The organism is Ruegeria sp. F12, from assembly GCF_056533885.1.
Genome location: NZ_JBQFOV010000004.1, coordinates 1 through 57,671, shown reverse-complemented (window position 1 = coordinate 57,671; position 57,671 = coordinate 1). Strand labels below are relative to the sequence as shown.

Below are 57,671 nucleotides of genomic sequence, written 5' to 3'. Positions count from 1 at the left end.
AATTCGCCGATGCGCACCCAGGACAGGCCGTTTTCGACCATGCGTGCGGCATCTTCGGCCCATATCACTTCTGGCCAATGTTCAGGATAATAGCAGACGCCAAGTTCCGGTTTCATAGGATAACTCTGTATTCTGGCTGACCTTTTCCCGCGCTGTGTGCCGCAAAGGTCATGCCGTTTGAAGGCTTTTTTGCAAGGATATCCGCATCCAGCCCCTGCCGGGCCGAAGTACAGAACAAGGTTGTCAGATCGGCCCCGCCAAAGCAGGGACATGAGGTATGTGCCGCATCGAATTCCACCGACTGCAGGAACTGACCGTCCGGCGAATAGGCTGCAACACGATTTGCGCCCCATTGGGCAATCCAAATGTTGCCTTGGGCATCCACCACTGCACCATCAGGGTTCAGATCATCTGCGCGCAAATCAAGAAAGACGGTGCTGTCGCCCTCGGGCCAGCCATCCGATGAATTCAAAGTCCAGCGCATCACCTGCTGGGTCGCTGTATCGCTGAAATAGGCGCAGGATCGGTCGGGCGCGAAACAGATCGCGTTCGAGATCGTGACGTCAGGCACCAAACGGCGCAGTTCCCCGCGCCAAAACCGATAAATCGCGCCTGCTCCACGCTCAGCATTTTTCCCCATCGTTCCGATCCAGAACCCGCCCCACGGATCAGCGCGGCCATCATTCGAGCGTGTGACAGAGTTTTCTGCCTCAAGCGCAGTGATCAGCGTCTTTTTGCGGCTTTCAAGATTGAAGTGCCACAACCCGGTTTCGGACGCGATCAGCAGCGTCTCAGTGTCGACCCACCCGGCGGCCGAGACATGTTCGTCGAACTGCCATTCAACGGGCACGCTATCGACCTGCGTCATCAAACGTTTGCCAAGAATGTCGAACCAGAAAAGCTGCTTCCGTTGGGGATGCCACAGCGGCCCCTCGCCCAATGCGCAAGGGCGGTCGTCAAAGACGGTGCTCATCCGGCGGCCTCGTTGTAGGCCGCGACGATTCCGCGTGCACGTTCCGAGATCTCGGCTACTGAAAAGCCGGGCTTGAAAAGGGCCGATCCAATGCCGAAACCGTCCGCCCCCGCATTGATCCACACATCGAAATTATCGGGCCCAGCACCACCAACGGCGTAGACTTTTGCCCCTTCCGGCAATACTGGGCGCATAGCGGCCAATCCAGTCGGTCCCGCCATCACACCGGGAAACAACTTGAGCCCTGTTGCGCCTGCCTTGAGGGCGGCAAACGCCTCGGTTGGGGTGTAGACGCCGGGCCAGCTTTGCATGTTCAGCGCGACCGTGCGCTGGATGACATCCGTGTCGCAATTGGGCGAAACGATCAGCTTGCCGCCAACCTTGGCCACGGCATCCACTTGTTCCACGGTCAACACCGTGCCCGCACCAATCAACGCCGTGTCACCAAATTTTTCGGCCAGTATGCCGATACTTTTCAGAGGCTCGGGCGAGTTCAGCGGCACTTCGATCTGGTCGATACCGGCATCAATCAGAGCCTGGCCAACATCGGCCGCTTCGGTCGGGTGAAGACCTCTGAGGATTGCAATAATGGGACGGCTCATGCGGTCTGCCTCGTCAGGTTTCGGGCCTGATGCAGACCCGCCAGAGTGGTGTTCGTACTATCGGCGATTTCAAAAAAAGCGCCTTGCTGTTTCAGGGCGTGACCATAGACATCCGACAGCCCCTCAGCCCCGATGATCGCGATCTGCTGACCCAGCCAATAAGGTCGCGTGGCAGCCAGTTCTGCCCCGATTAGAAATCCTGACAGACGGGCGCGGGCAACAGAAGCATCCTGCCCATTCAGCAAATCAGCTGCGCGCAGTCCAAACAGGCGCGCCGCCATCTGTTCAGGTTTGGACAAAGCATCTGCCGCGGCTTCGGCAAAAGCCGCATCGTCCCATCCTTCTCCGACCGAGTGACGCAGCACCGAATGCCCGCTGAGAAGGCTGAACATCTCACCGGTCATGAAGGTGCGAAAGCTGACCACTTCGCCCGCGCTGACTTGCACCCACTTAGTATGGGTCCCCGGCAAGCAGATCACGCCGTCCCAATTCTTGTATCCTGCCAGATAGCCTGCGATCTGAGTTTCCTCACCCCGCATGACGTCTGGCGGGTTGGCCTGTTTCAAACCGGGCACCACAAAAGCGCGGAAGCGCGGGTCCGTGCCCGGCACCCTGATCGGAGCGCGTGGCACTGGCGCTGAAGGCACAGCAGAGTAAGGGGCCTCGACCCAGCCCTGACGCGCGCCTACCATACCACAGGCGATGACATCGACCGGCTCGGCACCAAGCCAATCCTCGATCAATTCCAGCAATGCATCCTGAAACGCGCCCCGGGTCAGACTTCCCATACCCTTATCCGAGTCCGCCTGATCCAGAACATGGCTGCCCTGCATCGCCCAAACTCGTAAATGAGATGTTCCCCAATCTGCTGCGATCCATTCGATACTCATGGTCTCATCCCGTCACCACGACACCGCCATCGACCGCCATGCACTGACCAGTCATTGCTCGGCTGGCCTGCGAGGCCAGAAAAAGCGTAGGCGCAATCATGTCTTCTGGGGTCAGATGTTCCTTCAGGCATTGCCGGTGCAGATGCGAGGCCAGATCTTCGGGCGTGGCCCACATGTCCAGTTGTTTCTGCGTCAGCACCCAGCCGGGGGCCAGCGCGTTGACACGGATATTCCTGGGGCCAAGTTCACGTGCTAATGAGCGGGTCATGCCGGTTATCCCTGCATTCGAAGTGGTGTAGACCGGATAGCCGGCATTGCCCATCATGTAACTGATCGAACTGAAATTGATGATCGCGCCGCCTTCAGTCATCTGACGTGCGGCTTCCTGTGAGGCAAAGAAATACGCCTTGAGGTTCACCTCGATCATCCAATCCCAGAATTCGGGCGTTGTTTCTTCGAGTGAGTGGCGCTTGTCATTGGCTGCGTTGTTGACCAACACGTTGAGCGGTCCGTGCGCCTCGGCCGCTTTGGTCATCGTGGCGCGCAGCAGCTCGGTATCCGTCATATCCCCTTGCAGGAACAGCGGCGCACGACCGTGTTTTTCGCGCATCTCTTCAACAAAAGCACTGGCATCAGACCGGCCGATGAACGCGACATTGCCCCCCTGCGCCATGAACCCGTCGGTCAGCGCAGCGCCAACGCCTGAGCCTCCACCGGTGATATAAACCGAGGCACCGTTTAGGTCGTGGAATGTGGCGGGTTGGCTCATCAGCGGCTCTTTCTGCTTACGGGGCGCGTAGTTTGGCCCGTTTGGAAAATAAATTTGTCGGGCCTCTCACGCGGCCCTGGCAGGCTGACACCAATCGGGCAGCCATTCGGAATGCGCGGTCAGGAGATCGGTGACCAGATTGCGAATTTGCCGCAAGTCCAGTTCCGCAGCTGTATGCGGGTCCATCATCGCGGCGTGATAGATATATTCAGGGTTTTGGTCGACAAGCGCGCGCACGATCAGCTCCTGCACATTGATCTGGCTGCGCATCAGCGCGATCAGTTGGGGCGGGATATCTGTCACGACTGAGGGCTGCACCCCGTTACTATCCACCAGACAGGGCGTTTCAACCGCCGCGCCCAAAGGCAATTGCGGGATTTGGCCGGTGTTGGGCAAGTTGCCATAAGCCACATAAGGCGTGTCGGTTACGATAGCATTCATCAAATCGGCCGCAAATTCGTGGCTGCGCGTCACTGCGATGTCGCGCCCATCCGTCAGGGTCTTTGCCTGTTCTTTCCAACTGACGATTTGTTCCTCGCAGCGGGTGGGATATTCATCCAGCGGAATCGAAAACTGCTCGATCAGGTCCTCACGACCGTCCTTGATGAACCATGGAACATACTCGGCCAGATGCTCGGAACTCTCGGTGCAAAAATAGCCAAGGTGGTCCATCACCTCGTACCGCACTTTGTTGGGACAGCGGGGCATCAACAAAGGCGGCTTCGGGAACCGCCCACCGGCATAGCCCTGACGCAGCGCGGGATAAAGATCGTGTCCTTCATGCTCCAACCGCAGGAAAAAGGCGACGTGGTTTACGCCCGCTACTTTGTAGCGAATATCGCTTTTTGGAAGGTCCAGATCATGGGCCAGTTCTTCGACGGTGTTCTGGACCGAGTGACACAGCCCGACATGTTTGAGCGTCGGGAAACGTTCGGCCAGAGCCCAGGTGTTGATCGCCATGGGGTTGACGTATTGCAACATCGTTGCATTTGGACAAAGCTGCAGCATTTCATGCGCGATATCCCAAAGAACCGGAACCGTGCGCAGGCCCCGCATGATGCCGCCGACGCCCAATGTATCGGCGATGGTCTGGCGCAGCCCGTATTGCTTGGGGATATCGAAATCCGTGACCGTGCAGGGTTTGTAGCCCCCCACCTGAAACGCTGTTACCACGAAATCCGCCCCATCAAGCGCCGTGCGGCGGTCTGTATGGGTCGTGACGGTTGCGCCGGTCCCGACCGAGCGGATCATGGCGCGGGCAACGATTTCACTTTCTGCCAAGCGGTTCGCGTCGATATCCATCAACGCAAAATGGCTGTCTGCAAGCGCAGGGGTCAGCAGGGCATCGCCGACGATATTCTGCATGAAGATCGTGGAGCCCGCTCCGACGAAGGCAATCTTTGTCATTTTGCAAACCTTTGGTTTGACGTTATTTTACGGCACCGAGGGTCAGACCCGCGATGAAGTGTTTCTGCATCAGGAAGAACATCGCCACGGGCGGCAGTGCCGCGACGATGGAACCGGCGCTCATCAGTTGATAAGCGGCGCGGAATTGGGCGTTAAAGCTGGTGATCCCGGCGGTAACAGGCTGGCTTTCAGCCCCTTGGGTCAACACCACCGCCCAGAAATAGTCGTTCCAGATGAAGGTGAAGATCAGCACGCTCAACGCAGCGATGGCCGGCTTCATCAGCGGCAGAACGACGTACCAAAAGATACGCACCTCGCTAATACCTTCTACCCGCGCGGCCTCGATCAGCTCAAACGGAAGCGCCCGGATGAAATTGCGCATGAAGAGGGTGCAGAACCCAGTCTGGAAGGCAATGTGAAATAGCACCAGCCCGGTTTTGGTGTTGTAGAGGCCCAATTCCAGCGTGAGATCGCGCACCGGCACCATCAGGATTTGGAAAGGCACGAAGTTGCCGGCCACGAAGAGGAAGAAAATCCACAGGTTCGACCTGAACTTGTAGATACCCAGGGCAAAACCAGTCATGCAGCTAAGCGCAACAGCACCAATCACAGTAGGAATGGTGATCAGGAACGAGTTCAGCAGATATCGCGGCATGTCCGAGTTGAAGAACACCTGCCCATAGTTGAAGGCTCCTTCAAAACTGGACGGCATACCCCAGTAGTTGGCGTTGGTGAAATCCGCCGCGGGTTTGACCGAGAACAGCGCCACCGCCAGCAATGGTCCCAACCACAGCAGCAGGGCAACGGGTAGCATGGCCTGATAGGTGATCTGCGCCGCGCGGGGCTGTTTTTCGATAGGTTTGGGAAACATCTCAGTGTCCCCTTTCTTCACGGTACATCGACCACAGGAAGTAGGCGATGAAGCACAGCATGATGAGGAACAGGATGACCGCAATGGCGGCACCGTAGCCCATACGGAATCCATATTCGGACAGGGCAACTTCGAACATGTAGTAGGCCAGCACGCGAGACGAACCGAAAGGACCGCCCTGGGTCATGATCGAAATCAAGTCAAAGCTGCGCAAGGCGCCGATGATTGTAACGACGAAAGCAATGAATGTGGCAGGGCGCAGTTGCGGCAGGATGATGTGCCACAGCATCCGCCAACCCTTTGCGCCATCCAAGCGGCCGGCTTCAATCTGTTCCGGGTCCACGGCGTTCAAACCTGTCAGATACAGGATCATACAATAAGCGGTTTGCGGCCAGAGACCGGCAACGATGATGCCATAGGTCACAAAGCGCTCGTCGCCCAGCACGTTGAGCGGGCCAAGACCGAAGAAGGCGAGGAATTCGTTCAGCAATCCAAAGGTCGGGTCGTAAAACCATGTGAAAACAAGGCCCACAACAACCTGTGAGATCACGAACGGAAAGAAAAACAGCGACTTGTAGAGGCGAATACCCCAAACGGTCTGGTTCAGGAACAGCGCAATGAAAAGCCCTGCAGGGATCGCGGCCAGATACAGTATTAGCCAGATCAGGTTATTCTTGAGTGAGATGAAAAAGGCATCCCGGTCGACCCACTCCCAATAGAGGTCCTCATAGTTGCGAAAGCCTACATATTCCGCAGCACCCAGCCCATCCCACTCATAAAGAGAGAGGTTAAAGGACTGAAAAACTGGAATGATGACGTAGACCATGAAGAACAGCAGGCCAGGGGCAAGGAACAGCCACGGGGCGATGCGCTGCTGGTTGCGGTGAAACCAGCTTTCCTGTTCAGGAGCTTCTGCGGCAGTGGTCATGGGGACACTCGGATTGGATCAAAGGAGCAAGGCGGGCTTTACCCGCCTTGCGCAGGTCTTGGTACAAACCGGGCCAGAGGCCCGGTCTGACCGGATCAGTTGTCGTAGATGCGCTGACGCGCGCGTTCCAGCTTGGCCAGGATGCGGTCGGCATTGTCAGGCTTGACCATGAATTCCTGGAAGCCTTCCATCGACACTTTGGCCATTTCTGCCGGTGCGTCGCGGTCCCAGAACTGGGCGACACCGCCGGGGCTGTTGGACGACAGCATCTCGAAGCCCTGGTTCAGGAATTTGTCGTCATCCACGGCCGATTTTGCGTTGACAGGAAGCTGGCCCAGGTTTTTGCCGTTGTTAATTTCGGTCTGTTCGTCAGGCGAGACAACGAAGCGCAGGAATTCACGCGCAGCTTCCTTGTTCGAGGCGTTCGACGGGATGTGGAACGTATCCGTTGGCGCGTCCTCGGCAAGTTCGACATCGGGGTTGATCGACACAAACTGATAGAAATCCAGCTGATCATCGCTCAGACCGGCTTCGCGCAGCGGGGCCACGGCGAAGTTGCCCATCAGATAGGCTGCAGCTTCGCCATTGACCATGAAGGGCAGGGCTTCTTGCCAGCTATAGGTCTGGTGGTTGTCGATGAACGCGCCCATGTCGATCAGCTGTTTCCAATTGGCGAAGGTCTGCTTGACGCGGTCGTCTTCCCAGCTCACTTCGCCATTGGCCAACTGCTGGTGGAAGTCGAAGCCGTTGGTACGCATGTTCAGATAGTCAAACCAGCCGCCTGCGGTCCACAAGAATTTGGTGCCGATCGTATAGCAGGCGCGGCCGGAATCGACGATCTTCTGACAGTTGGCCAGCTCTTCTTCCCATGTGGTCGGCTCGGTCAGACCCAGCTCATCGAAGATGTCTTTGCGATAGTAAACACCCCACTGGTAATAGGTATAGGGCACGCCCCATTGCTTTCCGTCGATGGTCATCGCGCCTTTGGTCGAGGCCAGATTGTCGCCAATCTCGGCTTCGGCCCAAAGGTCCGACACGTCTTCGAACAGACCAGCCTCGACATAGGGCTTCATCCGGTTGGCAGCATACCAGGTGGCAACATCCGGAGTATCAGCAGTCAGAAAGTTGCGTATCTGAGTCTTGTAGGCTTCACGGTCGATCACAGTGGTCTCGATCTCCAGACCAGGGTGTTGCGCCGCAAACCGGTCGATCATCGCTTCCATCGTTGCGCGAGGCGCCGGGTTCGATGTGTCCAGGAAAATGCGCAGCTCGCCGGTCAGTTCAGCTGCTACAGGCGCTGCAAGTGCCACACTCGCCGCCAAAGCTGCTGCAGTGCGCTTGAAGATGGAATTCATGGTGTCCTCCCTTAGATTCCATTTTTTTGGTTATTTTGGTTCCAAATAATGAAACCTTGTTTTACATATTGAAAACTACACATCGAATCGGTTAATCTTGTCAAGACCCTCGTGACGAAGACGGTGGATCAATGGGAGGATGGAAGGCGCTCGTGGCTGGCGACGGTACTATAGGAAAAGCGTGCGACGTATTGGAACAGGTGGCAGCGTTTGCCCGCCCGGTCCGATTCGCGGAACTTTTGGAAAGCAGCGATTTTCCAAAGGCGACCCTGTATCGCTTTCTTCAAAGCCTGACAAACCAGGGCATGCTGTCTTATGACCCGGACCGGCAGACATACGCGCCCGGGCTGCGCCTTGTCCGTTTGGCGCATGCGGCGTGGACCCAAAGTTCGCTTGCCCCGATTGCACGACCTTTTCTGGACGCGCTCAGCCGCGAAACGGGCGAGACTGTACACCTTGCCCAACTGGATTCAGGTCAGGTTCTCTATGTCGACAAGCGCAACGCGACCCAACCTGTAGAAATGTATTCGCAAGCGGGTAAAGTTGGCCCCGCTTATTGCACAGGCGTGGGAAAGGCCATGATGGCGTATCTGGACGCTGACGCGCTGGATAAAGCTCTGTCGCAGCAAAGCTTTCATCGGTTTACCGACAAGACCTTGGCGTCGGAACAACTCTTGCGGGCGGATCTCGATGTCATCCGTGCGCGGGGATACGCCGTGGATGATGAAGAACACGAACCGGGCATTATCTGCGTAGCCTGTCCCGTCCTGACCGAGGGGGGGCGGATTTTGGGTGCGATTTCGATCACCGGATCGACGGAACGAATGAGCTTTGATCAGTTGCAGGCATGGGTGCCTCGTGTACGCCGCGTGGCTGATCAAATTGGAATTGAAGCGCAAGCGTGGCGGTTTCCCGAAAGCCGTCCAAACGGATCTAAGGACAGGATGCAAGCGACATGACAGGCGTCACTCTGAACAGTGCGATCAAGCGATATGGTGAGACGCAGGTTATTCACGGAATCGATTTACAGATCGAGGATGGCGAGTTTTGCGTCTTTGTGGGTCCATCTGGGTGCGGCAAATCCACTTTGCTTCGGATGATCGCGGGGCTTGAGGAAACGACAGAGGGTGAGATCCGGATCGGGTCGCGCGATGTGACCCATTTGGACCCGGCCAAACGGGGGGTTGCAATGGTGTTCCAGACCTACGCGCTCTACCCGCATATGACAGTGGCCGAGAATATGGGTTTTGGTCTTCGTATGAACGGCGTCGCCAAGACCGAAATCGACAAGAAGGTACAAGAAGCGTCGAGCATTCTGAAACTCGATCAGTATCTGAAGCGCAAGCCCAAAGCTCTGTCCGGTGGCCAGCGGCAACGTGTTGCTATCGGTCGAGCCATCGTGCGCGGCCCCGAGGTGTTTCTGTTCGATGAGCCTCTGTCCAACTTGGATGCCGAGTTGCGCGTCGAAATGCGGGTCGAGATCGCGCGCCTGCACAATGAAATTGGCGCGACCATGATCTATGTGACCCATGATCAGGTCGAAGCGATGACCATGGCGGACAAGATCGTGGTTCTGCGCGATGGCCGGATCGAACAAGTGGGCGCGCCGATGGACCTCTATCGCGACCCGGACAACCGGTTCGTCGCGGGCTTCATCGGTTCGCCTGCGATGAACTTTTTGGAGTGCGACGTGACAGATGGCCATGTGACGCATCCCGCGTTCAGCCAGCCAGTGCCGGTGACGTCTTCGGTTCCTGCTAACGCAACGAAAGTGACGCTGGGCGTTCGCCCCGAACACCTTCAGGTGGACCGTTCTGGCGACAGTTGCACCGTGGACCTGACCGAAGCTTTGGGGGGAGTCAGTTACTCGTATCTGCTGACCGCGAATGGCGACAAGCTGATCGTGGAAGAGCGGGACGATGAGCGCAGCAAGCAAGGCGCACGTATTGGCGTCACCTTCTCGCCCGACCGTGCAATGATGTTCGACGCCGAAACGGGTGAACGGTTGCGGTAAACGCAGACCAGTCCATCGCAGAAGGGCGTTGGCCACGAGACACGGCGCCTTTTGAAGCGCAATTTTGTTGTGGATTTTGTATCCAATATCCGATATCGCGGTTGAAACGGCGCATCTCCTGCGCCGCAACCTCAGATTTGTCGAAGGATCGCCGTATGACGACCAATGTTTTCACCGGCACAATGCCAGCGCTCATGACCCCCTGCACAGCGGACCGTCAACCAGATTTCGACGCGTTGGTGCGCAAGGGGCGACAGATGATCGACGCAGGCATGTCTGCGGTTGTCTATTGCGGGTCGATGGGGGATTGGCCTTTGCTGACCGATGCCCAGCGTATGGAAGGGGTTGAACGTCTGGTGGCCGCGGGGCTGCCCGTTGTCGTGGGCACCGGGGCGATCAATACCAAATCCGCTGTGGCCCATGCGGCGCATGCGCAAAAGGTGGGTGCCGTTGGGTTGATGGTGATCCCACGTGTTCTGTCGCGTGGCAGCTCGCCGACCGCGCAGAAGAACCACTTCAAGGCAATCCTGACCGCCGCGCCGGATGTGCCTGCGATCATCTACAACAGCCGCTATTACGGGTTCGCCACGCGCGCTGACCTGTTCTTTGCGCTGCGGGCCGAGCATCCCAATCTGATCGGCTTCAAAGAGTTCGGGGGCAAAGACGACCTGCGCTATGCGGCGGAGAATATCACCAGTCAAGATGATCAGGTCACACTGATGGTTGGCGTCGATACTGAGGTCTATCACGGGTTCGTCAATTGCGGCGCAACCGGCTCGATTACGGGCATCGGCACCGCATTGCCGCGCGAGGCGCTGTTGCTGGCCGAACTGTCCAAGCGGGCGGCCAAAGGTGATGCCGAAGCCCGCCAGCGCGCACAGGAACTGACCGAGGCGATTCACGTTCTGTCCAGCTTTGACGAAGGGCCGGATCTGGTGCTTTACTACAAGCATCTTCTGGTGCTCAACGGGGACGAGGAATACCGGTTGCACTTCAACGAAACGGATGAGTTGACTGACGCGCAGCGCAACTATTGCGAACAGCAATATGCCCTGTTCGGCGCGTGGTTCGCCAATTGGTCGAAACAGGGCGGAGTGATCGCTGAATGCATGTGATCGACAGCCATACCGGAGGCGAGCCCACGCGGGTCATTCTGGATGGAGCACCCGATCTGGGTACCGGGTCGCTGGCCGACCGCGCCCGAAGGCTGGCAACCGATCACGAGGAATTCTACCGCTCGATCATGCTGGAGCCGCGTGGCCAACCCGCCATGGTCGGAGCGTTGCTGGTTGAACCGGTCGATCCAACCTGCGTAACCGGCGTGATCTATTTCGACGTTGACGCAGTGCTGGGTATGTGTGGCCACGGCACCATCGGGCTGGCGGTGACGCTGGCGCATCTGGGACGTATCGGCATCGGAGAACATCGCATCGAAACCCCCGCCGGTGTGGTGACGGTCACTTTGCACGACGCAAACACCGTGACCGTCCAGAATATCGAAAGCCGCCGAGTGCATCGCAACGTGACGCTGGACGTACCGGGTCATGGCCAGGTGACCGGCGATGTTGCTTATGGTGGAAACTGGTTCTTTATCGTCGATCCCAGCCCGATTCCCGTTGAACCCGCCAATATTCGCAAACTCACCGACATGACGGTCGCTATTCGCGAGGCCTCGATTGCGCAGGGGATAGGCGGCGAACAGGGTGAGCCGATAGACCATGTGATCTTTCAGGGCGCGTCGGATGATCCTGCCATTCATGGTCGCAATTTCGTGCTGTGCCCAGACGATAACTATGACCGCTCGCCCTGCGGCACCGGCTGTTCGGCCCGGTTGGCCTGTTTGGCCGTCGATGGCGCGCTGGCCCCCGGCGATGAGATCACGCAGCAGAGCGTTATCGGCAGCACCTATCGCCTGTCTTATCACCCCGGCCTGGATGGCGGCGTGATCCCCTCCATCACCGGGCAGGCCTATGTCATGGCGGAAACCACGCTGATCTTCCCGGAATCTGACCCGTTCAGAACAGGGATACAAGTTTGAGCGAGCAGGTCGTCATCATCGGGGCTGGGGTAATTGGCATCACGACCGCGCTGGAACTGCAGCGCCGAGGGCATTCGGTTCTGGTGCTGGACAGGGACGGGGTCGCCTCTCAAACCTCGGCAGGGAATGCAGGGGCATTTGCTTTCCCCGAGGTCGAGCCGCTGGCTACGCCCGGTATCATGCGCAAAGCGCCAAAATGGCTTCTGGACCCGCTGGGTCCTTTGTCTATCCCGCCCTCATACGCGCCGAAGATCGCACCGTGGATGTACCGCTTTTGGCGGGCAAGTCGGCCTTCGCGCTATGCGGATCTGCTGGACGCGCAGGCCCGACTGATGCAGGTCTCAAGCTCTGCGTTAGAGCGTTTGATACCGGCCGTCGAGGGCGAGACGATGATGCAGCGCGATGGACAGATGCAACTTTACGAATCCGAAGCTGAGTTCCGCATCAGTTTGCCCGCTTGGGACCAGCGGCGCGCGCATGGGATTGAATTCGAACTGCTTGAAACGCGCGAAGCGATAGCCGAGAAACAACCGGGCCTCAGCCCCCGCTTCACCCATGCAGGGTTTACGCCGAACTGGATGAATACAATCGATCCAAAGACGTGGGTCCAACATCTGGCCAAAGCATTCAGCGACCGGCAAGGGCGGATCGAGACGCGCGGCGTCCGGGCCCTGACCCCACTGGAACATGGGACACGCATCACCCTTGAGGATGGAACGTTGGATGCGGCAAAGGTCGTCGTCGCGGCGGGCGCGTGGTCGCACCATCTGGCACAAACGCTGGGCGATCACATCCCCCTTGAGACCGAGCGCGGCTACAATACGACCCTGCCGCCGGGCGCCTTCGATCTGCGGATGCATCTGACGTTTTCCGGCCACGGCTTTGTAGCCAGTCGGATCAACGGCGGCGTGCGCATCGGTGGTGCGGTCGAATTGGGAGGGCTCTCCCTGCCACCCAATTTCAAACGCGCCGAGACTCTGCTGAACAAGGCCGCGCAGTTCATGCCTGGACTGAACACGCAAGGGGGCACACAGTGGATGGGCTTTCGACCATCGCTGCCAGATAGTATCCCGGTCATCGGGCCGTCCCCCAACGCGCCCGATGTGATCTATTCGTTCGGACATGGCCATCTGGGGCTGACGCAATCCGCAGGCACCGCCGAATTGGTTGGTGCGTTGCTGGACGGGACACAGCCGCCCATCTCGATGAACCCCTATTCCGCCACTCGGTTTTAGGGAGGTCAGATGCGCAGCGTGAAAACCATCCACATCATCTCCGCCCACGCAGAAGGCGAGGTGGGCGATGTCATCGTCGGGGGCGTTTTGCCTCCGCCCGGTGAGACCCTCTGGGATCAGCGGTCCTTCATCGCGCGGGACCAGACGCTGCGCAACTTCGTGCTCAATGAGCCGCGCGGCGGCGTGTTTCGGCATGTGAACCTTCTGGTGCCGCCCAAACACCCCGAGGCGGATGCAGCGTTTATCATCATGGAGCCCGAGGATACGCCGCCTATGTCCGGGTCGAATTCCATCTGCGTAGCGACCGTGCTGCTGGATAGCGGGATGATCCCCATGCAGGAACCCGTCACGCATCTGACGCTCGAGGCCCCCGGCGGGCTGGTCCGCGTGCGGGCCGACTGTCGCAATGGCACGGCCGAGCGCATCTATGTGCAGAACCTACACAGCTTCGCCGACCGGATTGCGGCATCGTTGGAGGTTCCGGGGCTCGGGCACCTGACAGTGGACACCGCCTATGGCGGCGATAGTTTCGTCGTGGTCGACGCGACGCAGCTTGGCTTTGACATCGTCGAATCTGAGGCACGTGAACTGGCGCGTGTTGGCGTTGCAATCACCAATGCTGCGAATGAACAACTCGGTTTCCGGCACCCCGAAAACCCAGACTGGACCCATATCTCGTTTTGCGCATTCTGTGGCCCGGTTGAGAAGACAGAAACCGGGCTGCGGGGCAAATCCGCCGTCGCTATTCAACCGGGCAAGATCGACCGCTCGCCCACAGGAACTGCTGTATCGGCGCGCATGGCCTTGATGGCCGCCAAGAGTGAACTGGACGTTGGGCAGACGTTCGAGGCCGTCTCGATCATCGGCTCGCGCTTTACCGGCAAAATTCTGGACACCGCAACAGTCGGGTCACACCCCGCCATCATCCCCGAAATCAGCGGTCGCGGCTGGATCACCGGCACTCATCAACACATGCTGGACCCCAGCGATCCCTGGCCGGGCGGCTACAAGCTGAGCGACACCTGGGGCGTCTGAAAATTGAGCGTGACGGGGTGATTGACGCGATTTTCCGCAAACCGTGTCAAAATGCGCGGTCAGATGTGATTGATCCCAAGCCAAACGTGATTTAAGGGAGGCCCTGTCAAATCAGAGTCACCGTTGGGGCACCAGGATAGCCGTGCCCCGCCTATGCCGCTCGAAAGTGGCCAACTCTTGGAACGCACGCCCCGAAAGGCTTTAAAAAAGGTAAAAGAATATGGCAGATAAATCAGACTTCGACATATTGTATACCATTGTAGACGAAGCGCCCGAGCTGGCCAGCGCCTCGTTCCTGCCCATCATCCGCAAGTTCGCATCCGCCGCAGGCGTAAGCGTTGGGACCAAGGATATTTCGCTGGCCGGACGTATTCTGGCGACCTTCCCCGAGAACCTGACTGACGCGCAGCGCATCACCGATGATCTGGCCGCCCTGGGTGAACTGGTGAAGACACCCGAAGCGAATGTGATCAAGCTGCCCAACATCTCGGCCTCGGTCCCGCAATTGTTGGCCGCAGTCGAAGAGCTGCAATCGCAGGGCTACAACATCCCCAACTATCCCGAAGAACCTTCGACTGACGAAGAAAAAGCCATTCGCGCACGTTATGACGCCATCAAAGGCTCAGCCGTGAACCCTGTTTTGCGTGAGGGCAACAGCGACCGTCGCGCGGCAAAGGCCGTGAAGAACTACGCCCAGAAGAACCCGCATTCGATGGGCGAATGGGTCTCGGACAGCAAAACCAAAGTGTCGTCCATGCCCGGCAACGATTTCTACGCAAATGAGAAATCGGCCACCATCTCCGCAGACCAAGCAGGCGACGCAAGGATTGAATTCGTCGGCAAAGATGGCAGCACCACCGTTTTGAAAGACGGCTGGCCGTTGGCGGAAGGCACCGTGGCCGACGCGACATTCATGTCGGTCAAAGCTCTGTCCGCGTTTCTGGCCGAGGCCATCGAGGACACCAAAGCAGACGGCACGATGTTCTCGCTGCACATGAAAGCCACCATGATGAAGGTCTCGGACCCAATCATTTTTGGCTATGCGGTAAAGACGTGGCTGGCCCCGGTGTTTGACAAATTCGGCGCGGAACTGGATGCGCTGGGTGTGAACCCGAACTCAGGGCTCGGCGACCTGTTGGAGCGCGTTCAGGGTAATGCAGATATCATGGCCGCCATCGACGCGATCAAGGGAGACCGCCCGTCCATGTATATGGTGGACAGCGATAAAGGCATCACCAACCTGCACGTGCCCTCGGACGTGATCATCGACGCTTCGATGCCTGCCGTGATCCGCGCGGGTGGTAAGGGCTGGGACGAGACCGGTGCCAAGGGCGACACCAATTGCGTGATTCCTGACCGTTGCTATGCGTCCGTCTATGACGAAACGATTAACTTCTTCAAAGCCAATGGCGCTCTGAACCCGGCCACAGCCGGCGCGGTAGCCAATGTGGGCCTGATGGCGCAGAAGGCCGAAGAATACGGCAGCCACCCGACGACGTTCCAGGCACCCGCCGACGGCACCATTCGCATCGTTCTGGCCAATGGTGACGTGCTACATTCGCACGACGTCGAAAAGGGTGACATCTGGCGTTCTTGCACCGTAAAGAAAGCCCCAATCGAGAACTGGATTCAGCTGGCCATGGACCGTCAGCGCCTGACCGGGTCCGAGGCGATCTTCTGGCTGGACGCAAACCGCGCACATGACGCTGAGTTGATCAAATACGTCAAACCGGCGCTTGAGGCCGCAGGCGTGGCTGACAAGTTCATGATCCTGGCCCCGCGCGAAGCGACCCGTCAATCGCTGGAGACGATCACGGCCGGCAACGACTCGATTGCGATTACCGGCAACGTGCTGCGCGACTATCTGACCGATCTGTTCCCGATCCTCGAACTGGGCACCTCGGCCAAGATGCTGTCCATCGTCAAGCTGATGAATGGCGGTGGCCTGTTCGAAACCGGCGCGGGTGGTTCCGCCCCGAAGCACGTGCAGCAGCTGGTCGAGGAAAGCCATCTGCGATGGGATTCGATGGGTGAATTCTGCGCGTTGGGCGAGTCGCTGAACTTCCTGGCCGACAGCAAAGGTAATGCCAAGGCGGGCGTTCTGGGCGCGGCAGCCGAGGCCGCGACGCAGGGCATTCTGGACAACAACCGCTCGCCCAGCCGCAAGGTCGGTCAGCCCGATAACCGCGACAGCCACTATTGGTTTGCGCGCTACTGGGCCGAGGCTTTGGCGGCGCAATCGGACGATGCCGACCTGGCCGCCGAGTTCGCGCCTTTGGCCAAAGCGCTGGCCGATAGCGAAGAAGCGATCCTGTCCGAGCTGGCCTCGGCGCAGGGTGGGGCGGCTGATCTGGGCGGCTACTACCACACTGATCCGGCCAAGACCGCCAAGGTTATGCGCCCCAGCGCCACGCTGAATGCGTTGATCGACGCATAAAAAACCGCGTTCGCGCACAGTATCAAAAAAGAGGGCCGACCCCCAAAGTCGGCCCTTTTTTTAGAGTGAGTAGGAAAGAACTGCTCCTTCCCGATCGAGGTTCTTGGTCTGCAACGCCTGCTATGCGGCGGCGTCGCAAAAAAGGGGCCGATCGTGTGACCGGCCCCAGTCTCTTAGTTCGATGCTGCGTTCAGCTTTTCATTCTGCTCGCGCAGCGTGTCCGAAATGATCGCATACCATTCGCCACTTTCGCGCATCTCGTTCAGGCCCTTGTTCATCATGGCGATGTATTCGCGTGCGAACGGGTTGGTGCGGTGCGCCAGGAAACTCATGGACGACAGGGTCGAAACATAGGGGTTTTCCACGATGTCAGCCGACGTAAGGCCCATGTCTTTCTTCGTGGCCGCAAACAATTCAACTTCGAACGCTGCGACATCGGCGGTACCAGTCAGAACCGCATCCAAGCATTCGCGGGCCGAGTTGGGTTGAACCACGGTGGTGTTGCTGCGGTTCAGGCCAACCTCTTCCAGAACGACCATGCTCCAACCGGCCATCCGGCAGATGGTTGCGCCTTCGAAATCCGAGAAGGAGGTTGCGTCGACATATTCGCTCTCGGGTAGGGTGAAAAAGCCGCCTACGACGTCATAGACCGGAACCGAAGCCACAAATTGCGAGCAGCGTGCTTCGGTTTCTTCGGACCATTCATAGGTGCGGTTGGTGCAATCCGGAACTGTCCAGGCGATCGAGATATCGAACGCGCCAAGTGGCAGTAGCGTATCCAGGTGTGATGCCCAATCATCCACAAAGCTGACCGAATATTCACGCTGGTTTCCTGCACGCTGGAGGCTGGTGGTCGCCAGACGGGTCATGATACCGCCGCCGCCCAGACCTTCGCTGGTGAAAGGTTCCCAGCCATTGCCGGCAACCATCTTGATCGGCGGAGCGTAGACATTCGAACGTTTGACACTGGCGGCGCGCTGCTCTTCGGCGGCGATGATGTCCTGCGCGCTCTGGCCGTTCGGCAGGCTGCCATCGTCACAGGGCAGTGCCAGAACCAGACCGGGCTCCAGCGCGTTGGGGTTGGTGATGTCATTGCGGTTCGCGTTGAAGATCGGCTGATAGTTTGAGGTGCCATAGGCCGCGATGGCAATGGTCGCCATCGTGTCGCCATCCTGCACGGTGTAGTTGGTACACGCGTCCTGAGCCGCTGCCGCACCAGCGCTTAGGGCAGTTACAGCCGTGGCCGACAATGCCACCTTCTTCAGATTGAAATTAAACATGTCTCGTCCTCCAGACTTTTGTTGTTTTCAGGCCAGTTGGGGCCTTATCCATTTTCCATTTGATAGCGCAGAGCGGTTGAGACGATGTCCCGCCACTCTCCGGATTGCTGCATGATCGACAGACCCTGGTTGAGCGTCTCAAGGATCGCTTCCCCATCCGGATTATCTTTGTGGGTCATGATGTTAAGCGACTTGATCGCCGCAAGGTTGGGGTTTTCTACAATGCGATGTTCATAGCCAAGGCGCGCAATTGCTTCGACCGCCAGATGCGCTTCGACCGCGACGATATCGGCCGTACCGTCCATCAAGGCGTGGAAGCAGTCGTCAGGCGACACCGGGCGCAGCATCGAAATCGCTGGCTCATACAGACCCACCGCATCCATATGCGACAGTGACCAGCCTTCGGGGCGGCAGATCGTGGTACCCGCGAAATCGGCATAGGTCAGGGTCTGCTCATAGCCCGAGCCTTCACGGGCAAAGAAGGTATCCACAACCTCGTAAAACGGGTTCGAGAAGTTGTAGGTCTCGCACCGGTTCCGGTCAGTTTCAGACAGGGCGGCGGGTTCTTCGCAATTCGGGCGCGACCAAGGGAAGGTTGCGTCAAAGGCCAGCGTCGGCATCAACAGGTCCAGATGCGAGGACCAGTCATTCACGAATTGGATCTTGTACCCTTGCTCGGGCGCGGCGCGCAGCATCGCGGTCTCAACCAGATTGGTGTAAAGGCCACGGTGGGGCAGGGCCTCATCGGTGAAAGGCGCATAATTGCCGCCTGTGATCAACAGCAGCTGACGATCCTGAAACTCGGGACGGCCACTTGTATCGGCGTCGCGGATCAGCGCAGCGGCTTCGGCGCGGGCAGCTTCGATTTCTGTCTTGGCGGCAGCTTTGGCCTCAAGCACCGCGTCCTCGCTGGCCTGTTTGGCCTCGGCCTCAGCGGCGGCCACGCGGGCTTCGGCCTCAGCTATGGCTTTGGCGGCACGTTCCTCAGCGGCTTTGACCAGTTCAGACGCCATCTCGGCGGCCATGGCTTCGGCCTCGGTCGCAGGTGGTTCCGGCGCGCGGCCCACGTCTTCCAGACAGGGCATTGTCAGAACGTCGCCCACGCGAATGATGTTGGGATTGTTCCCGATAACATCGCGGTTGGCGTCAAAGATGATGCTGAAGTCTTCGGTCGAATAGACCTGAATGGCCAGCTCGCGCAGGCTGTCGCCGCGCTTGATTTCGTAGGTCGAGCACGCCTCTTGCGCCGAGGCGGCACCTGTTGCCGCCGCAAGAGCCAGGCTGGAGATGATCAGTTGAGGTCTCATGTGTCCTGTCGCTTTGCCTTCATTCGTTTCTTGTCAATTTCACGACCGCAATGGACGCGTTGTCCTGATCGGGGTCGCCTTTATCCCGAAGCGCCTGCCAAAGCGCGTCGGCTATATCCTGTGCCAAGTCACCCGATTGGGCCTGAACTATGGCCTCGATCTCAGCATCGCTGAGATATTGCAGCCCATCGCTGCCCGCGATCAGAACATCCGACGCAGTCAAAGCGACGGGGTGTTCGGGACAATCCACTTTTGGGATCGCCGCGCCCATGATGACCGAGGTCAGTTGGTTGCGATCCGGGTGCGTATGCGCTTCGTCCTGCGTCAGCTTGCCCTCGGCGCATTGCGCGTCGATGATCGGCGCCATCGAATGATCTTCGTTGATCTGGCGCAGCGCTCCGTCGCGGAACAGGTACAAAGGGCTGTCCCCGATCGATATCCAATAGACGTCCGATCCCATCAGAAGAGTACCCAACAGGGTCGAGCCCATGTTGAAACCATCACCCTGTTCTTCGGAATGCTGCGCGATCAGCGCATTTGCCTGCATTGCCGCCAAGGGCAGGGCGTCGATCAGGGCGGGCTTCGATGGCGCACCCGTTTCCAGTTCAGGGTCCAGCGCACCCCGCCAGGCTTGGATCACAAGCTCGGATGCGATGTCACCTGCCGCATGCCCGCCCATGCCATCAGCAACCACGATATACCCAGCATTCGCCACATCGAACATGCGCGCGGCGACCGCGTCTTCTTGCGTGTCGCGCCGACCCTGATCGAGGATCAGCGCAATGTCATATGCCGGGGTCGCCAGCATCTATCAGGCATCCCGCCAGTCGAAATTGTCACCGCAGAATTCTGCAAACCGGATCGAGGTTTCGCTGATGCGGATCAAATCGCCGCTGGCCAGCGCCACGGTGCTGAGAACGGGTTTACCGTTCAGACGTACCAGATTGGCCTTGCCACCGTGACCCAGATAGCATTTGCGATCTTCAGGGTCATAGGCAATCACAGCGTGGTTGCTGCGCGAAATGCCGGTGTCGCCAAAATCAAGCTGGATCGCCTGATCGTCGTTGCGACCAATCTGCATCAGCCCTTCGGTCAGAGTAATGCACGCGCCGCGACCGGGGCCACCTGTTACAACCAGCCAACCGACCGGAAAGGTCTGCTGTGCAGTCTCGGTTTTGGCGACGGGCTCGGCGGTTTCCATCAGGTCCTGAACATGGGTGTCGGCTCGCTCAAACCCCAGGAAGGTGGTTTTGACACGACCACGACGATCCGACTGGGCCGGTTGCGCGGCGGACGGTGTTTCCGCCATCTGCGCCGCCGGAGCATTGGGCAGTGGTTCAGGTTGCAGGTCCACAGCCTCTACGATCTCGGCCACCGACTCGGGCGCAGGATCTTCCGCGACGACTTCGATCACAGGATCGGCCGGCGTCGTATCAAACAGGTTACTGTTTTCTTCTTCGGCCTCGTCAACCTCTTCGTCCGATGCAACGTGCAACGTCACAATCGGGTCTTCTTCGGCAATCTCTTCCTCGGCGGCGGGCTCTTCGGTCGGCTCAAGGACGTCCACAACATCCGCAAGGATTGCCGCATCATCGGTTTCAGCGCTGTCTTCGGCATCGGCCTCGGAGAAGTCCGGCATCTCGGCTTCGGGGATCAGGTCCTCAGCCTCATCGTAGCTGTCCGACGCTGGCATGTTGTTTCCAGCAAGCGCCACGCGCAGTGCGTTGAAGTCTGCAATCGGCTCGGGCTTGTCTTCGCTGGTTTCAGCGATGTCTTCCGCCTCGGCTTCTTTCGGTTTGCCGGCACCTTCGAGAAGCCGGCTGAGAGGGCTTTTATATTTGAACATGGTGACGACACCTTTGTTTCTTGGCACGGGGCAATGCCCCGCTGGGCTTCTACTCACCCCTTCGCAGATCACGCAGAGGCACTGATGATGGAAAACAAACGTCACTGGTACTTTCCGCGACGGGCCGGTTCCCGTCGGGGTCACTCCACTGTCGTGACCCTCAGCAAACACACACTGGCGGATTACAAACGAACCGGTCTGATTACTCCTGCGTCAACTGCATAGTGGCATCTGCTTCGGTACCGTTCCGTAGAACGTTCAACTGGGCTTCAGCTTGTCCTTCGGACACAAGATCAGCCAGCATGGCATCCAGGCTTTCCGGCCCGTCGATGGCCAGCCCCGTCTGCGCCTCTGAGATCAGGATATCGCCCGCCTGCAGGCTACCAGCAGTTGCAGCGGGAACGCTTTTGACCACGGTTTGCCATCCGGTACCGCCACTGTTGCGAACTGTGAAGCCATAGCCGTTGTCCAGCCCCACCATGCGCATGGTGGGCAGAGCCAACAGGCCGTTCTGCGCGCGGGTCTGACCCAGCGGGCGATAGCGCGCGGTGATGCGGGTATAGCCGTCAGGATCCACGTTGAGATCATTGAGAACCTGAGCCGCAAAGCTGGTGTCGGCCTCGATCGGTTCGCCATTCAGGGTGTAGATCGCGGCCCCACGCTGCACCCAATCTCCGATCACGGACATGTCCAGCGCCGGATCAACACCAGTCACAGCAACGACGCTGCCGGTCGATGCGCGCCGTTTCGAGGTCTGGAACGGAATTTCAACGTCCCAATGGGAAAACGCCACCTGTTGTTCGGCCAAAGTGACCGGAGTCGCAGGCTCAACCGGGTCTTCCGCGACAGTTTCGGTCGCATCTTCAGCGGGAAGGTCGGCTGCCGGGGCTTCTAGCCCTTCTGTGGCAGCCGTTTCGGCCAGGGTCTGCTCGACAGGTTCTGGCACTGCTTCCGCCTGCTTGGGTGACGTCGGTTCGCCAGCGTAAACCTCGGGTGAGGTCAGCTCTGGCGCGATGTCTTGCGGTTCGGTGGCCGCGGTCAACTCAACAGGGGCCGTGTCTTGCAGCACGGCCAGCTCGGGTGGTTCGACCGGTTCAATCTCGGCAGGAGTTTCGTCAAGGGCTTGGGCCTGAGTTGCAGGCGCGTCCTGACCCGACATCACGAAAAGCCCACCTGCGGCTGCGGCCGCGATGACGACTACGGCAGCAGCAATCAGTTTTCCACTACCACCCGAGCCGCTTTTGACCACGGTATCAACGGCGACCGGGGGTTCCTCAGGCGCGGTGAATGTGGCCAGTTCCTCTTCTTTCTTGTCCTCATGACCCAGAACGATATCCGGGTTGCCTGCCAGCAGTGCGGTCACCACTGCCTCGGCGTTTTCGCTTTCTGCTTTGATCCGGGCTTTCTCGGCCTCTTCATCCTTGCGATCCATCCCGACAATGACCGAGATGGGACGGTGAGCGAAGGTATCGAACATTACGCCAGGCCCACGGAACATCCGCAGCCAGTCCAGCGCGCTTTGCAGACGATCGGTTGCGTGCACCTCCATCGCCTTGTCAATCGCCTCAAGGAACCCATCGGGGTATCCATCATACCGACCTGTCAGAGGCTGATAGGGATCATCCTGCCCGTTATTGAAGGCAGTCAGCCGCGTCTGACCATCAATGGGGCGTTCGCCACTGATGGCATGGTAAAGCGTTGCCGCCAGAACATAGAGGTCGCTGCTTGGGCCTTGCTCGGCCCCCCGCACATAGAATTCATGCGGCGAATACCCGTCCTTGATCACACGCAGGGTCAACAGCGCCGCCGATTGATTGGCCGCCTGATCCCGCGCCGCACCGAAGTCAATCAGTTCGGGCTCACCATGTTCGTTGATCAGAATGTTATCGGGCGAGATATCCCGGTGCAGCATCCCGCTTTGATGGATGAAGGACACGGCCGACAGCATCTTTTCGGTGACCTGCACGATGAAATCGGGACCGGCATCATTCTCGGGGTTTTCAACATAATCCAGCAGGTCGCAACCTTTGATGAAATCCATCGCGATATAGGCTGTGTCATTGTCCTCAAACACCTGATGAACGTCGACAATGTTGGGGTGCACCAGCCGCGCATGGTTGCGGGCTTCCAAAATAAACAGGTCAATGATCGAGCGCAGGTCGTCCTTGTAGGAAGGATCGATTGGTTCGACCGTATCGCCGTTGCGATGACACAGGGCGCCGGGGAAGCATTCCTTAATAACCACGTCGCGTTCCAGACTGTCGCGCGCCAAATAGGTGATGCCAAAACCGCCATTGCTGAGAAACCGCAGGATTTCATACTGCCCGCGCAACAACTTTGCACCGGGTGCCAGGCCTTCAATTTTGGGTTCGTCATGCGTCGTATCGACAGCCTGATTGTGGCTCATTTCTTTCCGCCCGTTCTAAACATTTTGCGGTTCGTGTTCGGGTAAACTGCCCGTCAACTCACGACCAAACACAACCGCAGGACACTTAAGAACGTTAGACGTTTCAAATTTGACTTTATTGGGGCCGCCTCATGGCTTCACTGAGAACCAAAACTTCGCGAATCGCATATATTGTTTCCCGAGCGGCTAGCGGCACAATATATAGCCCGACACCCGCAAGAAATTGCGGACTGAACGCAGGATTTAGGATGATTGTTGCGCGATTCCGAAACAATAAGCGCGCGATTCTTGACAACTCGAATCGCGCCCTGCGGCGCGATTCAAATGCGATATGACCTCAGGTTCCGGTTTTTGTGTGAGCGGACTCGGCGCGACTTCCGGCCCAGGCAAGGCAGTCACTCAGCTGTGTGAGGATACTGACGGCATCCCTAAGCGGCCCGGCCCCGGTTTCGAATTGCAGCAACAACAGCAGGTCGGTCGCCTTTTCAAACTCGGCTGGAATCCAATCGGCTGACGGATCAATCTCACCACCCTGTTCCAGACGCTCGGCAAAATCTTCGACAATCTCCTGACAGCTGCTCAGAAAACTGCTGGGCTCCATATCCGAGGATTCACGTAAGTCCTCATAGATGCTGGCGATAGCAGCCAACCAATCTTCGAGGATCGGGTTTTCCAACGGAGGCAACACAGCCTCAAGCGGGGCTTTAACCGAGGGCGACGCGACAGGTGCAGGCTGGTCGAGGGTCAAACTGTCGAGGAAGGGCAGAAACTCGCGTTCCAGCGCATCCCGCGCGGCCTTCAGATCTCCCAGCCGCCGGTCTGAGGCGATTTGCAATACTTGCTCAGCAAGGTTCTGACCACCACAGCTCTGCCACAGGGCAAAATCGGGCTCGGGCTCTTGCGCCATGGCTTTGACGGCAACCGGCGTTCCAATAGGCACGACCGCCCGGAACATATCGCCTTTTTCCTTGTTCAACCGGGCCAGGACCCGATCCAGCGCGTCATGAACCGGCGGAAGGTCCGTATGTGTGATGGCCAGCAGGCTGTTTGCACGCAATTCGGGTGGGACTTTGGACCACAAATGCCGCTCTGACTCGCGCCAGGCGCTGGTGCCATTGGTGCACCAGATGGCGCAATCGACATATTGCAACAAATCCAGCGTAGTTTTCGACGCGTCATCAAGCGACCCCGTACCAGGCAGGTCAAACAGGGAAATTTCCTTCAAAGCGGGGGTATTTAACCCAACCGAGATGAAATCAGGCTTGTCTGCCGCTGCCTTTTCCAAAGCGATGCCAGAATAGACCTTGGGTTCCTTGTCCCACCAGCCCACCGTGGTTTCCGGCTCATCCGCATAGGCCACGATCACCAAGGGCAATTTAAGATGCTGTGGTCCGGTTGGCAGGATATCGGCCCCTGCCAACATATTGGCGAGGCTCGACTTGCCAGCTCCAAACTCCCCAACAAACCCAATGTTGATCGCATTCGACAGCCGCTCGGCATGGCTCAGTGCACGCGCGCGCATGTCATCCACAGAATCGTCGGATGGTAGTTTTTCAGTCGCGGTCAGGAAACGCTCGAGTTGGCGTACTTCCTGTTCGGTCCCTGGAAATTCGATCATTCCGCAGCCTTTGGTATTTCAATTTCTGATTGGCCCGGTCCGTAGACAGCACCCAGTTCATCCGCAATCCGTTGCGCGGTGTTAAAGGCAGTTTGCGCCTCGGTCCGTTCGTTGGTCTCACCACTTCCAGCGCGATGCTCAAGGTGTCCTGCCAGAAGGGCCAGATAGTGGTCGAGCACTGTGTTCAAACGCCCCAGCAGGTTTTCACGGGCCGTATCGACAAGATCGTCGCCAATCATTTCGAATTCCTGAACGATCATGCGTTCCGCCCGATTGACCACGCTTTTGCGCGAAATCAGTCGCGATAACCATGTCACGCGCAGTTCCACGGTGATGCCACGGGTCAAGGCCGTCGTATCAGGGCGGAACCAGCGAACCGCGCTGGTGTTCATCCGGTTGTCCCCGGAATCCTGCCAGCCCGGCAGGGATCGCAATGCCGCATTGCTTTGCATGTCCACCGCGTAAAGCTCGCTCAGCATACGCTGGCGGACAACTTGGGTTGCGCCTTGCACCAGCTCTCGCATCCGATCACGTAAGGGGCCAAAGTTCAGCTCTGTCTCGCCCCCTTTGGCCAACAGCGGAGAATCTCCGTTCGGGCCACGCACCACGTCCGATACGGCCTCGGCCACGGTATCGTCCATGACACCACGCAGGTTGGCCAAAACGTCATCCATATCCTTGACGATCATCTCGGTCTTGTCTTGGACCAGCGCGCGCAGGTCGGCCTGAGTCTTGTCGTTTTCGCTGGGGTCATCCGCCCCGTCCGTGCCCTGATCCTCGATCGCGCGCAGATGCGCCTTGGTGCGGTCAAGCTCACCCTGCGCAAAGCTGTTGAGGTGTTGCCACGCCATTTGCATCTGCTCGTTGCGCGGCCCATCTGCCAGGGCGCGGGTCACATGGCGACGCAAATCCGGCAGTCCCGAGGCGATCATGGCCGCAAAACGCAGAACGCCCTCGCGGCTAATCGGGCCGGGGCCTTGCTTGATCTCTTCGACACCGTCCAGATATTGCTTCATCTGCTCGGGGTGGGCACGTAGCCAGGCCAGAACATCGTCATGGTTTACGCCGGTTTCATCGCCGGTCAATGCGTAGTGCGCCCATTGCGCACTGCCCATGAGAACGTCGATATCCGAATTCCCAAGCGCTTTTTCCAACCCGTCCATTACATCGGCGCGGACTTTGGTCGCGTCATCTGCACCCCCGCCCAATTCATCGACACGGTTGATGAAAACCACAATCTGGCCCAGCTCCAACGCCTGCATCAGACGGAACAGCTTGAGGTCCGCCCGCGACAGCGCCTGATGCGCCGACAGGACAACCACGAAGAAATCGCTTTCCTTGAGATACTGGCGTGAGATTTCCTCGCGGATCAGCAGCGGGTCATTGACGCCCGGCGTGTCCGTCACGGTGATCGGGAACGGGAAATGGCCAATGTCGAAGTAAACCTCGGCCTTGCGGGTGATGTCGCTGTAAAGCCCGCGATCGGAACCGGGATCAAGCGTGCCATCCTCGGACGGCTCATCACCGGCGCAGACATAGCGCGCCAGATCGTCAGATGTCAGATGATCCAGATCGTGATGCTGGCCCAGAAGCTGCGTATAGCTTTCGCCCAACCGCAGCTTGGCGCGGGTTTTCATCGCCTCGACCTGCTGTTCGATCATCTCGCGCTTATAACTGTCCTCGTCGTCGGGGAACATGTTGCGCAGTTCTTCGCCCTCTGCGATCAGGGCTTGCCATTGGCGATTGTCGAAAAAGTGGAACTCGGCGCCCTCTGTCCGACCCGAAGGATGGCCGAAATGCATGTCAGTAATCACGGTCGTCCACGGGTTGACGTCCGAAGGCAAATACTCGGCCTGACCAGTGAAGCCATTGATCAGGCGCGATTTCCCGGCCTTGATCTGACCCACAAAGGCGATCGAGGGCTTGAGGTTCGACAGATCTCCCACGATGCGCGAGATAAACTGACGTGTTTCGTCATTGCTGACCTCGTTCAGGTCTTCGGCGATGCGGATCAACTCGCGGCGATTACTCTCACTCATAACACTTACCCTGGTCACACTTGTTCACTGATGGGATTCTTGGAAAATTTGAATGGTTGGGGCGCGATCATTCGTCCGTCCCCTTTAACGCAGCCCATACTCCCACAACAGCACCCAGCCTGCGCGCCTCGTGGGTCACGACCGAGACCCTTTCACCGTCATGCAGAACGGCCAGCCCGGTGCCTTTGCCGCCTGAGGGACGCATGACGATTAGCTGCGGATAATCCAGATCTGCGTGGGTATCCTTGTCCCAACCCGCCAGATCACGCGCGAAACTCTGCATCAGGTCCTGACTTACATGCACGGAACCGTCGGCAGCACAATCGCCCGCGGTGGACATGAGGGTACCGTCCTTGGCCGAAGCCAAAACGCGACCCAATCCGAACCGGTCAGACCCGTCATAGAACAGATCGGCCAAGCTCTGCGTTTCCTCTGCCTTTGGCGCATCTGGCACCAGCGACACCACTGGTTCAGCAGACAATTCAATCGCTTTGCAGCATTTGGAAATCTCGCTGAACGTGATCCCGACATCATCTGCATCCAGCGTTGTATTAGGCTGTAAGGACACAAGCTCCAGCGGGGCAGGGGCGGTGGCAATGTCACTGACAAGCTGCGCCAGGCGATCAGCCAACTCTTCCCGCGAAGCTGTTTCAAAATCAGGGGCAACCCCGTCGCTCACGCAGAAAACATCTGTGACGCGCGAGCTGTTGACCTCAATCGCGAGGCAGTCACCATTGGCTGCCGTAAACTCCAACCTGCGGGGCAAAACGGTTCCGCGAATAGTGCGCAAAACCTGATCACGCCGTTCCTGAGCCGTTGTTCCTGTCAAGGTTACCGCTGGATTCACCCGCGCGACAACGCTGCGCCCGATATTCTCGAGCATATCGAGTATGTTCGCGTCGATCATGCCGTGACCCCCTCTGGTCCCGCTCATACCGCAGCCGCAACCGGCCCGCGGGTTAGGTGTGATTTCGTTAGCGCAAGGCCCAGATTGGCGCTGCTGCGGCAGATGTAGCAGAGCACATGGTCCGGATAGGCCTTGGTACGCAGGAAGATGTTCAAACGGTCTTTCGAGAACACCGCAATTTCACCAAATCCAGTCGGTTCATTCGCATCCTCGCCGGCCTCGCGCAGCAGTGCTTCGAACCCCTTTACACCACGCCCATGAAACAGGTTGGCAACCGCGATCGCGAGCGTATCCAGAATCTCTGCATCGTTTGGGTCCGGCGTGACCGAGCCCAACAACATCCCCGTCTCCATATCGACATACCCGGCTGCGATGCAGTCGGGTATTGTGCTCATGGCGGCATTCAAAGCGGCTTCGATAGGCATCTGAACGTCTACTTTCTACCTGCCGGTCGGTTACAGAACATGCCACTCGGCCCCGCCGGATTTGTTGCTTTTGGCAAGCGAAGACATGTCCTGCTTAGATTTGCGTGCGCTGTGTTCTGCCGCGATCTGGTCAAACTCGACCAGGAAGGACTGGAACATAGCTTTCAGGCCGTCCGCATCCTGAGGCAGGTCCTCGTCCTCGGTAATGTCGCGCCACATCGCGGCCGCACTCAGCGGTGATCCGGCGGGCACATTCAGCAGATCTTCCAGCTTTTCGGGCTGCGCGTCGCTGTCGGTCCGTTTGGCACCGGTGAGAGGGACAACCTGAATGTCGATCAGGCTGTTGCTTTCGGGCTCAGGCTCGAACTCATCCTCGGCGCTTTCGGGTTGTTCGGCCATCAACGCGGCAATGGACGAAACGGAACCTTCTGCGCTAATTTCCGGAGCCGAAGTATCCTCAACCTCGGGCTGTTCTGGAGTTGAAGCCAGTTTTTCCTCAAGCGCATCGACAAATGTTTCCTCGTCCGAGTCAACTGGAGCATCGAATGCAGCAACTTCCTGTTCGAACGCATCAACCTCGGTGTCGTCGCTCTCTGCTCCAGCGGACATTTCTGTCAACGTCACTTCGGGCTCTTCGGCGTCCCGGAAGAAGGATCGCAGGTCTTCCTCCTGTGCGTCCTCGGGCGAGTTCGTCATCTCCGCACGCATCCGTTCCGCTTCGTCCGCGTCGATCCGAGGCGCGCGATCCGCGTCGTCCTTGCGAAGTTCCACTCGGGCGGGGCGAACCGGGAAGGATGTCACAACATCCTCGGCATCCGAGACATCAACTGGGTCTACCAGCTTCAGTGGTGCGCGCGCACCGTTGGCATCGGGGCGCAAAGCGTTCATGTCAGGCGCGCCGGTCAGGCTGTCATCAATCTGGTATCTGGCCAACTGATGGGCCCGGTTGTCCATGATCTGTTCGGTGATCTCAAGAAAACTGTCCACCATCTTGCCACCGCCACTGCGCGCCCATTGCTCGGCATCGCCGCTTTTGTCACGTGCCATAATCGCATCGCGGGCCGAGAACAGAATGGAACGGTTGAACAGATGCCCAGCCTCACGGTTGACCCGGCGCAAAACTTTCTGGCGGTCCTTTGCGTCCAAAACATCTGCCCGCGTGACCAGCAACAGTGAATTGTGCTGCAACCGCTCTGGCAAAGACACCCATGTCGCGCGTTCAGTCTCGCGCCAGGCTTGCGTTGCATGGGTACACCACAACACGCCATTCGCCTGACCCACAGCACGCCGCCAGACATCGTCCGAGATCTTCGGATCCGAGATACCGGGCGTGTCGATCAGATCGACAGCTTCCAGAATATCCGATTGCAGGAAAATCCGAACGAACTGAGCGTCGTTGACCCCGACCGATTCAAGCTGATCCAATCCGATTGTGTCCCGGGACCCATCCGGTCGTTGGACATAGGCGGACTGCTTACCCCAGCTAAACCACACGGGCGGAAGTTGGGTGGCGGTGACCTGCGTCGGCAAAGCGTCCGAGCGCAGCAGGAAGTTCATCAGCGTCGATTTGCCTGCGCTGAACTCTCCCATTAGCGCGAAAACGGGTTTGCGCCGGGACCAGTTTTCAATGCGCTCCCAAGCCTTGGTTGAAACGAAGCGGGTTTGTGAATCTTTTGCCATGTCGCTACTTATGCTGCCTCGTTGCTTAGATCTTTCAGGATGTCGCCCAGGATATCGTCGCGCGATTTCTGCGGGGCCATGCCCGCCATCAGCGCATTCCGGGATGCGTCGGTCTCGGCGGTGGCCGATATGTTCAGCAATGTCTCTTTCTGCTCGCGCAGGAAGTCAGACAGAACAGCACGCACGTTTTCCAATACCGCCGCGATCTGGTTTTCTTCGATATCCTTCGTGATCGAGCTTGCCTCGGACGCAATCAGGCGGGTGTAGTCTGCGGCGTAAGCCTCGAACCCTTTGCGGCGTTGCCACCAGCGGCGCCACCACGTGCTTTGCAAATCCAGCGCAATCGTGCGCCCGATGCCCAACGGGGGCGGGACACGCGGCACAATTGGTGCTTCGATTGCGAACTCGCCAAGATGATTACCCAGCAGCTTATGATAGAGGGCTTCAACATCCGCCGCAGCAGCACTGTAAAGCGCACCAGCCTCTTTACGCATCGCGCGGGCAAAGCTGAAATAGGCCGCCTTTTGCAAGGTCCGCAGTCCGGCGGGATCGTATTGCCAAGTGCCTTCTTCGCCATTCTCTTCCAGATGCGCAATCAAGGAATCCGTCGCGCGTTTGACAAAGTTCTTTTCGGCCGAGTTCAGACGCTCCAGCACTTTTTCCCGCAGGGATGTGGTCAGCACAGCGGCCTTTTTGTCATATTCCGCAATAACGGTCGCAATGGCCTGCTCAGGAGAGACACCGTCGAGGTCACGCACCACACCATCACCATCTGACAGTTTCTTGGCTACGGCAGTTGCGCGGATTTGGCTGGCAATGTTGCGCGCTTTGTGGCGCACACGGTCCAACAGGCGGGTGCCTGCGCCTTCGGCGATCCGTTCGTTCATCGCCAACAGCAGATCGGGCAGGCCTGAAAGCGCCCAGATCTTGTCCAGCGAGGGGGCCTGATCGCCAAACCCTGCAGCCAAATAGAAGGTGTTCAGTGCCTGCCGCGATTCCTCGTTCATGATGTCAGGATTACCGGTCAGTGCGGCCTCGGCCCAAAGTGCGCTGCCAAACACGACGCTGGTATTGCCATCGATATTGTTCTGTTTCAGCGTGTCCTGAATACGGTCGCGGATTTCGGGCACCTGATTGACCGGATCGGCCAGTTCATCAATTCGGTTCACGAACAGGATGATTTGGCGGTTCTCGAACTGCGCGATGATGCGCATCAGTGCCATATCCATCGTGGTCAGCGCCTGACTTGCCGCCAGTACGACCACGCAAACCTCGGACCCGCGCAGACTGCGCAAGGTGATTTGCTCCCGCACCATGAAGGTATCGTTGACGCCGGGCGTGTCACACAGTCTGAGCGAAATCGGGTATTGCGGGATGTCCATGAACAGTTCCGCAGACTTCGTCACATCGGCAAATCGCCCAGTCTTTGGATTGATATCCGGGTCATCCTCATCCCCGAGGCAAACATAGCGCTGGATCAGTTCTTCGTCGAAATAATCGTATTGGTGGCTCTGGCCCAGGATCAGGTCGAAATGCTTGCCCAGACGATCTTCCGACTTGGCCTTCATCTCGCCGATTTGGCGGCGGATATCGTCCATCTCGTCATCGGCCCCGGCGCGATTAGCCAATTCGCCCAGCCGGCCACCGCCGACCATCAGGTTGTCCCATTCTTCCTGTTCAAAGAAAGTAAACTTGGCCTTTTTGTCACCCTCGGTCCGGGTGTTGATGTTCAGCGTTGTCACCACCGAGGTCCACGGGTTCACATCCGACGGCAACAGGGCAGGGCGCCCGGCCAGGATATTCACGATCGACGATTTCCCTGCCTTGACCTGCCCCACAAGCGTGACACTCGCAGTGAAGTTCTCCATCCGCGTTTTCAGCGTCGCAAGACGCGCCGAGGAGCGCGCATCCGCCACTTCTGTCAGCTGGTCGATCTGCGTGGTCAAAGCCGTCATGGCCGAGGTCATCGGTGTCAGAGCTTCGTTGCCAACGGACAAAAGGTGATCGTTACGCGCCATGGTTAACCTCCGGTTCCTGTAGCGGCGATGGGGTGGTCTATCTGGTCGTGCTGCACGCTGGTCAGCGTGTCGATCCGCGCGATCAGGTTCAGTGCATTGCCCAGAATCGCAGCCTCTGCCGAGGGCGAAATCTTTTCATAAGCCCCTGAATCGGCTAGCACTTCGATCGAGCTGAAACTGTCACTGTTTTCCAGACAGGCCAGACGACGGCCCGTGGGGAAACCTGCGGCTTTGGTTTCGGGCAGCGGCATGCGGGAATTGGCCAACAGATAATGGCCCCCCGAATGTGTGCGCAACGAAATGCCAAAACCCGTATTAGGATGATCCCGGTTCAGGGATTTCAGTTCGCCCAGAAAACTTTCCCGTGCAAGGCCAACGGCGTCTTGCTCGGTCACAGCGGAATTCATCATGTTGGTCACGTTTTCGACCCTTTTTCTGGAGTTGAGCAAAAGCTCTTCAACAACGCCCGGAGGCAAAAAGACTCATCTGGTCCCAGCGCCCATCAACCATCTGCAAGGGGGTCTTAATTTGACGCGAATAAGATTTTTTGGCGTTTGAAATGTGGCGCAAATATGTTTCTTGTTTATATACAATATCTTAGAGATAATTTTTGTGCGACCGCAGGCGACAATAATGCACTCAACCACCAAGCTGTCCACGCGAGCAAGCGGCGAACGCTGCAGGCCCGTGATTACGACGTGATCCGACCAGCCGAATTTATTGACCTGAGTCGAAATTTCCCTCTCGCACTTGGGTTCAAGCTTTGCTATTTGGCCCTCAGTCTGGCACGAGATGCCACGATGCGGGTGTGGCGAAATTGGTAGACGCACCAGATTTAGGTTCTGGCGCCGCAAGGCGTGGGGGTTCAAGTCCCTCCACCCGCACCATTTCTTTCTAAAGTTTTTGTTGGAATGGAACCGGTTTCCGCGCTCCAAAAGATTGGGACGACGGTTCGCTTGATGAGGCTTATGTAAAGCCAAATCGACCGATCAAAGGATTTCGATCCGGCCCTTCATATGAGGATGAAACTCGCAAAAATAGGACTGTTCCATCCCTTCCGTGACTTCAATTTCACCGCTTGCGTCTTTCACAAGCTCAAACGTGTCCCAACTGCGATCAACTGCGGTCGCTGTATGGGGTGCGATATCCAGATTGACCCACTTGATCCTATCCCCCGGACGAACCTGTATTTGATCGGGCTCGAACTTGAAGCGACGGATTTGGATTTCATGCGTCATTGAGGCATTCTCTGCACTTCCCCGCGATACCAAAGCGGCTGCCGAAGCAGCCGCTCCGATCACGACGAATCGACGTGACACAGGTTTGGACATCAGTTCAGAGACTCGACCATCATTTCCGCATGACCTTCATGCGCCTTGAAAATCTCAAGGCCCTGCTCGAACAGCGCCTTAACCTCGGCATTGTCGATATTGGGGATCATGGTGTTCTCAACCAGCTCGTTGACGGCCTGATGATACGCCAGTTCATTGGCCGCATAGGCCTTGTCGAACTCGGCACCACGCAGCTGCGACAGATTGTTGATGATCTCTTCCGCGTTGGAATTCAATGTCTGGCTGAATGCATTGTCCTGCGCCGATGCACCCAACTTGTCCAGCAGTCCCAGCGCCGCTGCGTTAACGGCGGTATGATCCCGGATCATCGTATTGGCAAACTCGTGGATGTCGGGATTTTCCGACAGCGCCAAGGCCAGATGCGCATAGCGAATGTCAATGTTGTCAGCAGTATAGGCGATATGCGCGTATTCCAGGTCGCTCATATCAGCAACGTCCTGCGCCGAAGCAGCGGTTACGACAGCCAGCGAAATGGCGAAAGTGGCGAGGAATCTTTTCATGACGGATCTCCGTTGGATTGGACTGATGCGCCCAGTATCCCCAACGATGATCAAGACCACATACTCAGCCGTTCAAAATCCAGCACAGATCGTTCAGATTTCGGAACGTGCGCGCAAATGTGAACCAGGATTGGCAAGTCAGACCGTCCAAACCCACAGAAAAGGGACTAAAACGCGCGGCGCTGTTTGGGATCAGGCAGCGCCGCGCGAGGCAAGCAGATCAAGCGGCTGCGATCTGCTTTGCTTTTTCGACCATGACTTCGGCCTGCCGGATCGAAGCATAGTCAATCAGGCGACCATCCAGCGATACGGCCCCTTTCCCGGCAGTCTCGGCCTCGGCCATGGCGACCAGAATGCGCTGTGCTTTGGTGACTTCGGCATCGCTGGGTGACATGACTTCGTTGGCCAGCGCGATCTGGCTGGGGTGGATGGCCCATTTACCCTCGCAGCCCAGAACGGCTGCGCGTTTGGCGGCCGCCTTATAGCCTTCGGGGTCCTGGAAATCGCCGAACGGGCCGTCAATCGGGCGCAGGCCGTTGGCGCGCGCGGCCACGACCATACGCGCCAGCGCATAGTGCCACATGTCGCCCCAATGGGTTGCGCGGGATGCGTCACCATCGGGATCGGTCAGTACGGAATAGTCCGGGTTCACGCCACCAATGATCGTGGTGCGCGCTCGGGTCGAGGCCGCATAGTCAGCCACACCGAAATGAAGGCTTTCGTTGCGTTTCGAGGCGGCCGCGATCTCGCTGACGTTCTGCATGCCCAACGCGGTCTCGATAATGTGCTCGAACCCGATGCGTTTTTTGTACCCCATCGCGTCTTCGACCTGAGTGACCATCATGTCGACCGCATAGACATCGGCAGCAGTGCCCACTTTAGGGATCATGATCAGGTCCAGCCGTTCACCCGCCTGTTCGACCACATCGACCACGTCGCGGTACATATAGTGGGTATCCAGACCATTGATCCGCACGGACATGGTCTTGTTGCCCCAGTCGATGTCACTCAAAGCCTGAATGATGTTCTTGCGGGCCTGTTCTTTTTCGTCGGGCGCAACCGCATCTTCCAGATCAAGGAAGATCACGTCGACATCCGACTGGGCTGCTTTTTCGAACATACCGGGCTGGCTGCCCGGTACGGCGAGTTCGCTGCGGTTCAGGCGCGCGGGGGCTTGTTCGATGGCATAAAAGCTCATGAGTTTGAGTCCTTTGAAGAAGGGTGCGTCAGATCACGCGGTCACGGGGTGGGCGGCCTGCAAAGAAGTCGCCCAGATTGTCCAACACGCGAAAGCCCATGGCCTCGCGCGATTCACGGGTGGCGCTGCCCAGATGCGGCAGCATCACCAGATTGTCGCATTGCAGCAGGTCCGGGCTGATACGTGGTTCGCCGTCAAACACGTCCAGCGCGGCCCCTCCGATGGTTTCGAACATCAGCGACTGCACCAGAGCATGCTCGTCTACCACTTCACCGCGTGCGGTGTTGATCAGGAAGGAATCGGGTTTCATCATGTCCAGCCTGCGCCCGTTGATCAGGTGCCGGTTCGCAGTTCCACCGGGGCAGTGCAGCGAAACGAAATCGCACTGCGGCAGCAAATCGTCCACCGTGTCGACCTGCGTGGCGTTGAATTGCTTCAGTACGTCGGGCGAGACCGTGCTGCGGTTTTGTACCAGAATGTTCATACCGAACCCGTGATGCGCCCGGCGCGCCATTTCCTGACCGATGCGGCCAAAACCGATAATGCCCAACGTTTTGCCGCTGACCTTGGTGCCGACCAGATGAGTCGGGCGCCAGCCGGCCCAACCACCTGCGCGCAGCTCGCGTTCCCCTTCGCTGGCGCGACGGGCGGCCATCAGCAACAGCATCATGGCCAGATCAGCGGTGCATTCGGACAGGACGTCCGGCGTGTTGGTCACGGTCATGCCCAGATCACGGGCGGCCGGTTCGTTGATATGACTGTAGCCAACGCCATAATTGGCGAGGATTTTGGTTTGCGCGGCGGGCACGTCCAGCGCCTCGGCGCTGAGCGTATCGGTCACAGTGGGCAGAACCGCGTCGAATGTCTTAAATGCTTCGCGAAGTTCCGCCGGGGACATTGGTTTGTCCCCGGTATTCAGCACGGTGTTGTAACTTTCGGCCAGCTGTGCCTCGACGGCAGCGGGCCAGCGACGGGTGACAAGGACCGAAGGTTTGACCATCACGCAGCCCTTCCCTTGACACGGGCAATGGTCTCACCGATCACCGCCGGGTTTTCGGCCACGGTCACGCCCGCAGCGGTCAGGATTTCCACCTTCTCGCTGGCGCTTTCACCAAAGGCCGAGATGATGGCTCCGGCATGGCCCATCGTCCGGCCCTTAGGCGCGGTCAGGCCCGCGACATAAGCCACAACGGGCTTGGTGATGTGATCGCGGATATATTCTGCCGCTTCGGCTTCCTGAGGGCCGCCGATCTCGCCGATCATAGCAATAACCTCAGTGTCTTCATCCTGTTCGAAACGCTCAAGAATATCGCGGAAGGACGAGCCGTTGATCGGGTCGCCGCCGATGCCGACGCTGGTCGAAACACCGATGCCGCGCTCTTTCAACTGCGCTGCGGCTTCATAGCCCAACGTGCCCGAGCGTCCGATGATGCCCACATTGCCAGGCAGGTAGATATGGCCCGGCATGATCCCCAACAGCGCCTTACCGGGGCTGATGGTTCCAGCGCAGTTCGGGCCGGTCAGCACCATGCGTTTGTCCTTGGGATAGCGGTACATGTAGCGTTTGACGCGGATCATATCCTGCGCCGGGATACCGTCGGTGATGCAGACGCAATAACGGATACCGGCATCTGCGGCTTCCATGATCGAATCCGCCGCAAACGGGGGCGGCACGAAGACAAGGCTGGCATCGGCGCCGGTGGCCTCGACCGCTTGTTTGACGGTGTCAAAGACGGGCACACCTTCAACGGTTTCACCACCCTTACCCGGGACAACGCCACCGACGACATTGGTGCCGTACTGCACCATATCCTTAGTGTGTAGGCGTGCCATGCGTCCGGTGATGCCCTGAACGATCACGCGGCTATCACGGTCCAGTAGAATGCTCATTGCACGGCCCTCATCTTGGTGTTTTGGGTCAAATCGTTGCGCCATGCGCCTACGGCGCGCTCGGCGGCTTCCATCAGTGTCGTCGCGCGGATGATCGGCAGGCCCGACTTGGCCAGGATTTTCTGACCTTCTTCAACATTCGTGCCCGCAAGGCGCACGATAACTGGCAGGTCAATCTCAAGCTCGCGCAGCGCCTGCACGACACCTTCGGCCACCCAGTCGCACCGGTTGATACCGGCGAAAATATTGACCAGAACCGCCTGAACATTGTCATCTGACAGAACCAGCCGGAAGGCCTTGGCCACCCGCTCGGGCGAGGCACCTCCACCGATATCCAGAAAGTTCGCAGGCTCGCCACCGGCCAACTTGATCGTGTCCATCGTGGCCATAGCCAGACCGGCGCCGTTCACGATGCAGCCGATATTGCCATCCAGCCCGACATAAGACAGGCCCCGATCCGCCGCGCGGCTTTCGCGCGGGTCTTCCTGACTTTTGTCGCGCAGTTCAGCGATCTGAGGGCGACGGAACAGAGCGTTGTCGTCAAAGCTCATCTTCGCGTCCAGTGCCAACACACGGTCATCGCCAGTGATGACCAGCGGGTTGATCTCGACCATAGTTGCGTCCAGCTCGCTGAAAGCGGCATAGCAACCCTGCAAGGTGCGGACCATGTGTTGGGTCAGCTTCGGCTCAAGCCCCAATTTAAACGCGATCTCGCGGGCCTGGAATTCCTGCAGGCCCACCGCCGGTTCAACGATCGAGCGCACGATGCTGTCGGGACGCTCGGCTGAAATTTCCTCGATCTCCATCCCGCCTTCAGACGAGGCAACAATCATCACCCGCTGGCTGGACCGATCCAGCACAAAACCCAGATAGATCTCACGATCAATCGGCACCGCGGATTCCACATAGACGCGGTAGATGCCTTTGCCTTCGGGCCCGGTCTGATGCGTGACCAGCTTACGGCCGAACATGTCGTCACAGGCCGCATGGATTTCGCTTTCCGAGCTGCACAGCTTGACGCCACCGGCCTTGCCACGCCCACCGGCATGGACCTGCGCCTTGACGATCCACTTGTCACCGCCCAGTTCGCGCGCGCGATAAGCGGCCTGTTCGGGGCTGTAGGCCAAGGCCCCCGAAGGGGTCTCGACACCAAATTTCGACAGCAATTCTTTCGCTTGATATTCATGGATATCCATCTGCATTCCTCCCGTTCATGCAGCGCGGTCAGGCCGCGATCGACGTGCCGTAGCGGCTTTCCAGCAGGGCCTCGACCGCCTCAAGATCAACGGAGCCGCCCATGTCCTGCACCGCTTGGCCGAACAGGCGCACGATGTGGCTGATGGCCTGGTGGTTCAGCTGGTTCAGGATGCCAATCCGGACCTGAACAGGCGCGCTGAGCGTCGGCCAGATACCAAATCCCTGTGCCCGACAATTCTGCACCAGCTCCATCTCACGACCGGCCAGTTCCGGCGGCAGGTTCAACACCACAAGGCTGGGCATATCCGACGTCACCTGGCATCCCATCGCAGTCACGGCATCGCGCAGCACGGCTTCGTGCGTTTTGTAGGATTGGGCACGTTTGGCCAACCCCTCGATCAGGGTCAGGCGCAGGGATTCATGGAAGGCGGCCACGGCATAGCCCGAATGGGTGCGGTGGTAAGTGCCTTTCTCGACATCTTGTCCATCGACGATGCCCCAGTGGCGTGCCTCGAAGATCGGGTTGTGAACGTAGGAATAAGCGCCCGACGTCTTCAATACCTCGATATAAGCGTCGGTAAAGCTGACTGGTGCATAGGTCAGCGGCAGGCAGCACAGGCCTTTTTGCGGACACGACGCCCATCCTGCGACGCCAGGGAAATCGTCAATGCGGAAATCCGACACACCGAGAGACGACACAGCGTCGATCAGGCCCATCGCGCCATGACGTTCGCACGCGTCCGAAAAGCCCTGAATATCGTTCACACGGCCCGAACCGGTTTCCCAGTGCGCCATGAAGGCCCATTTCGGTTTATGCTGCGCCAAAACCTCGTCGACCATCTCGCCGGTGACGGGTTGGCCATGGGGCACCTCAATCACGGTGACGCTGGCAGCTTGCGGGTCCAGCGGGTTTGCTGCGTGCTCGGTCGGGGTGGCGGCTTTGATCCGCAGGGTCAGCGCATCGATGCCCGAGAAGGTGCCGTTGGTAAAGGCGACAACCTTGTCACCCGGCATCACGGCCGAGAACATGGTGTCCAGCCCGCTCCAACCGGTTCCGGCGACAGCGAAAGTATAGGTGTTCTCAGTCCCCCAGATCTGACGCAGCATGTGCTTGCATTCGATCATGCCACGCAGCACGTCGCCCTGCATGTGATCGGCAACACCGGCACTGGCAAAAGCCTGCAGAACGCGCGCGTCGGTGTTTCCGGGACCGGGACCCGCCGCTAGCGTCTCCGGGATTTCGAGGGTGGGGTAGATTTGAAATGTCACGTTCGATCCTCCTAAGCGATCGGGGACAGGGGCACCCGATCAGACGTGTTGAAGGAAAGAAAAATAGAAACTTGCCTCGTCACACAACGTAACTTACTACTGCCTTTGGATATCTGTTTGGGCGGGTATAAACCCACCCATTCTGGTAAATATGCCGTTGTATACGGATTTAGAACCTACCCATACGGGTGGTTTTTGTAATTTTTCGGGGAAAATCAATGTCCGATGCCGCCTCACGCCCCATTGATGTCATGCTGGCCAACAACAACCCGCTGGTTCTGTCGGCCATGTCTGAAATATTCGAGCGAGACCCCCGATTCTCTCTGGTCGCTACGTCAGCAACGGCCGAAGGGTTTCTGGGTGCCATCATGCGGGTGCCGGTCAAAATCTGCGTGATCTCGTGGAATTTGCCCGTTCTTGGTGCTGCAAAGCTGATCGAGGTCCTGCGCGAACAAGAGAACCCGCCGCGTTTTGTCGTCTATGGCGATGACGGCGGAGAAATCCCCCGATTGGCGATGCAGGCGGGGGCGGCCGGGTTCGCCTCGCGCTCGGGCGAGGTCGAGGGGCTGCTGGAAACCTGCATCGACGTTGCGCGCGGCAAGATGGTGTTCCCATTTATCGACGTGCGCAAAATGCAAAGGGACCCGTTGCAAAGCCTGTCGCGCAAGGAAATTGTAATCCTTGAAGCCTTGGCCAAAGGCTTATCCAACCGTGATCTATCGAAAGAGCTGCAAATTTCGGCAAACACGGTGAAGTTTCACCTGTCCAACATCTACGAAAAGCTCTCGGTCAAGAACCGGGCCCAGGCAATTGCGTTCTACTATTCGTCCAAGACGGCGTCGGACTAGCTCTGCTCTTTCACCGGTTCGATCTGGGTGAAAATGGCCGTGCAAATCTGATCCATCTCAAGCGCAAAGAAGTTTTTCGCGGCCGCTTCGTTGGGATGGTAGGGATCCTTGACCAGCCCTTTCTTGTTCAGCCGGAAATACTCTTTGTTGCCCTGATTGGCCGCAACGGTTTCCGGCGTCGCCCCCGGCACGAAAGAACAGCGCAGGCCAGAGGTCTCAAACGCCTTCATCAGGTTTTCCTGCGCGCGCAGACGCAGGTCCACGATCTTTTTCTTATAGGCCGGTGCTGTCGTCATGAAGATACAGGGCAAATCCGGCGGCAGCTGGCTTTTCAGGCGCTGCACAGCGCGGATCGCGGCCTCGGGGCTGTTGGCCCAACGTTTGGCCGAATTGCCCAGAAATGACATCAGTATCAGCTTTGGGTCATAGTAATCCTCGCGCAGCATCTGCTCCAAAGGCGAGGTCCCCGGCGCGCAGAACTGGTATTCGCGCCCTTGCCCGATCTGGACGAATTTCTTGTCGGAATTGTTGACAAAACCATAGGCACCCGCGTTCACCCGCCATTTCGGATCGACCTTGCAGATCGTGTCCTTTCCGGCCCCCGATCGCGCCGTCCACGCGCTGATCGAGCTGGAACGAACACCAATGACACCCACGCGCATCTTCCCCAAACGTTTCAGATGGCTTTTTTGCTGGGCGTTTGGTTTGCAATGGCTTTTTATGTCGCTGAAAAACTCCAGAAATGCCGGGCCTGACCCGAAAGATATCTGGCTGTCACCGATAATCAAAATCTCGGGCGAGTCGAAAGGTTCCGCCTGCGCTGCAGGCACCATCATCAACGCGCCTATGACAAGGCTCAGTGCTTTTGTCAGAAACTGCATGTTTCCCCCTTTATGCGGTCTCTTTATTCAAGGGCCGAGAATATGGCGTCGCAAAACTCGGTCGTGTTGATCTTTAAAAATTGGCGAATGGCGGCGTTGCTGGGATGATGCGGGTCTTTGACGCGACCGGCATCGTTGCGGCGAAAAAACTTGGGCTTCCCTTCGATTGCCGCACGTGTTTTCGCGTTGAACCCCTCAACCGCAATACACTGCGCATCGGCGCGGTCGAACGCGCGGGCGATGGCGGTTTGCGCTTTCATCCGCTTGTCATTCGTCTTTTTCAGGTAAACCGGCGCGCTGGAGATATAGATACATGCCGTATCTTCAGGCACCTGAGCTAAAGTCCGCCGCACGTCCTCTTCGGCCGCGTCGGGTGAGTTTGCCCATCTGTCCGCAGAATTGCCCAGAAAGGTTAGGATCAGCAGGTCAGGGTCATAGTAGCCATCTGCAAACATCGACTCGAAGGCGGTCTGTTTCGGCTTGCAGAACTGATAGGACTTGCCTTTGCCGATCTGGATGAACACCCGGTCCGGGTTGCCGTCGATGCCGTAGGCGCCTGCATTCACGCCGTATTTCTTGTCAACGTCACAAATGGCACCGCGCGTCGGCCCGCTGGTCGAGGTCCATGATTGAAGCGATGTCGACCGCACCCCGATGGCCGCCGTCTGGCGTGGGCCCAGCTTTTCCAGCAGCTTGGTGCGCTTTTGCGTCATCTCGCAGCGGTTCGGCAATTCCGCAAAGAACCGAACATATTCCTTGCCCGCCCCGAACGAGATCTGGCTATCCCCAAGCACCAGAATATCTGGCTGTGCCAAGGCCGAGTGGCCGCCCAACATCAACACCGAAACCAGCGCTGCGTTTAGAAATGAAACTATCTTTGTCGTCACGCAGTCACCTTGATCGTGCGGTCAAATTTCAACCCGTTTTCTTACTGATCGGTAAAAGATGGCGTATTGGGCAATGAAATACCAATCAACACCAGGTTACAAAAAGGGTTCGTTGCGCTGTTGCATCGGTGAGCATGACGGAGTCGATCTCACATCGTCAGGTGATCCGTTGAAAGTTTGGGCAGTTCGGCCAACAAACCCGAAACACGTTGATGGCATAGCGCAAGCGGGCCGTCTGGACATAGTGAGATATGGGCCCAGCTTGACCCTCGCAGCGCAATTTTGCGCCAATGGTGCAGAAGCAGAAGGCGTATCGTGGCTTGGGGCAGGGCGGGCAGGGTCAGAAAATCCATGCGTCCCGCCAGATCATGAAGACGCTGCACATGCGTTATGATCTGCGGTGCAACAATCTTGCCGGCGAACCACATGGGCACGGGCTCGGGTTCAAATCGCAGCCGTGTCTGATCGCTGCGCGTAGCCTCGGATACCGGCACCAGAAACAATGCCCGGTCCAGACGGATCATCGCGCCGGTCGGCTCACAATCCTGTCGAGTCAAAGCCACACACCAACCATCGGGAAATTTAACATCCTGACGGTACACGTCCTCATAGACCGCGCGGGTTTCGGCCAAACCATGGCTGGACAGGCTATAGGTCACTTCGCGGCCGATTTTGGTGGATACGATCCAGCCGTCCTTGCGCAGCCTGTGCAGGGCAACGCGCATGGCTTCGGTCTTAATCCCGACCCGGCCCAGAATTGCACCCAGCTGCTTGCCGGTGACGGGCTGACCATTCAGGTCACCAAACAGCGTCACGATCAGGGACCAGGTCTTGATCGGCTCCAGCGCGCTAAGGTCTTCAATCAATGTCTCGGCAGGAGTCAAATGTAGGTCTTTCCAAGGGGGTACACTCTGTTGCGCCCCTTTAAGTACCATGCCGACGGGTCACGTGGCTACGCTTATCCCGCAGGATCAGGCTGCGCATAGGCGTTCATAGTCAGCAACTCGTATTCGGCGGTCAGCTCGTCCTCTTGGTTGCGGATCGAGACGTGCCAGCGCACCTCACCATAGTCCTGGTTGCGCGGGGTCTTTTGCATGACCGTCAGGTGCACGCGGATACTATCGCCCGCCTGCACCGGTTTCAGGAACCGCAGATTGTCGAGGCCGGTATTGGCCAGTACCGGGCCTTCGTCCGGCTGTACAAACAGCCCCGCCGCAAAACTCAGCAGCAGGTATCCGTGGGCAACCCGCCCCGGAAAGAACGGATTTCGACTGGCCGCTGCCTCGTCCATGTGCGCGTAAAACGTGTCGCCGGTAAAATGGGCGAAGGTTTCAATATCGTCCAACGATATCTCGCGCGGGTCCGTCACCAGCGTCTCACCGACCTCCAATTCGTGGAACGTCCGGATGAAGGGATGGGCGCGGTCCGTGGCCTCAGTCGCCCCCGGCACCCATTTCTTGCCGATCCGCGTCAACAGGTCCGGGCTGCCTTGTACGGCAGTTCGCTGCATATAGTGCATTACACCGCGTATGCCGCCCAGCTCTTCGCCGCCGCCTGCGCGACCAGGGCCGCCATGAACCATGTGGGGCAGGGGGGACCCATGGCCGGTGCTTTCTTTCATCGAGTCGCGGTTGTTGAGGTAGAGCCGCCCATGAAACGCCCCGACACCAATCACAAACTGGCGCGCGACCTCGGGGTCATGTGTGATGACCGAAGCCACAAGGCTGCCCTCGCCCTTGTTGGCCAGTTCAATCGCGTGATCCAAATCCCGATAGGGCATCACGGTAGAAACAGGACCAAAGGCCTCGACCGCGTGCAGAGTTTGCGCCGCATCCGGCGTATTACAGCGGAACAGCATCGGCGGGACAAATGCCCCTTTGTCTGCGTCGGCGCCGTGGACAGTAAAATCATCGGGGTCGCCGAAAATACGCTCGGCCTCTTGCCCGATCAGAGCCGCCTTTTCCAACACATCACGGCGTTGCGCTTGCGAAACCAGCGCTCCCATCTGAGTCTTCTCATCCGCCGGATTCCCGATCACGACCGAGCTCAACCGATCCCGCAGGGCATCTGACACCGCGTCGATATGCGCCTCAGGCACCATGATGCGGCGGATGGCGGTGCATTTCTGCCCGGCTTTCGCGGTCATCTCACGCTGGACCTCCTTGATAAACAAGTCAAACTCGGGCGTTCCGGGCACTGCGTCCGGACCAAGGACTGACGCGTTCAGGCTGTCCTGCTCGGCCACAAAGCGGGTGGCGTTGTCCAGAATACTGGGCGCACTGCGCAGCTTGCGGGCCGTCGCCGCCGAGCCTGTGAAGCTGACGACATCCTGCCCGCCCAGATGATCCAGTATCGGGCCCAGATTGCCGCTGACCAGCTGCACGGCCCCTTCGGGCAGCAGACCACTGTCCAGCATGATCCGAACGCACAGCTCAGTCACATAGCAGGTCGCGGTGGCCGGTTTCACAATCGCGGGCATACCGGCCAGCAGGGTCGGAGCCAGCTTTTCCAGCATCCCCCAGACCGGGAAGTTGAACGCGTTGATGTGAACGGCCACACCGGCCAGCGAGGTGCAGACATGCTGGCCCAAAAACGTACCCTGCCGCGACAGACGTTCAACCGGGCCGTCCAGATAGATCGTGTCATTGGGCATCTCGCGCCGACCCTTGCTGGCGATGACCAAAACCGTGCCGATCCCGCCATCGACATCAATCATGTGATCCCTTTGAGTCGCCCCTGTCGCGAAAGAGGCGTCATAAAGCGCTTGTTTATGCTGACCCAGATGCAGCGCCAGCGCCTTAAGCATTCTGGCCCGGTCGTGAAAGCTCATCTTGCGCAGGGCTGGGCCGCCTTTGGTCTGCGCGTATACCAGCATCGCGCCCACATCCAAGTGGCTGGTTCCGGCGCGCGCGATCAGCTCACCGGTAACGGCCGAATGGATCTCGCGTGCGGTGCTGTCGCTGCCGATCCATTGCCCGCAAACATAGCTGTGCACGTCCTGAATATTCATCTGGCGATCCCCGCGATAAGGACCGGCAAGGCGTCACTGATTAATTGACCTACCGGTCGGTTTATGGAATGTTTAGATTTAGGACGGGCAAAGATCAAGGAGAATATCGTGCTGGATAACGCGCCTGACAGACGTCCAAAGGTGCCATCATGACCCCGAGAGAGCGCGCCGAACGTGCAGCCCGGGTCATGTGGGCCTCGGACAATGCCAGCCCCTGGGCAGGTATGCAGATTGATATGGTGGATGAGGGGCAGGCGCAGCTGTCCCTGACCGTCGCAGAACACCACGTCAACGGGCACGGGATTTGCCACGGTGGGCTGATCTTCATGCTGGCCGACAGCGCCTTTGCCTTTGCCTGCAACAGCCGCAATCAATCCACTGTCGCCCAACACAACACGATTTCTTACATCACGCCCGGCCGCTTGGGCGACCGCCTGACGGCCCGCGCGCGCGAGGTCGCTCTGACCGGGCGTAGCGGCATTTATGACGTGACCGTCACCAACCAAAGCGACGCTGTGATCGCTGAATTCCGCGGCGGCTCTCGGGCCGTGCCCGGACAGTTGTTCGAAGAATAGGGAGGCGCCCATGAAAGACCTGACACCGGCCCGAGACACGCTCGACCCGATCGAAATTGCGTCTCTGGATGAAATCAGAGCGCTTCAGTTACAGCGGCTCAGATGGTCACTGAAACACGCCTATGACAATGTGCGCATGTATCGACAACGGTTCGATGCAGCAGGGGTTCACCCGGATGACCTGACGGACCTGAGCGACCTGTCCAAATTCCCATTTACCTACAAAAATGACCTGCGCGACAATTATCCGTTTGGGCTTTTCGCCGTGCCGCAGGATCAGATCCTGCGCCTTCATGCCTCATCCGGAACCACGGGAAAGCCAACCGTGGTCGGGTATACGCGCACGGATATCGACAACTGGGCCCATCTGGTCGCCCGATCAATGCGCGCCAGCGGCACCAAACCCGGTGATACTGTGCAAGTCGCTTATGGCTATGGCCTGTTCACCGGCGGCTTGGGTGCACACTACGGTGCGGAAAAGCTGAACTGCACTGTCGTCCCGGTCTCTGGCGGTATGACCGAGCGGCAAGTGATGCTGATTCAAGACTTCCGCCCCAGCACGATCATGGTGACGCCGTCCTATATGCTCAACATCCTGGAACAATTCCACGCGGCGGGGATCGACCCGCGTGACACCTCTTTGGAGGTCGGCATTTTTGGCGCAGAGCCATGGACCAATGCCATGCGTGCCGAGGTCGAAGAGGCGTTCGACATGCACGCGGTCGATATCTACGGCCTGTCCGAGATCATGGGACCGGGTGTGGCCAATGAATGTGTCGAAACCAAAGACGGTTTGCATATTTGGGAAGATCACTTCTTTCCCGAAATTATCGACCCCGAAACCGGTGAAGTTCTGCCGGATGGCGAAATGGGCGAGTTGGTTTTCACCACCCTCACCAAAGAGGGCCTGCCCATGATCCGCTACCGGACCCGTGATCTGACACGGCTGTTGCCGGGCACAGCGCGGTCAATGCGGCGGATGGAGAAGATCACCGGGCGCTCGGACGACATGATCATTCTACGCGGCGTGAATGTGTTTCCCACTCAGGTCGAGGAACTGGTTCTCGCAACTCCTGATCTGGCCCCTTATTTCCAGATCGAACTGACCCGCGACGGGCGCATGGACGCGATGACAGTGCATGTTGAGGCTGCGGCAAGCGAGGACTCCAGACAGGCCCTGTCCGGGGTCTTGGCAAAAAAGATCAGGGACACGATCGGCGTCGGCGCGACCGTTTCTGTCGGCACCCCCGGCAGTGTCGAACGCAGTCAGGGCAAAGCCCGCCGCGTGATCGACAACAGACCCAAGGGCTAAACCAGTGGCCCGCACCATCGCAAAGGATCACGACCAGAAACGTCAAAGCATCCTGTCGGTCGCCGCCAGCGTGTTCGCACGCGAAGGCATTGCGCGCGCCTCGATGAACCAAGTGGCTAAGGCTGCGGGGATTTCGAAGGCCAACATCTACCACTACTACGACGGCAAAGAGGCCTTGTTGTTCGATATTCTGGACACTTACCTCTCTGAATTGAATAACCGCGTCACGGCTCTCAATTTGGACGACATGCCCCCAGCGGATCGATTGCATCTGGTTCTGCGGGAATACCTGTTGGCCTATGAAGGCATGGATTTCGAACACAAAATCCAAAGCGAAGGCGTGTCGCTGCTGCCGCAAAACATGCAGAAGGTTCTGAAGGCCTACCAAAAAGACATGGTCGCGCAGATGAGCGCTATTCTCAACGCGATCAGTGACGGCAAGCTGGGAGATAACCAGCAGCTTTTGCGCGAAGTGACAATGTCAGTCTTCGGAATGCTGAACTGGTACTATATGTGGCAACCCAAAGCCGCGCGGGCCGATCGCGAAGGCTATGCCAGAACCATCGCGCGCCTAACCGTTGCCGGGTTGCCCGGAGTGCAGAACGCGGGCTAGTGCCCCGCCTCGTCATAGTCCCAGACCACCTTGTCGGACAGTGCAAAGCACTGACAAGTCAGAACGAACCCTGCCTCAACCTCATAGTCTTCCAGCGCATGGTTGGCGACCATCTCGACCTCGCCCTCCAACACTTTCGCCTTGCAGGTCGAGCACACGCCCGCCTTGCAGGCATGGGGCGCATCCAGGTTTTCAGCCAGCGCGGCCTCGAGCAGGCTGGTATCCTTGGGAATGGTGAACTGCCGCGTTTCGCCGCCCAATGTGACGCGCCCCTTGATGCCATTCTCAGCCACCGACCGCGAGACAGCGCGGGTTCTGGCACGTCCCGGTTGGGATGAAGCAAACAGCTCGAACCGGATCTGATCCTTTGTCAGGCCGTGATCTTGCAACGACTGCGAAATCGCCAGCATCATCGGTTCTGGCCCACAAATATAGGCCAGAGAGACCGAGTTGATGTCGATCCAGTGCTGGAACAGGGCCGCGCATTTTTCGGCATCGACGCGGCCTTTGAACAGGTCAATCTCCTGACTGTCATCTTCCAGGATATGCACGATGTTCAACCGGTGCAGAAAGCGGTTCTTGAGGTCCTCCAACTCTTCCCGGAACATGATCGTATTGGGGGTACGGTTTGCGTAAACCAGTGTGAACCGGGCCGACGGGTCCTCGGTCAATGCGGTTTTCAGGATCGAAAGCACCGGCGTGATACCAGAGCCCCCGGCGAAGCCCAGGTAGTGCGGCGCATCGGCATTGGCGGCCGCATGGAAATTGCCCATCGGCGGCATGGCGTTCATGACGTCGCCCACTTGCAGCTCGGTATTAGCCCAGGTGGAAAAGGCACCGCCATCCACGCTTTTGATGCCAACCTGCAAGATACCTTCATGCGGGGCGGCGCAGATCGAATAGGACCGGCGCAACTCATCTCCATCGAAATCCCGTTTGAAGGTGAGATACTGGCCCGGCGCAAACGCAAAATGCTCGGGGTTTTCGGGTTTCAAGGTCACGACCACCGCGTCGCGGATGGTTTTGTGGATGTCCGTTACTTTAAGGGGATGAAACATAGCCATAACGGGACCTCAGATACATTTGAAATAGTCAAAGGGTTCAAGACAATCCATGCAGCGCCACTGGGCCTTGCAAGGGGTCGAGCCGAACTGGCTGATCTTTTCGACCTGCTTTGATTTGCAATGCGGGCACCGTTCAGGGCCACCTGCGGGTTGCGGCGGGGCGATGCCGAACTCCTCAAGCCGGGCGCGGCCTTTGGGGGACAGCCAGTCAGTTGTCCATGCCGGGGCTATACGGGTCTGGATGTCCAGATTGTCGATGCCGTTGCGCGACAATTCGGCTTCTATGTCCAACGCAATCACCGCCATGGCGGGACACCCGGAATAGGTCGGCGTGATCGTCACAGTCACACTGTCATTCCTGACGTCCACCCCCCGGATCACGCCCAGATCAACGACCGAGATCACCGGAATCTCGGGGTCAGGCACGTTTTCAAGCCAATCCCAGACCTCCGCTTCGGTGACAGCCATCGTACCTACCACGTGGCCCCCGGATAGGAGCGCTGCAAGGTTTGCATCACCGCCAGCATATGGCCCAGGTGTTCTGTATGGCGGAACCCTGTACGCCCGCCTTTCTGCGCATAGTCGCTGTCAGGCAGGGTCAGACAGGCCTCTGCCGCAACAGCTTCGACGGTCTCCAACCACGGCGCGCGCAGCTCCGAGGGCAGGGGGGCAACGCCCGTATCGGCCATCGCCTGATCGGTTGCGTCATCAACAAACATCTCGCCGCTATAGGGCCACAGGAACATCAACGCCTCAACCATGCGCGCGTTGCTGTCCTCGGTTCCATCACCCAAAGCGATCACGGTCTGGGACGACCGTTCCAAATGATAAAGCGCCTCTTTCACGCATTTCGCCGCGATCTCGGCAATGCGGGTATCGCCGGAGTCTTGCAAGCGCGTCAGCCAAGGCACCTGAAACGCATCGAACAGGAATTGACGCATCTGAGTTCGGCCAAAGTCACCATTCGGGACCTCAAGCATCAACAGGTTTCGAAAATCGTAGACGTCGCGCAGATAGGCCAGATCATCGGCCGAGCGACCGGTCCCTTCGACCTCGCCCGCATAGCCCAGCCACATCTGCGTCTGACCGATCAGGTCCAGCGCCATATTAGCCAGCGCTATATCTTCTTCCAGAATTGGCGCAACCCCGCACCATTCCGACGTGCGATGCCCCAGCACAAGGGCATTGTCCCCTTGTCTGAGCAGGAATTCGAACAGGGGGTTTTCCAGAGCCATCACATTTTCCCAACTTCTTCCGGGATGTCGTAAAACGTCGGATGACGATAGACCTTGTCCCGCGCCGGATCGAACAGAGGCCCCTTATCCGAGGGGCTGGAGGCGGTGATCTTCGCGGCCTCGACCACCCAGATACTGACGCCCTCGTTCCGACGGGTATAGACATCACGCGCATTGCGGATCGCGTGTTCCGCATCGGCTGCGTGCAATGAGCCGACATGCCGGTGGCTCATACCGTGCTGGCCGCGAATAAAGACTTCCCACAGGGGCCATTCGTTTTCATGTGTCATTGCTTACTCCGCCGCTTGCGCGCGTTTTTGGGATTTGCGGGCATGGGCCAGCATGGCCTCTCGCACCCACGCGCCATCGTCCCAGGCCTTCCGCCGGGCGTTCAGACGCTCGACATTGCACGGGCCATTGCCCGAGATCACTTCGAAGAATTCGGACCAGTCGGGTTCGCTGAATTCATAGTGTCCGGTCTCATCGTTCCATCGCAGGTTCTCGTCGGGGATGGTCAGGCCAAGGAACTCGGCCTGCGGGACGGTTTCGTCCACGAATTTCTGCCGTAGCTCATCATTGGTGTTGATCTTGATTTTCCACGCCATCGACTGCGCCGAATGCACACTTTCCTTGTCGGACGGCCCAAACATCATCAGCGCGGGGTACCAGAACCGGTTCAGCGCATCCTGCGCCATGCGCTTTTGATTAGCGGTGCCCTCTTTCGCCATCTTGATCATGATGTGGTAGCCTTGGCGCTGGTGAAAGCTTTCTTCCTTGCAGATACGCACCATCGCCCGCGCGTAAGGACCAAAAGAGGTGCGCTGCAACGGCACCTGATTCATGATCGCAGCCCCATCAACCAGCCAACCAACCGCGCCCATATCGGCCCATGTGAGGGTGGGGTAGTTGAAGATGGACGAATACTTCATCCGCTCGGAGTGCAACATCTCGACCAGCTCGTCCCGGCTGACCCCCAGCGTTTCGGCCGCGCAATAAAGATACAGCCCATGCCCGGCCTCGTCCTGCACCTTGGCCAGAAGATTGGCTTTGCGTTCAAGTGTCGGGGCGCGGGTGATCCAATTGCCTTCGGGCAGTTGGCCGACAATCTCGGAATGGGCGTGCTGGCCGATCTGGCGGATCAACGTCTTGCGATAGGCGTCGGGCATGTAGTCCTTGGGCTCGATCTTTTCGCCGCGATCAATGCGGTCTTGAAAGGCCTGATCCTCAGGGCTCATCTCCTTGCGGTCCTGAACACCTTTTCCGGTCGACTGTACCATCTGCGCGTACATGGCTGCGTCCTCCTTACACACCCTGGGTGACTGATTCAGTCGTCACGCCCTCCATTATGTTACATTTTTTGCAATTTTCAATATTTTAGTAACATATTTTCACCGGCAAAAAACCGAACGTGAAATCAAAGCTTTCGGTAGATCAGATCATTCGAACCTGCTTCCGGCGCTTCCTGCAAAATGGCCGAGACCTGCGCATGCAAGGGCGACTTGCGACACACCGGATCAGTCGCAGCCGCATCCCCGGCCAAGGCCAAGGCCTGACAGCGGCAGCCGCCAAAGTCGATCTCTTTCCGCTCGCAACTCTGGCAGGGTTCCGGCAACCAATCCGTGCCGCGATAGGCGTTAAAGGCCGGGCTGTTTTGCCAGATTTCTGCCAGCGATTTACTGCAGACGTTGTCAAACTGCAGATGTTTGATGGTTTGCGCGGCGTGGCAGGGCAGAACAGTGCCATCTGGCGTCACGTTCAACCCGGTCGAGCCCCAGCCGCCCATGCAGGCCTTTGGGAAATCCGCGTAGTAATCTGGCGGAACAAAATCGAACGCCAGAACACCTTGCAGACGCTGCGCGGCTTTGGCGACCGTGTCCTTCACGGCTAAAGCCTGCTCACGTGTCGGCAACAGTGCGGCACGATTTTTCAAAGCCCATCCATGGAATTGGACACAGGCAACCTCAAGCCTGCGTGTTCCCAATTCGACGGCCATTTCAATCGTGCGGTCCAGATCATCCAGATTTTGCCGATGCATCACGGCATTCAGGGTCAAGGGAATGCCCCGATCCCGGATCTCGCGCGCAACGATCATCTTACGGTCAAACCCGCCGCGATACCCGCCGATATGATCAGCCAAAGCGGCATTCGTCCCTTGCAGCGACAGTTGGACATGATCCAGCCCGACCTCTTCCAGCCGGTCCAGCCTTTTGGGGGTCAGCCCGATGCCCGAGGTGATCAGATTGGTGTAAAGCCCAATTTGTGATGCGTATTCTGTCAGTTCTTCCAGATCTCTCCGGGATGCGGGCTCCCCCCCGGAGAGATGCAGCTGCAAAACACCCAGCGCGCGGGCCTGTTTGAACACGTCTTTCCAAGTCTCAGTGTCTAGCTCGGTCTCTTTGCGTTCAAGTTCCACCGGATTGCTGCAATAGGGGCAGCTCAGCGGACAGCGATGCGTCAGCTCGGCCAGCATTGCGATGGGGGCAGGGGCACTCATTCCCGCACCATCAGATAGACGCGGCTGCGCAAGGTCTGCAAAAAGCGCTGAACATCCGTTTCAATCTGCTCGGCCGGGGCGTTGTAGGTAGCGGCAAGGTCCTGCACGATCTCGGAAAACCGGGCAGACCCATCGACGCGGGACAAAATAGCCATCCCGATCTGATCCAGCTCGATCACCTTCTCGGGCGCCATCAACACCGTGCGGTCGCGCACCTCATCGCGCTGCACCCGCACGCCGCGCGGCAGGTATGGACGGTCGCTCTGGCGCAGTTCCAGAGTCATAGCAAACCCTCGCCCGGTTGCCACGCACCCGGAGGGATCATCCCAGGTTCAACATAGGCCGACCACAGCGCATCCAACTGCGCCCACAACACATTGGTTTTGAAGATCAGAGCCTCGCAGGCCATGTCCTCTTTCTCGGACGTGTCGGCATGATCCAGAACCCAATTCAGACCAAAAGCCACGTCCTTGGGGGCCTGAGTCAAACGATTGCGGAAATAGGACAGGCTGTCGGCATTGGCAAAATCGTAATGCTCGAGCAGTCCTTCGATCCGCTGTTCATGAATCTTCGGCGCAAAAAGCTCGGTCAGCGAGGACGCGACTGCCTGCAACAGCGGCTTCTCACGCACATAATGCACATAAGCATCCACTGCGAATTGCGTGGCAGGCAAAATCCCACGCCCCGAGGCGACATAGTCCGGATCAAGCCCAACCGCCTCGGCCAGTTTCAACCAGCGCCGGATGCCACCGCCTTCGCCAATGTCGCCATCATGGTCCTCGATGCGCGAGCGCCATTCGCGGCGGATGTCCGGATCGGTGCAGCGCGACATGAAGGCCGCGTCTTTCATCGGGATCGCGGCCTGATAGGCCCAGCGGTTGATCACCCAGGCTCGCACCTGATCCGGGGTGCACTCACCGCTGTGCAGGCGGTGATGAAACGGGTGCTTGTCATGATAGCGCTCGGCCCCGATCTGACGCAGACGGGCTTCAAGGCTCTCTCGGCTCATATCGTGATCTCCTGCCCGTCATAGGCAACGGTCCAGCCTGCGGCCTCGACAAAGGCACGCTCCGGCCCGTCCGGTTGTAAAATAGGATTGGTGTTGTTGATATGGATATAGGTCTTGGCCGCCGCGATGCCCTTCAGCCCCTCGATAGAACCATCAAGCCCACTGACCGAGATATGGCCCATACGCTGACCCGTCTTTACACCGGTGCCCGTGCGGATCATCTCATCATCATCCCAAAGTGTTCCGTCAAAGAACAACTGATCCGCATCCACAAGTTGATCCAGCAGAGCCGGGGTGATTTGCGCGCATCCCGGAATGTAATAGGCAACCTTGTCCCCTGTCGTCAGGCGCACTCCAACAGTTTGCTCCCCAATGAGATCGGTTTGAACACTGTCACCTTCCATGAACAAAGGCACTTTGCCCGGAACCGCAAACAAGCGCGCCTGTAACCCATTCTGCAAAGCAAAGTCCTGATCCAGAGATATCCGTGTCCGTTCGACCTTTTCACGGTTCACAGCATCGAAGATCCTGTTCTGGGCCAGAACATCCAGAATATCCCCCGTTGCAAACAGCGAAAACGGCGTCTGTTCACGCAGGCTCAACAACCCGGCGATATGGTCGATATCCCCATTGGTCAGCAACACTGACGCCACAGGCGTGTCGCGCAGCGCACGGGGATGCATTTTCGGATTGTCCAGCATCTGCTGCCGGATGTCAGGTGATGCGTTCAGAATGCTCCACCGAACGCCGTCAGGCGAGACTGCCAATGACGATTGGCCGGAAGGCGGGATAAGGCCCTTGCGGGCATCCTCGCAATTCCGGCAACCACAATTCCATTGCGGTAAACCACCGCCTGCAGAAGCCCCAAGAACCAGAAAATGCACCTCGGGCCTCCGCTAGAGATCACGTAATCAGAACAGGTCGCGCTCGTGCTCGCGGCCTTCATCCTCGGACGGAGAATACATGTTGATCTCCATACCGCAGTTCACTTCTTTCAGTTTCGGTGTGCTCCAAGTCATCGCTACCTCCCATGAGTGACTGGCAATTTCAAAAAACCTACAACCCACATCATTTTCGGAAAATGCTGCTTTGGTCGTACACTCCGGTCACAGTGTCCGAGCCGCGCCCCACCACGTCAACCGTCTTGGGGTCGTAGATAAGGCTTAGGACTTTTGTCGAATGTCGCGGCTTGGGGCGTAAATATAATGTTGCGTATATGCGCGTGATCGTTGCCCTGCTTTTGCTGATCCTAAGCGGTCTGACGGCCATGGCCGAGCCGTTGCCACGTGAGAAACTGGCGTCGTTCGTTCGCGCGCCCTTTTCGCTGGGCGAGGCCCTGAACGACGACGGCGTCTATTCCTTGCTCAACTCTGGCGGGATCGAGGCGGGTTATGTCTTTGAAACAGAACCGTTAGCCCCGCTGCCCGGTTTCTCCGGCGCGCCTATCAACATGCTGGTCGTGCTCGATCTCGAAGGTCGTTTTCTGGACGTCCAACTGATCGAACATAATGAGCCGATCTTTGTGTCAGGTCTGGGCCAGGCACCGTTCCACAAATATTTCGAACAGTATGGAGGGCTGTCTATTTCAGACTCGATCGTCGTCGGCACGCCATATGGGGATGCCGCCAGCGGCTCACAGCTTGTTTACCTCGACGGCGTTACCAAGGCCACGGCCAGCGTCCGAATTGCCCACGAATCTGTCATGGGGGCCGCCTTGGCGGTTGCCCGCGAAAAGATGCAGGGACTGGCCACCGCGCCCCCGGCCTATCCCGACCCCGACTATGACGAGGCGCTGACATGGGACGCTCTGGTTGATCAAGGTATCGCCACCCACAAGACCCTCAGTAATGCCGAGGTCGACGCGCTGTTTGCTGGAACATTGTGGGAGGATGACGACCCCGAAGCGCAGGACTACCCGGCCGAGCCGTTCCTGGACCTCTGGATTGTGGACCTCGGACCGAAATCCATCGCCCGCGCGGCCCTGTCTGAAGACAGTTTTGATGAGCTTCAACGCTTCATGGAAATCTCGGACAATGATGAGCCGATCCTGCTGATCGAAACCGCCCGTCACGGCTTGGTCAGCGACGAGTTTGTGCGCAACACCGCGCCCGATTGGATCTCGGCCGAACAGGATGGACTGCCTGTCGCGCTGCGCGATGCAGACCTGCTGGTCGAGCTTGCCGACGGAATGCCGGACGGCACCGCTATGATCCTGCGCACCGACCGGCGACTGGGCTTCGATCCATCGCGGGAATGGGTGCTTAAGGTACTGGCTGTGCGCGAACACGGGATGTTTCAACCCGAGATCGGCTCGGTCACCATGGACGTCCCCCATGTCACCCCTGCGCGGTTCTTTCAGCGCCCCGTGCAAATCAAGCCCGCGCCACCTTGGCTCGAAGCGCTGCGCAATCGTCAAAACGATATGATTGTGCTTGGTGTCCTGCTGACCGTGCTTGTTGGCATCTTGAGCCTGCGCATGAATGCACTGGCCGCGCAACCTATGTTCACACCACTGCGCCTGACCATTCTGGCGGTGGTGGTTGGCTTTGTCGGATGGTGGGGACAGGGACAGCTTTCCATTGTCACCGTACTGGGCACGCTTAGAACAGCCCTCGACGGGGGCAGCTATGCTTTCCTTCTATACGACCCGTTTTCGCTGCTGATCTGGGCCGTGTCGATTGCAGGCCTCGTCGCGTGGGGCAGGGGACTGTTCTGTGGCTGGCTCTGCCCCTTTGGAGCATTGCAAGAGTTGGCACATCATATCGGAAAAGCCCTGCGCGTCCCGCAAATCGAACCCTCCCGCGCCTGGGACCAAAGGTTGAAGTGGTTGAAATACATTGTGCTGGGCGGTCTGATCGTCACCGTCTTCGTTGCCCCTGATCAAGTCGACAAAGCCGCCGAGGTCGAGCCCTTCAAAACCGCAATCACCACGTTCTTCATCCGTGAATGGTACTATGTGGCCTATGCCGTCTTCTGGCTGCTGCTGGGCATGGTCCTGTTCAAAGGCTTCTGTCGCTATGTCTGCCCCCTGGGCGCATTTCTGGCGATCGGTGGGCTTCTGCGCGGACGCGACTGGATCGATCGACGCGCCGAGTGCGGCTCTCCCTGTCAGCTTTGCCGTGTGAAGTGCAAATACGGCGCGATCAAGAAAACAGGCCAGATTCAATATGACGAGTGCTTCCAATGCCTCGACTGCGTCGCCATCCACGATGACAAACAGCGCTGCGTACCACTGATCGTCGCGGCCCGACGTCAGGCCAGAAAGGTCGCCGCCGAATGATCGCCCGCCGCCGTTTCCTTACTATATCCGCCGCCGCACTGGCCACGCCTGCCGCGGCGAGGTCCATCCACTGGCAGGGATACGCCATGGGGGCCGAGGTCAGCCTGACCCTGGATGCCACCCCCGAAGATGCCCAAATCGCCATTTCCCGCGTTGAGAGGCTGCTCAAACGATGCGAGGAGATGTTCAGCCTCTATGATCCAAACTCGGTCCTATCTGAACTCAACAAGACCGGTTTGCTGAGGAACCCTCCGCGCGAAATGCTGGACCTGTTGCGCATATGCGGGCAAGCACATCGAGTGACCAAAGGCCTGTTTGACCCAACGGTACAACCGCTCTGGGCCGCTTTGCGGCAGGGCGGGGATGTGAATGATGCGCGCTCCCTGATCGGTTGGGAACGCGTTAGCATCACAGCCGAACGGATCAGGCTGGACAATGGTCAGGCATTGACGCTGAATGGCATCGCGCAAGGATATGCGACCGATCTTGTGGCACATGCGCTGAAACAGGCCGGATGGTCCAGCGTTTTGGTCAACATAGGTGAATTCTACGCAGGGGGCCGCCCCTGGACTATGGGCATTGCTGATCCCCTACATGGCCTTGTAGAAACGGTCGCGCTCAAAAATCGTGCCGTCGCAACTTCCAGCCCTGGCGCGATGTACCTGGAAGGAACTCAATCCCACATCCTGAACCCCGAAGGGCAAGATCCAGCCTTGTGGTCAACCGTCAGCGTCACCGCCAACACGGCCACTTGGGCAGACGCGCTTTCCACGGCTTTTTGCCATGCGAACGCTGCGGAAATCTCGCGCACTTTAACCCGATCGCCGGACAATCCGACCGCAATCTGTGTGCAAGACGACGGTACAATTCAATCTATTAAAACATAAAAAGCCCCGCTTTTGTTGCGGGGCTTTTGGGTTCGTTTGTCTAGGCGGTTACGCGCAGGTTTGTACTGCGCGTTTGGTCATGACGCTGA

At 58.3% G+C, this 57,671-nt stretch carries 55 protein-coding genes and 1 tRNA gene (1 of these 56 running past the window's edge); 14 read left to right on the top strand and 42 right to left on the bottom strand.

Going from position 1 to position 57,671, the window contains the following annotated elements; all coding sequences use genetic code 11:
* From ACR0CA_RS07035 to ACR0CA_RS06995, 9 genes are all read right to left on the bottom strand, one after another.
* Positions 1-116, bottom strand: the 5' portion of a protein-coding gene (locus ACR0CA_RS07035; protein ID WP_480897943.1) for a beta-galactosidase. Its footprint begins 1,804 nt before the window's first position; the window shows 116 of its 1,920 coding nt (coding positions 1-116); its start codon is at positions 114-116; its stop codon lies off the left edge, out of view.
* Positions 113-973 carry an SMP-30/gluconolactonase/LRE family protein gene (locus ACR0CA_RS07030; RefSeq protein ID WP_480897941.1) on the bottom strand — a complete coding sequence of 287 codons (861 nt, stop codon included), beginning with the start codon at positions 971-973 and terminating at the stop codon, positions 113-115. The genes ACR0CA_RS07035 and ACR0CA_RS07030 overlap by 4 nt, the downstream gene beginning before the upstream one ends.
* Entirely contained in the window at positions 970-1,575 is a 606-nt protein-coding gene (locus tag ACR0CA_RS07025; RefSeq protein WP_170785923.1) for a 2-dehydro-3-deoxy-6-phosphogalactonate aldolase, read from the bottom strand. Before ACR0CA_RS07025 ends, ACR0CA_RS07030 begins: the two co-directional genes overlap by 4 nt.
* Positions 1,572-2,465, bottom strand: a complete 894-nt coding sequence (locus ACR0CA_RS07020) for a 2-dehydro-3-deoxygalactonokinase (protein ID WP_480859043.1) — start codon at positions 2,463-2,465, stop codon at positions 1,572-1,574. Before ACR0CA_RS07020 ends, ACR0CA_RS07025 begins: the two co-directional genes overlap by 4 nt.
* 4 nt (positions 2,466-2,469) lie before the next feature.
* Positions 2,470-3,234, bottom strand: a complete 765-nt coding sequence (locus tag ACR0CA_RS07015) for an SDR family NAD(P)-dependent oxidoreductase (protein ID WP_480897940.1) — start codon at positions 3,232-3,234, stop codon at positions 2,470-2,472.
* A 66-nt stretch (positions 3,235-3,300) separates the two neighbouring features.
* Positions 3,301-4,641 (bottom strand): alpha-galactosidase, encoded by a 1,341-nt coding sequence (gene melA, locus ACR0CA_RS07010; protein WP_480897938.1) that lies wholly within the window; start codon positions 4,639-4,641, stop codon positions 3,301-3,303.
* A 22-nt stretch (positions 4,642-4,663) separates the two neighbouring features.
* Positions 4,664-5,512, bottom strand: coding sequence for a carbohydrate ABC transporter permease (locus tag ACR0CA_RS07005; protein WP_170773509.1), 849 nt, complete (start codon positions 5,510-5,512; stop codon positions 4,664-4,666).
* 1 nt (position 5,513) lies between these two features.
* Complete coding sequence (locus ACR0CA_RS07000) at positions 5,514-6,440, bottom strand: carbohydrate ABC transporter permease (protein ID WP_170785929.1); 927 nt, start codon at positions 6,438-6,440, stop codon at positions 5,514-5,516.
* A gap of 95 nt (positions 6,441-6,535) precedes the next feature.
* Positions 6,536-7,795, bottom strand: a complete 1,260-nt coding sequence (locus ACR0CA_RS06995) for an ABC transporter substrate-binding protein (protein WP_170773513.1) — start codon at positions 7,793-7,795, stop codon at positions 6,536-6,538.
* Positions 7,796-7,947: 152 nt separating this feature from the next.
* Here ACR0CA_RS06995 and ACR0CA_RS06990 point away from each other — a divergent pair, with 152 nt between their 5' ends.
* The 7 genes from ACR0CA_RS06990 (at position 7,948) to ACR0CA_RS06960 (ending at position 16,554) form a co-directional block, all read left to right on the top strand.
* Entirely contained in the window at positions 7,948-8,754 is an 807-nt protein-coding gene (locus tag ACR0CA_RS06990; protein ID WP_170773516.1) for an IclR family transcriptional regulator, read from the top strand.
* On the top strand, positions 8,751-9,809 hold the full coding sequence (locus ACR0CA_RS06985) for an ABC transporter ATP-binding protein (RefSeq protein ID WP_170785933.1): 1,059 nt from the start codon (positions 8,751-8,753) through the stop codon (positions 9,807-9,809). The genes ACR0CA_RS06990 and ACR0CA_RS06985 overlap by 4 nt, the downstream gene beginning before the upstream one ends.
* Before the next feature lie 155 nt (positions 9,810-9,964).
* Positions 9,965-10,924: a dihydrodipicolinate synthase family protein gene (locus ACR0CA_RS06980; RefSeq protein ID WP_480897936.1), complete on the top strand. Its 960-nt coding sequence runs from the start codon at positions 9,965-9,967 to the stop codon at positions 10,922-10,924.
* Positions 10,915-11,847, top strand: a complete 933-nt coding sequence (locus ACR0CA_RS06975) for a 4-hydroxyproline epimerase (protein ID WP_480897934.1) — start codon at positions 10,915-10,917, stop codon at positions 11,845-11,847. Before ACR0CA_RS06980 ends, ACR0CA_RS06975 begins: the two co-directional genes overlap by 10 nt.
* Positions 11,844-13,082, top strand: coding sequence for an NAD(P)/FAD-dependent oxidoreductase (locus tag ACR0CA_RS06970; RefSeq protein ID WP_170773522.1), 1,239 nt, complete (start codon positions 11,844-11,846; stop codon positions 13,080-13,082). The genes ACR0CA_RS06975 and ACR0CA_RS06970 overlap by 4 nt, the downstream gene beginning before the upstream one ends.
* Positions 13,083-13,091: 9 nt before the next feature.
* Positions 13,092-14,117: a trans-3-hydroxy-L-proline dehydratase gene (locus ACR0CA_RS06965; RefSeq protein ID WP_480897932.1), complete on the top strand. Its 1,026-nt coding sequence runs from the start codon at positions 13,092-13,094 to the stop codon at positions 14,115-14,117.
* 220 nt (positions 14,118-14,337) lie between these two features.
* A complete protein-coding gene (locus ACR0CA_RS06960; RefSeq protein ID WP_480897930.1) occupies positions 14,338-16,554 on the top strand; it encodes an NADP-dependent isocitrate dehydrogenase in 2,217 nt (738 codons plus the stop codon).
* Between the two features lie 173 nt (positions 16,555-16,727).
* Here ACR0CA_RS06960 and ACR0CA_RS06955 read toward each other — a convergent pair whose 3' ends face one another.
* The 12 genes from ACR0CA_RS06955 to ACR0CA_RS06900 form a co-directional block, all read right to left on the bottom strand.
* On the bottom strand, positions 16,728-17,834 hold the full coding sequence (locus ACR0CA_RS06955; protein ID WP_480897928.1) for a peptidoglycan-binding protein LysM: 1,107 nt from the start codon (positions 17,832-17,834) through the stop codon (positions 16,728-16,730).
* Positions 17,835-17,878: 44 nt separating this feature from the next.
* Positions 17,879-19,141 (bottom strand): transporter substrate-binding domain-containing protein, encoded by a 1,263-nt coding sequence (locus ACR0CA_RS06950; protein ID WP_170790013.1) that lies wholly within the window; start codon positions 19,139-19,141, stop codon positions 17,879-17,881.
* A 19-nt stretch (positions 19,142-19,160) separates the two neighbouring features.
* Positions 19,161-19,949 (bottom strand): PP2C family protein-serine/threonine phosphatase, encoded by a 789-nt coding sequence (locus ACR0CA_RS06945; RefSeq protein ID WP_480897926.1) that lies wholly within the window; start codon positions 19,947-19,949, stop codon positions 19,161-19,163.
* 3 nt (positions 19,950-19,952) lie between these two features.
* Entirely contained in the window at positions 19,953-20,987 is a 1,035-nt protein-coding gene (locus ACR0CA_RS06940; protein WP_480897924.1) for an FHA domain-containing protein, read from the bottom strand.
* A 202-nt stretch (positions 20,988-21,189) separates the two neighbouring features.
* Positions 21,190-23,394 carry a serine/threonine protein kinase gene (locus ACR0CA_RS06935; protein ID WP_480897922.1) on the bottom strand — a complete coding sequence of 735 codons (2,205 nt, stop codon included), beginning with the start codon at positions 23,392-23,394 and terminating at the stop codon, positions 21,190-21,192.
* Positions 23,395-23,731: 337 nt separating this feature from the next.
* A complete protein-coding gene (locus ACR0CA_RS06930) occupies positions 23,732-25,012 on the bottom strand; it encodes a dynamin family protein (protein ID WP_480897920.1) in 1,281 nt (426 codons plus the stop codon).
* Positions 25,009-27,051 carry a dynamin family protein gene (locus tag ACR0CA_RS06925; protein WP_170785952.1) on the bottom strand — a complete coding sequence of 681 codons (2,043 nt, stop codon included), beginning with the start codon at positions 27,049-27,051 and terminating at the stop codon, positions 25,009-25,011. Before ACR0CA_RS06925 ends, ACR0CA_RS06930 begins: the two co-directional genes overlap by 4 nt.
* A gap of 67 nt (positions 27,052-27,118) precedes the next feature.
* Positions 27,119-27,958 carry a hypothetical protein gene (locus ACR0CA_RS06920; RefSeq protein ID WP_480897919.1) on the bottom strand — a complete coding sequence of 280 codons (840 nt, stop codon included), beginning with the start codon at positions 27,956-27,958 and terminating at the stop codon, positions 27,119-27,121.
* Between the two features lie 23 nt (positions 27,959-27,981).
* Positions 27,982-28,353 (bottom strand): hypothetical protein, encoded by a 372-nt coding sequence (locus ACR0CA_RS06915; RefSeq protein ID WP_480897918.1) that lies wholly within the window; start codon positions 28,351-28,353, stop codon positions 27,982-27,984.
* A gap of 60 nt (positions 28,354-28,413) precedes the next feature.
* The gene (locus ACR0CA_RS06910) at positions 28,414-30,063 is read right to left on the bottom strand and encodes a dynamin family protein (RefSeq protein ID WP_480897916.1); all 1,650 of its coding nucleotides are present in this window, start codon (positions 30,061-30,063) and stop codon (positions 28,414-28,416) included.
* 8 nt (positions 30,064-30,071) lie between these two features.
* Complete coding sequence (locus ACR0CA_RS06905) at positions 30,072-32,081, bottom strand: dynamin family protein (protein WP_170773538.1); 2,010 nt, start codon at positions 32,079-32,081, stop codon at positions 30,072-30,074.
* Positions 32,082-32,083: 2 nt separating this feature from the next.
* Positions 32,084-32,491, bottom strand: coding sequence for a hypothetical protein (locus ACR0CA_RS06900; protein WP_174819453.1), 408 nt, complete (start codon positions 32,489-32,491; stop codon positions 32,084-32,086).
* A 392-nt stretch (positions 32,492-32,883) separates the two neighbouring features.
* Between ACR0CA_RS06900 and ACR0CA_RS06895 the strand changes: the two genes are divergently transcribed.
* Positions 32,884-32,968 (top strand) — tRNA-Leu (locus tag ACR0CA_RS06895).
* Positions 32,969-33,070: 102 nt separating this feature from the next.
* Here the strand turns inward: ACR0CA_RS06895 and ACR0CA_RS06890 are convergent.
* From ACR0CA_RS06890 to ACR0CA_RS06860, 7 genes are all read right to left on the bottom strand, one after another.
* Entirely contained in the window at positions 33,071-33,400 is a 330-nt protein-coding gene (locus tag ACR0CA_RS06890; protein WP_480897914.1) for a plastocyanin/azurin family copper-binding protein, read from the bottom strand.
* A gap of 11 nt (positions 33,401-33,411) precedes the next feature.
* Positions 33,412-33,933, bottom strand: a complete 522-nt coding sequence (locus ACR0CA_RS06885) for a DUF4142 domain-containing protein (protein WP_170773541.1) — start codon at positions 33,931-33,933, stop codon at positions 33,412-33,414.
* A 220-nt stretch (positions 33,934-34,153) separates the two neighbouring features.
* Positions 34,154-35,131 carry an HpcH/HpaI aldolase/citrate lyase family protein gene (locus tag ACR0CA_RS06880; protein WP_480897912.1) on the bottom strand — a complete coding sequence of 326 codons (978 nt, stop codon included), beginning with the start codon at positions 35,129-35,131 and terminating at the stop codon, positions 34,154-34,156.
* A 28-nt stretch (positions 35,132-35,159) separates the two neighbouring features.
* Positions 35,160-36,131: a 2-hydroxyacid dehydrogenase gene (locus ACR0CA_RS06875; RefSeq protein WP_480897910.1), complete on the bottom strand. Its 972-nt coding sequence runs from the start codon at positions 36,129-36,131 to the stop codon at positions 35,160-35,162.
* Positions 36,131-37,021: a succinate--CoA ligase subunit alpha gene (gene sucD, locus ACR0CA_RS06870; RefSeq protein ID WP_480897908.1), complete on the bottom strand. Its 891-nt coding sequence runs from the start codon at positions 37,019-37,021 to the stop codon at positions 36,131-36,133. The genes ACR0CA_RS06875 and sucD overlap by 1 nt, the downstream gene beginning before the upstream one ends.
* Entirely contained in the window at positions 37,018-38,217 is a 1,200-nt protein-coding gene (locus ACR0CA_RS06865) for a malate--CoA ligase subunit beta (RefSeq protein WP_170790024.1), read from the bottom strand. The genes sucD and ACR0CA_RS06865 overlap by 4 nt, the downstream gene beginning before the upstream one ends.
* Positions 38,218-38,245: 28 nt before the next feature.
* Positions 38,246-39,487, bottom strand: coding sequence for a pyridoxal-phosphate-dependent aminotransferase family protein (locus ACR0CA_RS06860; protein WP_480859017.1), 1,242 nt, complete (start codon positions 39,485-39,487; stop codon positions 38,246-38,248).
* Between the two features lie 218 nt (positions 39,488-39,705).
* Here ACR0CA_RS06860 and ACR0CA_RS06855 point away from each other — a divergent pair, with 218 nt between their 5' ends.
* Positions 39,706-40,335, top strand: coding sequence for a response regulator transcription factor (locus ACR0CA_RS06855; RefSeq protein ID WP_170773551.1), 630 nt, complete (start codon positions 39,706-39,708; stop codon positions 40,333-40,335).
* Here ACR0CA_RS06855 and ACR0CA_RS06850 read toward each other — a convergent pair.
* The 4 genes from ACR0CA_RS06850 to paaZ all read right to left on the bottom strand — a co-directional run bounded on the left by ACR0CA_RS06850 (position 40,332) and on the right by paaZ (position 45,113).
* Positions 40,332-41,216, bottom strand: a complete 885-nt coding sequence (locus ACR0CA_RS06850) for an SGNH/GDSL hydrolase family protein (protein WP_480897906.1) — start codon at positions 41,214-41,216, stop codon at positions 40,332-40,334. The two genes, ACR0CA_RS06855 and ACR0CA_RS06850, sit on opposite strands and share 4 nt — an antisense overlap.
* 23 nt (positions 41,217-41,239) lie before the next feature.
* Positions 41,240-42,103 carry an SGNH/GDSL hydrolase family protein gene (locus ACR0CA_RS06845; protein WP_480897904.1) on the bottom strand — a complete coding sequence of 288 codons (864 nt, stop codon included), beginning with the start codon at positions 42,101-42,103 and terminating at the stop codon, positions 41,240-41,242.
* A 149-nt stretch (positions 42,104-42,252) separates the two neighbouring features.
* Positions 42,253-42,987 (bottom strand): hypothetical protein, encoded by a 735-nt coding sequence (locus ACR0CA_RS06840; protein WP_480897902.1) that lies wholly within the window; start codon positions 42,985-42,987, stop codon positions 42,253-42,255.
* A 74-nt stretch (positions 42,988-43,061) separates the two neighbouring features.
* Positions 43,062-45,113: a phenylacetic acid degradation bifunctional protein PaaZ gene (gene paaZ, locus ACR0CA_RS06835; protein ID WP_480897900.1), complete on the bottom strand. Its 2,052-nt coding sequence runs from the start codon at positions 45,111-45,113 to the stop codon at positions 43,062-43,064.
* Between the two features lie 149 nt (positions 45,114-45,262).
* Between paaZ and paaI the strand changes: the two genes are divergently transcribed.
* Genes paaI through ACR0CA_RS06820 form a run of 3 tightly spaced genes read left to right on the top strand, consistent with a single transcriptional unit; the run spans position 45,263 to position 47,613 of the window.
* On the top strand, positions 45,263-45,688 hold the full coding sequence (gene paaI, locus ACR0CA_RS06830) for a hydroxyphenylacetyl-CoA thioesterase PaaI (protein ID WP_480503814.1): 426 nt from the start codon (positions 45,263-45,265) through the stop codon (positions 45,686-45,688).
* Positions 45,689-45,698: 10 nt separating this feature from the next.
* The gene (gene paaK, locus ACR0CA_RS06825; protein WP_480897899.1) at positions 45,699-47,000 is read left to right on the top strand and encodes a phenylacetate--CoA ligase PaaK; all 1,302 of its coding nucleotides are present in this window, start codon (positions 45,699-45,701) and stop codon (positions 46,998-47,000) included.
* Between the two features lie 4 nt (positions 47,001-47,004).
* Positions 47,005-47,613, top strand: coding sequence for a TetR/AcrR family transcriptional regulator (locus ACR0CA_RS06820; RefSeq protein WP_480897898.1), 609 nt, complete (start codon positions 47,005-47,007; stop codon positions 47,611-47,613).
* On the opposite strand, the gene ACR0CA_RS06815 is transcribed toward ACR0CA_RS06820, so the two are convergent.
* The 10 genes from ACR0CA_RS06815 to pqqA form a co-directional block, all read right to left on the bottom strand.
* Positions 47,610-48,677 (bottom strand): ferredoxin--NADP reductase, encoded by a 1,068-nt coding sequence (locus tag ACR0CA_RS06815; protein ID WP_170773567.1) that lies wholly within the window; start codon positions 48,675-48,677, stop codon positions 47,610-47,612. The two genes, ACR0CA_RS06820 and ACR0CA_RS06815, sit on opposite strands and share 4 nt — an antisense overlap.
* 9 nt (positions 48,678-48,686) lie before the next feature.
* Positions 48,687-49,145, bottom strand: a complete 459-nt coding sequence (paaD, locus tag ACR0CA_RS06810; protein WP_480898261.1) for a 1,2-phenylacetyl-CoA epoxidase subunit PaaD — start codon at positions 49,143-49,145, stop codon at positions 48,687-48,689.
* 5 nt (positions 49,146-49,150) lie between these two features.
* Positions 49,151-49,912 (bottom strand): 1,2-phenylacetyl-CoA epoxidase subunit PaaC, encoded by a 762-nt coding sequence (gene paaC, locus ACR0CA_RS06805; RefSeq protein WP_480897897.1) that lies wholly within the window; start codon positions 49,910-49,912, stop codon positions 49,151-49,153.
* Positions 49,912-50,202, bottom strand: a complete 291-nt coding sequence (gene paaB, locus ACR0CA_RS06800; protein WP_170785990.1) for a 1,2-phenylacetyl-CoA epoxidase subunit PaaB — start codon at positions 50,200-50,202, stop codon at positions 49,912-49,914. The genes paaC and paaB overlap by 1 nt, the downstream gene beginning before the upstream one ends.
* A gap of 3 nt (positions 50,203-50,205) precedes the next feature.
* Complete coding sequence (paaA, locus tag ACR0CA_RS06795; protein WP_480897896.1) at positions 50,206-51,201, bottom strand: 1,2-phenylacetyl-CoA epoxidase subunit PaaA; 996 nt, start codon at positions 51,199-51,201, stop codon at positions 50,206-50,208.
* A 125-nt stretch (positions 51,202-51,326) separates the two neighbouring features.
* Positions 51,327-52,406, bottom strand: a complete 1,080-nt coding sequence (gene pqqE / locus ACR0CA_RS06790; protein ID WP_480897895.1) for a pyrroloquinoline quinone biosynthesis protein PqqE — start codon at positions 52,404-52,406, stop codon at positions 51,327-51,329.
* A complete protein-coding gene (gene pqqD / locus ACR0CA_RS06785) occupies positions 52,403-52,690 on the bottom strand; it encodes a pyrroloquinoline quinone biosynthesis peptide chaperone PqqD (protein WP_170790036.1) in 288 nt (95 codons plus the stop codon). Before pqqD ends, pqqE begins: the two co-directional genes overlap by 4 nt.
* Positions 52,687-53,415: a pyrroloquinoline-quinone synthase PqqC gene (pqqC, locus tag ACR0CA_RS06780; protein WP_480897893.1), complete on the bottom strand. Its 729-nt coding sequence runs from the start codon at positions 53,413-53,415 to the stop codon at positions 52,687-52,689. Before pqqC ends, pqqD begins: the two co-directional genes overlap by 4 nt.
* Complete coding sequence (gene pqqB / locus ACR0CA_RS06775; protein WP_480897892.1) at positions 53,412-54,299, bottom strand: pyrroloquinoline quinone biosynthesis protein PqqB; 888 nt, start codon at positions 54,297-54,299, stop codon at positions 53,412-53,414. The genes pqqC and pqqB overlap by 4 nt, the downstream gene beginning before the upstream one ends.
* A 27-nt stretch (positions 54,300-54,326) precedes the next feature.
* The gene (gene pqqA / locus ACR0CA_RS06770; RefSeq protein WP_170537497.1) at positions 54,327-54,434 is read right to left on the bottom strand and encodes a pyrroloquinoline quinone precursor peptide PqqA; all 108 of its coding nucleotides are present in this window, start codon (positions 54,432-54,434) and stop codon (positions 54,327-54,329) included.
* A 197-nt stretch (positions 54,435-54,631) separates the two neighbouring features.
* Between pqqA and ACR0CA_RS06765 the strand changes: the two genes are divergently transcribed.
* A complete protein-coding gene (locus tag ACR0CA_RS06765; protein WP_480897890.1) occupies positions 54,632-56,695 on the top strand; it encodes a 4Fe-4S binding protein in 2,064 nt (687 codons plus the stop codon).
* Entirely contained in the window at positions 56,692-57,582 is an 891-nt protein-coding gene (locus ACR0CA_RS06760; protein WP_480897888.1) for an FAD:protein FMN transferase, read from the top strand. The genes ACR0CA_RS06765 and ACR0CA_RS06760 overlap by 4 nt, the downstream gene beginning before the upstream one ends.
* The last annotated feature ends 89 nt before the right edge of the window (positions 57,583-57,671 follow it).

Coding starts and splice junctions, on each gene's coding strand:
- ACR0CA_RS06965 (WP_480897932.1), top strand. CDS start 13,092: ATGCGCAGCGTGAAAACCATCCACATCATCTCCGCCCACGCAGAAGGC.
- ACR0CA_RS06875 (WP_480897910.1), bottom strand. CDS start 36,131: ATGGTCAAACCTTCGGTCCTTGTCACCCGTCGCTGGCCCGCTGCCGTC.
- ACR0CA_RS06925 (WP_170785952.1), bottom strand. CDS start 27,051: ATGAGTGAGAGTAATCGCCGCGAGTTGATCCGCATCGCCGAAGACCTG.
- ACR0CA_RS06920 (WP_480897919.1), bottom strand. CDS start 27,958: ATGATCGACGCGAACATACTCGATATGCTCGAGAATATCGGGCGCAGC.
- ACR0CA_RS06975 (WP_480897934.1), top strand. CDS start 10,915: ATGCATGTGATCGACAGCCATACCGGAGGCGAGCCCACGCGGGTCATT.
- ACR0CA_RS06945 (WP_480897926.1), bottom strand. CDS start 19,949: ATGCTGGCGACCCCGGCATATGACATTGCGCTGATCCTCGATCAGGGT.
- ACR0CA_RS06985 (WP_170785933.1), top strand. CDS start 8,751: ATGACAGGCGTCACTCTGAACAGTGCGATCAAGCGATATGGTGAGACG.
- paaC (WP_480897897.1), bottom strand. CDS start 49,912: ATGGCTCTGGAAAACCCCCTGTTCGAATTCCTGCTCAGACAAGGGGAC.
- ACR0CA_RS06865 (WP_170790024.1), bottom strand. CDS start 38,217: ATGGATATCCATGAATATCAAGCGAAAGAATTGCTGTCGAAATTTGGT.
- pqqD (WP_170790036.1), bottom strand. CDS start 52,690: ATGACTCTGGAACTGCGCCAGAGCGACCGTCCATACCTGCCGCGCGGC.
- ACR0CA_RS06995 (WP_170773513.1), bottom strand. CDS start 7,795: ATGAATTCCATCTTCAAGCGCACTGCAGCAGCTTTGGCGGCGAGTGTG.
- ACR0CA_RS06955 (WP_480897928.1), bottom strand. CDS start 17,834: ATGTTTAATTTCAATCTGAAGAAGGTGGCATTGTCGGCCACGGCTGTA.
- ACR0CA_RS06960 (WP_480897930.1), top strand. CDS start 14,338: ATGGCAGATAAATCAGACTTCGACATATTGTATACCATTGTAGACGAA.
- ACR0CA_RS06815 (WP_170773567.1), bottom strand. CDS start 48,677: ATGGCTATGTTTCATCCCCTTAAAGTAACGGACATCCACAAAACCATC.
- ACR0CA_RS06850 (WP_480897906.1), bottom strand. CDS start 41,216: ATGCAGTTTCTGACAAAAGCACTGAGCCTTGTCATAGGCGCGTTGATG.
- ACR0CA_RS06905 (WP_170773538.1), bottom strand. CDS start 32,081: ATGGCGCGTAACGATCACCTTTTGTCCGTTGGCAACGAAGCTCTGACA.
- ACR0CA_RS06885 (WP_170773541.1), bottom strand. CDS start 33,933: ATGAAAAGATTCCTCGCCACTTTCGCCATTTCGCTGGCTGTCGTAACC.
- ACR0CA_RS06940 (WP_480897924.1), bottom strand. CDS start 20,987: ATGTTCAAATATAAAAGCCCTCTCAGCCGGCTTCTCGAAGGTGCCGGC.
- ACR0CA_RS06980 (WP_480897936.1), top strand. CDS start 9,965: ATGACGACCAATGTTTTCACCGGCACAATGCCAGCGCTCATGACCCCC.
- pqqA (WP_170537497.1), bottom strand. CDS start 54,434: ATGACTTGGAGCACACCGAAACTGAAAGAAGTGAACTGCGGTATGGAG.
- ACR0CA_RS07025 (WP_170785923.1), bottom strand. CDS start 1,575: ATGAGCCGTCCCATTATTGCAATCCTCAGAGGTCTTCACCCGACCGAA.
- paaZ (WP_480897900.1), bottom strand. CDS start 45,113: ATGAATATTCAGGACGTGCACAGCTATGTTTGCGGGCAATGGATCGGC.
- melA (WP_480897938.1), bottom strand. CDS start 4,641: ATGACAAAGATTGCCTTCGTCGGAGCGGGCTCCACGATCTTCATGCAG.
- ACR0CA_RS07005 (WP_170773509.1), bottom strand. CDS start 5,512: ATGTTTCCCAAACCTATCGAAAAACAGCCCCGCGCGGCGCAGATCACC.
- pqqC (WP_480897893.1), bottom strand. CDS start 53,415: ATGAGCCGAGAGAGCCTTGAAGCCCGTCTGCGTCAGATCGGGGCCGAG.
- paaI (WP_480503814.1), top strand. CDS start 45,263: ATGACCCCGAGAGAGCGCGCCGAACGTGCAGCCCGGGTCATGTGGGCC.
- ACR0CA_RS06935 (WP_480897922.1), bottom strand. CDS start 23,394: ATGAGCCACAATCAGGCTGTCGATACGACGCATGACGAACCCAAAATT.
- ACR0CA_RS06930 (WP_480897920.1), bottom strand. CDS start 25,012: ATGATCGAATTTCCAGGGACCGAACAGGAAGTACGCCAACTCGAGCGT.
- paaK (WP_480897899.1), top strand. CDS start 45,699: ATGAAAGACCTGACACCGGCCCGAGACACGCTCGACCCGATCGAAATT.
- sucD (WP_480897908.1), bottom strand. CDS start 37,021: ATGAGCATTCTACTGGACCGTGATAGCCGCGTGATCGTTCAGGGCATC.
- ACR0CA_RS06765 (WP_480897890.1), top strand. CDS start 54,632: ATGCGCGTGATCGTTGCCCTGCTTTTGCTGATCCTAAGCGGTCTGACG.
- ACR0CA_RS06910 (WP_480897916.1), bottom strand. CDS start 30,063: ATGGCAAAAGATTCACAAACCCGCTTCGTTTCAACCAAGGCTTGGGAG.
- paaD (WP_480898261.1), bottom strand. CDS start 49,145: ATGGCTGTCACCGAAGCGGAGGTCTGGGATTGGCTTGAAAACGTGCCT.
- ACR0CA_RS06900 (WP_174819453.1), bottom strand. CDS start 32,491: ATGATGAATTCCGCTGTGACCGAGCAAGACGCCGTTGGCCTTGCACGG.
- ACR0CA_RS06880 (WP_480897912.1), bottom strand. CDS start 35,131: ATGAGCTTTTATGCCATCGAACAAGCCCCCGCGCGCCTGAACCGCAGC.
- ACR0CA_RS07030 (WP_480897941.1), bottom strand. CDS start 973: ATGAGCACCGTCTTTGACGACCGCCCTTGCGCATTGGGCGAGGGGCCG.
- ACR0CA_RS06855 (WP_170773551.1), top strand. CDS start 39,706: ATGTCCGATGCCGCCTCACGCCCCATTGATGTCATGCTGGCCAACAAC.
- ACR0CA_RS07020 (WP_480859043.1), bottom strand. CDS start 2,465: ATGAGTATCGAATGGATCGCAGCAGATTGGGGAACATCTCATTTACGA.
- pqqE (WP_480897895.1), bottom strand. CDS start 52,406: ATGAGTGCCCCTGCCCCCATCGCAATGCTGGCCGAGCTGACGCATCGC.
- ACR0CA_RS06760 (WP_480897888.1), top strand. CDS start 56,692: ATGATCGCCCGCCGCCGTTTCCTTACTATATCCGCCGCCGCACTGGCC.
- ACR0CA_RS07000 (WP_170785929.1), bottom strand. CDS start 6,440: ATGACCACTGCCGCAGAAGCTCCTGAACAGGAAAGCTGGTTTCACCGC.
- ACR0CA_RS06950 (WP_170790013.1), bottom strand. CDS start 19,141: ATGAGACCTCAACTGATCATCTCCAGCCTGGCTCTTGCGGCGGCAACA.
- ACR0CA_RS07015 (WP_480897940.1), bottom strand. CDS start 3,234: ATGAGCCAACCCGCCACATTCCACGACCTAAACGGTGCCTCGGTTTAT.
- ACR0CA_RS06915 (WP_480897918.1), bottom strand. CDS start 28,353: ATGAGCACAATACCCGACTGCATCGCAGCCGGGTATGTCGATATGGAG.
- paaB (WP_170785990.1), bottom strand. CDS start 50,202: ATGACACATGAAAACGAATGGCCCCTGTGGGAAGTCTTTATTCGCGGC.
- paaA (WP_480897896.1), bottom strand. CDS start 51,201: ATGTACGCGCAGATGGTACAGTCGACCGGAAAAGGTGTTCAGGACCGC.